Source organism: Lysinibacillus sp. A1 (assembly GCF_000801965.1).
Classification (GTDB): domain Bacteria; phylum Bacillota; class Bacilli; order Bacillales_A; family Planococcaceae; genus Lysinibacillus; species Lysinibacillus fusiformis.
Genome location: NZ_JSZM01000011.1, coordinates 55,829 through 112,420 on the forward strand (window position 1 = coordinate 55,829; position 56,592 = coordinate 112,420).

Consider the following 56,592-nt stretch of genomic DNA (forward strand, 5'->3'; position numbering starts at 1 on the left):
CTTAATACAGTCTCTGAAATGGCTGTAATTTGTGCATTGTAAATCGTAATATCAACATTAAACATGCCCGCTGTTTGATTAGCGAGCACTAGTAATAATGCGATTAATGACACCCAAAATTATTTATGTTGTAGACGTACTTTCCAGTTTATTTTCATTTGTATTTCCTCCTATAACATTTTATTTGCTGCAAAAATTTTTCCGATTGCTCCAGTAATGACCCCAGTAACAATTCCACCAATAATTAGGCGAACAATCCAGGTTGTATTGGATTTAATTGCAGTTAAATCATCTTTCATATCGTTGATGTTGTTTCAGCTATAGAGTTTCGAACCTCATGAACGTTTACTTTTTCTTTCAGCATATTGTGTTCAGCAACACTTACATACGATTGCCCTTCCATATCATCACCGAACCTTTGCCCTAAAATAAAAAGCCATGAGAAGCATCGAGATTCAGTAACTTGTACCGTTGTTCTTCTCAATTGCCCTCATAGCGTTTAATAAAAGCCCCCCACAATTATTCTGTGGAAGGCATGAGATAAATATTTCCTCTATTGATAATAAAAAAATCCCACCTAAGTTGATAAAACGATGTGTTACTCTACTACTCTAAGTATTATAGTTTTACTATCAGAAGGAGCATATTCTGTATCAGACCCATCTACATCAAGGCTTACTGATACCAGATAATCTCCAGAGATAGAAGGTACAGTCACACCATTAAGTTGGAATGCTAGCCAAGAATTTAGAGGTTCGTTAACGTTTGTAAATGTTGCTGTTGTACCATTACCAGAAATTACGGAAGCTGGAACTTGTGTCCACCCGGAATTGATAGTATGAATATCGTCTGTATCAATAGTCAACCCTTCAACAGTTATTACTACAGTCCCATTTGTAAGTGGATGAGTTAAAGGTAAAAAATCAAATCTAATACTATGTGTACTACCTGCAGTCACAGTTAAAATGTCGCTCGTTACACCTGTAGAGCCACCATCCAAAGATATCCAATTAAGATTAGGCATTGGTGTTACTATTGGTCCACTATTCTCGTTTTATTCCTTTCAGGTTTTATAACGAGCCTTCACCATACAGGCGACTTTCATCGCATACGGCGATCCGTCAGCAGTATAACTAGTGCTTATTTCCCCGTCAACATCTTAATTTTTTTTCTAAATTAAATCAATAGAATTTTGGCAAGGTAAAGAAATCTTAACCTTCCATTTTCATGGACTCTATCATTTTTAAACAATAATAAAACGCTAGCTTATGCTGTGTTTACTTCTTCAACTCATACTTTAAAGCATCAATCTCACACCTCAGCTAAACGTATGAACGTTTGTTTATCATTATCAAAACTACCTCAATCTTTTGCTTGCCGTTTTAATCTTGCTCTATTTCTCGGTGCCTGATGATGTATGCTTGGTCTATTTGATATTAAGGGAGAATGATAGTACCTTTGATTAATTTGCCAGCAAGGTAGATAACGATTGATTTGAAGCTTTAGCTCTTCAATACTGACCATGATATACCTATTTGAATGGAAGGGTATCGATCCACTTCCCCTAGTAGATAAAATTCATCGTCAATGATTCTTAAAGGAATACTTTGCATATAAACACCTTTTTTTGCATAAGAAAAGGCCACCACAATTACGTGCAGAGGCTTATTGTTTAAACTTCATTCAGTTATGTACCCCCGTAAAACGTCCCAAAACACACCGTAAAAGACTAAACTTTCAAGATTGAATTGCTCAACTATATTCCATATTTGTTTACCTAATTCGTGACTATATTCCATTGTGAATCTCACATAACAATCTTCTTCAATTTGCTCTATCTCGATATTACCAACGCCTTTAGTTAGGAATAAGTAATGAGCAAATTCATAAGCTTCTTTTAGATTAGTAGTAAATACTTTTTCATTTCTTATTGCATTCACCTTATATACACCGCCTCTTACTATAATAAATTCAATAAAAGTGAAAGATCTCCTGCAATATCGACAAAATCACCGGTGTAAAAGAAAAAAGATTGTAGACAAACTCAATATTCATTGAGTTTGTCTACAATCTGAAAGGACACTTAATATGAGCGTCCTTTGTATAATTTATTTCTTTGATATGCTCAATGACGTAGCTTTAGACGGATCACCGGAAACTAATATAACCGCACCTAAAAGACCATATAATTGCAAACTTAAAGTATCTCCAGCCTTCAAATTTACAGTGGTTTTTTTAGTTAGAGAATCTGTACCCGTAGCTGGATTTATCGCACTATCTGGAAGTTCAGTCCCATTTAAAAGTATTCTAGAAGATACTAAAAGTGGTGTAGTGAAAAAAACATCGTACTCAAGTTCATAAGTTCCTGATTGTTGAATCGTGAAAGTATCATTTGCTCCATTCACTGCAACATTAGTTAACTGTTGATCGTTAGGTAATGGGATATGTGTCCCGCTCAATACTACAGCAATCACTGGCCCATTTGTGTTTTTTGCAGAATTTACTACTGTGCTATTCTCGTCTTATCCTTCTCTTTCTTTAAGTTTTATAACGAGCCTTCACCATACGGGCGACTTTCATCGCATATGGCGATCCGTCAGCGCTAGATCTTAAAACTTATTTCCCCTACTTTTCATTATATGCATAAATCCAAGAAACAATATTGAGGAATGTTAATAGTATCTCAAATAATGTTAATAGTTTAGATTAAGGCAAAAAATAACGTTAGCTTATACTGCGTTTACGTTTATCGTAATAAAAAGACACTCCTTTATAGGAATGTCTAAACATTTATCTATAAATATCTAATAAATTTAATAAATACATTTCTGTTTCATTGATCGAAAGCATTATTTCTTTATGCAATTGATCCTCCATACTATCTTCAGAAATAAACTGTAAGTATTTATTTACTTCTACAAAGAATTTTTCAAACTCTTGTAAGAATTCATCAATTTTTTGATCGCCAGGTGTTACAGATAGATAAATAGTTTTGAATAAATTAAAGTCACTATATGCATTACTAAAAAAATAGATAGCCAATATTTTATCGCTAGTGGCATATGATTTTACAAAGGTCAGATTTTGTTTTAATTTATTCAATGAATTTATAAGATTTGTAGTTTGTTTTAGCATATTTGCAGTATTACTATACATCTACTAACCACCTCCAATTTAATAATAAGCAAAAAATCACCAAATTGGAATAATATTCTGCATTTTTCATCTTTTAAAAACTTTATAGAAGCTGCCATTGAATGAAGGCATCGGTCCAAACACCAATGATCAGTAATACAAATACCCATCCTACAAACTGGATGTAGATTTTTAATAATGGGCTTTCCGCAAATCCGCTTGAAAAGGGGCTTACCTTTAAAACATCATGAGGATATTTCAACATTATATATGAAAAACTGCCAAAAATGAACGTTACCCATATAGCGGTCATGAACATTTCCTAGTGTCACTCCTAAACATCAAGATTCAACGATCGCATACTTATTATATTGATCCCCCTACACACTTGTGCCATCGATGCTGTTATGTCTAATTCCTCTTTTATAACAAAATAAAAATGAGCTCGATCAAAACATGAGCTCATAGATTCCTTTATCCTAATGGATAATAAGGTTCGTAAATGGGATGCCAATAATATGGGGGTCTAACACCAATACTCGGTGTAAACCAGCTGTAATTTAAATAATGAATGTTTAATTGATATACGTTATTTTCTAGTAACCGTGTCACTTCTGGGAAAAATTCAATCTCCATTCTAACAATCCCCCTGCGATTATGGTCTTTTTCTTGCTTTAACATACGAAGGTAATCAATCATAGTATATGTTGAAAAGGAGGGATTGGTTATTAACAAACCAAGTGACGGGCCAGCTCAAGATAAACAAGATTTAATGGAACAAATTCGTTTTTATCAAAAATGGTTTGAGGACAATAAAAAAGAAGATCCATACCCTCAATATCCTGTCTATGGAAAGATTACGCAATATAAAGAAGTACCTCTTACCCAACCTGAACAAAGGCAGCTTCGTCAACCAGGTCTCGAAAGCTTAATGGTGCCGAAGCCTATCATTGAAAACCCTCATTATAAAGGTAGTGGAAAATTAAAAGGGAAAGTTGCCCTTATTACTGGGGGTGATAGTGGGATGGGTGCAGCTGCTGCGATTGCCTTTGCGAAAGAAGAGGCCGATGTAGCAATTGCTTATTTAGATGAGCATGAGGACGCTACTCGAACTAAAAATAGAATTGAGGAACTAGGAAAAAAATGTTTACTCCTTCCTGGGGATCTCCGTGAAAAAAAACATTGTGCAGAGATTGTTTATGAAACCATTCATACGTTTGGACGCTTAGATATATTATGTAACCATGTTGGCATTCAGTTTCAACAAAATGACCTGACTGACATTACAGATGAACAATTCGATGAAACGTTTAAGCTTAATATTTATTCGCATTTTTATACGACTAGAGCAGCCCTCCCTTATTTACAGGCTGGTAGCTCCATCATTGGTACCGCTTCAGTTGTAGCTTATGCTGGGGAGCCATTATTAATCGATTACTCTGCCACAAAAGCAGCTGTCGTCGGCTGGACTCGTTCTTTAGCCAAGAGCATGGCTAAAAAGCAGATTCGCGTCAATGCTATTGCCCCAGGTCGTATTTGGACACCACTGATTCCCTCCAGTTTTTCCTCTGACGAAAACGCATTGCACGGAGGAAATCTTTTTAACCGAATGGCACAGCCCTTTGAGGTGGCCCCTACATTCGTTTATTTAGCGTCGGATGATTCTAGACATGTAACGGGGCAGGTTTTACATGTGGATGGCGGAGAATCCACCCATTCGTAGCTCGTAAAGAAAACTCAGGCAACATGTAATTGTATGCTGAGTTTTTTTAATTGCTCTTTTCAGATTTTTTATAGATGGTTCAAAAAAGATGTTAACGATTCAACTTTGCCTCTTTATTTCATTTACTTTGCAATTTATTGACAGTGGTTATGTTCATAACTATAACAACATACATTAATTGCGGGATAGCAACTTTAACATCGCCCCCAAGATGTTTTTGTTCAACGCTATCCCAGCTTTACATCGTAGTTTTTGGCGATCATAATACTCTTCTATCGGCTTTCTCTACGCTGTTATCCCTTCCGTAGTAAAGAATAAATCAACATATCTCTACATTCGCCAGTCACACTATGACATTCATATTGTCTTAAATAGCCCTCTTCTTTAAAATTGAATTTGGTTAATAACTTCCTTGATGCTATGTTTTCTTCAGCAACAATGGCTTGTATCCTCACTAACCCTAACTGATTAAATCCAATTGCCAATACTTCATTCATAGCTTCTGACATAATACCCTTATGCCAATATTTTTCTGATAACTCATAACCTATTTCAGCCCGTTTACCTTCAAATTCACTTAAAAATATAGTGCCTATCACCTCATCTGACATTTTATCAGCAATAGCAAAACGAATTATCCAGCCTTTTTCGAAGCCCTCATTCCAAAAATGAATAACCTCAATACTTCTTTCAATGGATTCTGGACCATTCCAATCCAAATAACGATAGACGTTTTCATTAGAATAATAATTGTATAATGATGGCGCATCGTCTCGTTTTAATTTTCTTAATCGAATTTGTTCTGTTTGGATGGTCGGAAATGACATACCCAATAATTCTGTAAAATTCATAGCTCTCTCCCCTTTGGTAATTCTTGTTATACCTGTAATATAGCTGATTATTAACTTTGATCAAACCTCAATATTCCTTCATAAAAGAAAATAAGCCATCGCGATTTAAAACCGCAATGACTGTTGATTTGCTGCTTTTCTTTTTTCATTTAAAATGATTCTCTGGATGCTCTTTAGTGATAAATAATACTTTTCAGCTAACGTTTCTCTAACCATTCCAGATAAAAAATCATGATAAATATTGGCATTTCTCAAATCCAATTCAGCTTTTATAGTGGTACGAGATCCCCAGCTCATTTTATGTTGTTCTTTCCGTGGGATATAAATATATTCTCCATCAATATATTCTTGAATGGCCGCTAACAACTCTTCAGGTAAAATATGCTTTGCTTTTTTATAGCTCATGTTGCACTCCTAAATGTGTAGATTTTTTTAGGAAAAGCAACGGCTATGTTCAATATTTTTATTGCCATAGCTATTGCTATGCAAACATCATATATTTCCTCACGCAATCATCACCCTTTCAAAACACCCTTTTATATCCACATTATAGCATATAAACCAATATATGAATGACGTAATTGATAGTCCACTTTTAAAGTGATTCCACCTTAGGCATTCCCCTATACACCTTTGACCATTACATTCATATAATTATATTGAAGGGAGTGGCAATAGTGCCTTGGCAACATAAAATTTACTATTTAATCGGGCAACCGGTCGGTGTTTCGTTGACGAATGGGCAAGGAACATCTGGTGTTCTTTGTGGCGTTTCAGGTGGGAAGCTTCTTGTTCTCGAATATTTGTATCAAAGCCAATTTGCTTTAAAGCAGTATGATTTTCATATGATTCAAGATGTTAATGGTTTTCCACCTTGTCAAATGCAGCAGCCGTTATATTAAAAACATCCGTGTAGGATGTTTTTTTGATGGCACCATTTAATAATAGTCACTTGGATGATGATCGCTCCTCCATTTGAATCTTATACATACAATTGATATGGAGAGATGGAGTATCCTTTGTGGGATACTGTGGAAATGTAGGTAATTTCATTGTGGCGGAAATGATGGCAGTGGTAACAGCTCAACTTTCGTGCTCATCGTTGTTCTATTCATTCTTCTCATGATTGTTGGTGCAAGCTTCATTTGCTAATGGTCATATGAAGGCTTTAGCTTCTGTTTATTTTTAATGATGAAAAAGCTTAAAGCCTTTTTTATTCCCCCTTCCCCAATTCTAACCTGTTATGAGATAATAAAATATATTTCTTACACCATAGAAGATAGATAACTATCTCCAAATGATAACTTAACATAATAATAGTATTGTAAAGTTCTTTCTACTTTACATGACACTCCTTTATTGGTTCTAGGGGTCACTTTCATCCAAGTGGCCTCTTTTTGCATCCTTTTACTCTATTATAGAATTTCTAGAACTATCGTTTTAGTAGAGAGGAGGAAAACAAATGGGCATTAATTTAAATTTTTGGTCCTTTATTTTATCTTTAGGTTGCATCCTATTATTTTTTCTGTCCGGTTCCTTAAAAGACTTTTTTGTCACCTATGTCCACCTTCACCCATTGACACTAACATTGCTATTGTCAATCGTATGCTTCTACCTATGTGTTGTCGGAATGAAAGATGTCAGGAATTTAGCGACCTTGCTGAGGGGTATTGTGACAATGGCTTTAACACTGATTCTAATTGTGAGTATTTCTTTTATTTTATTTTTTGGTAATTTATAAAGCAAAAGAACGCCAGCTTGCCTGATTATTAAACAAGCCTTCTTGACGAACGTTTGTTCTGCATATACAATAATAAAAAAGGAGGCTTGTTTATGCAAGACACAATTAACATTGAATTAGTACATTTTTCAGAAGACTATGCAGACCAGTTAAATGAGTTTGAACTGCCCGTAGAACAGCACCAATTTACTGCCTTACCAAAAGAGATTACTATCGAAAAAGTGGGACAGTACCCTATTGTGATTTTAAGTAATAAAATACCTGTTGGTTTTTTCGTACTTCATACAACTGAAAGAGTACAGGAATACTCTAGCAATCCACAGGCGATGTTACTTACCGCTTTATCTATGGATCATAAACAGCAAGGTAAGGGTTATGCAAAAAAAGCAATGCTTTTACTGGCTGACTTTGTCAAGCATGAATTTAAAGAATTTAACGAAGTAGTGTTAGTGGTAAATCACAAAAACATTGCTGCGCAGAATTTGTATCTCAATGTAGGTTTTGAAGATAATGGTGAAAGACGAATGGGACCAATTGGTGAGCAAATAGTGATGCAATTGCACCTTTAAGGAGACAGTCACTCATTTTCGATGTTCAAATGAGTGACTTTGTCATCCGCTGTCATTCGTACCCTTCATTATTAGGCACTAAATTCACCCTCTCGATTTTGCATTAAATACCACTATTGCCATCCACCTCAATATAGCCAGCATAAATATACTTCATTGCAATATGTTTCGTTGTTGTAATCGTTTCTAGCAATAGTTCCATCTCATTCATCTCTTTAATAATGCCACCATATTGCACAAAATTAGCCTCTTCCCAAATAGTTAACATAATATAGTTACGTCCTGTTAATGCACGTGTGATGGTTTGCTGTAATTCCTCCAGTTCCCATTCTGCACGTTCCCGTGGTGGTTCTGTCAGTACCTCTTGCTTCCACTTTTTCAAAAGCAGTAAATGCTCTGGAAGCATCATCGATGTCCATTTCATAGCTCCTCGATCTTTCATCATCTTGTCTCACCCTTTCAGCTTAGTTATGGGGGACGTTTGCGAGAAAATTTCAACATTGACAGTCATGTCTGCTTTGCTAAGACTTCCACGCCGTCCCCAAAACAAAACATATGTTCTATTTTATTATACGCACATATGTTCTTTAATAGGAGTGGTAATTTAATACAATTCCTCTAGTCCAAGCTTGCTAAGAGTTCTAAACGAACGCTAGGCATTTGTATAAGTCTATAAACATTTCAATCATAATCTGTGATGATGATGAATATCACAATTTTAGTGAGAAAGGATGTAAGTATTAACACAAATGTCGATTATACATCGCCTTCTGCAGAGTTCAAATTTGATGTCAACAAAAGTACGCTTTTTAAAAAAGATGCACGAAATTACATTAATATCCTTGGCGTAGAACAATTAAATACATTAGAAAATACATCTTTACTGGATATTTTTTTAAGTAAAGACAATGTCATTGAGCCACACTATCACCAAAATGCAGCTGAGCTTGTCTATTGTATTTCTGGTGCAGCAACGGTTTCCCTATTAAATCCCTTTACAAAAAAACTTCAAAACTACCCGATTAAGCCTGGGCAAGTAGCCAATATCCCACAAGGCTGGTGGCATTATGAGATTGCCACAGAAGATAACACCCATTTACTTGCTATCTTTGACGCTCCAACACCAGAGGTAATTTTAGGCTCCGATATATTGAAATTTACACCTGCCAATATTATGGCGCATACCTATTGTTTAGATGAGGAACAATGGAAGAAAACCATTGCACCGATTGTTCCATCTACTTATATTGGGCCACCAAAAGGCTGTAATCGAGTGGAATCGGCAACCGATAATTCTTCATGCAAGCACAAGAAGCCATCCATGAAACCATGTCCATACCCAACCCCATACCCATATCCATATCCATACCATTACCCTTCCCCAAATATGTATCCGTATGGCACCTATTATTAAAATGCCACTTGTATTAAACTTTTATTGTAAAAGATGAATAGAATGTCATAAACTGTTCCATCCTAATCTTAGATAAATACTAGGAGTTAGGAAGTGTCACAATAACGATGATAAATGACAAACTAGCATCATTACAATTTAAGGAGATGTTTAGGCTTTGGTCGCAGCTCGGTGTCAATCAAAGCTATATTGCTTCAAGCCATGCCTTTTTTAACCATACCCGAGATAAAAAATTAAAGATTATGATTTTGGAATTCATTCAATGTTTAAAAGAGGAAAATAAACAGCTGACATTATTATTAAAGGAAAATGGGGTTCTTGCCCCCACTGCAACTATGGCCTACAGTAAAATGAAAATGACGGATATACGTGGAAAATCCATCATTAATGATAGTGAAATTAGTGCCATTTTATCTATGAATATTGCTTCCTCATTACTTGCTGTAAGCCAAGCATTGGAACTGTCAGTAAAGAAAAAGCATCTTGCCAAATATGGGGAACTCCATATTCGCTATGCTATACTTGGGTCTAAATTGATTGAACTGAGTAAAATTAAAGGCTGGCTTCTAGCACCAGCCCAATAAAAATGGTTGGCTGAACGATCTAATCGTTTATTACATTGCACATTATTAAATCTACTTTTAATAGTGTGTTTTTTGTACATTTTAAGCTTACTATTAAACAATAGCAAAACCACCTACTCGTTATATGTAGGTGGTTTTAACATTCAATTCTCTTCTATCGACTTCTTACAAACAGGAGCTTATACCATTGATTTACGAGGAACGGTAACACGGATAGACTATAAATAAAGCCTAATTGGGCAATTGTTAATGGAGCCACTTCAAAAACCGTTGTTAGCATTGGCATAAACAATACAATGTGCAAGCTTAGGACACCGATTAAAAATGCAATCCATGCATATTTATTCGAAAAGACACCAATCGTAAAGATCGATTGTTTAGCTCTGGAATTAAAGCCATGCACTAATCTTGATAAACAAAGTGTTGTAAACGCCATTGTACTTGCCGTTAATGTATCGCCAGTTGATAATCCAATTTGAAAAGCAATGATGGTAGAGATGGCAATTAAAATTCCTTCTAGCACCACCTGTGTCGTAAACGATTTATTTAATAGAGGCGTATGAACATTTCTAGGCTTGTCCTTCATCGTTTTCTTATTATTCGGCTCTAATCCGATTGCGATTGCTGGAAGACTATCTGTTAATAGGTTGATGAATAATAGATGGACGGGTGCAAAAGGAACAGGTAAGCCGAGTACTGTGGCATATAGCACTACAAATATAGCACCCGCATTTCCTGATAATAAGAACAAAATGGCATTTTTAATATTTGTATAGATGCTACGACCATTGGCGATCGCTTTAACAATCGTAGAAAAATTATCATCTGTTAAAATCATTGACGAGGCATCTTTTGCGACCTCCGTCCCAGTCACTCCCATTGCCACCCCGATATCTGCTTGTTTCAGTGCTGGCCCATCATTGACGCCATCCCCCGTCATCGCGACAACATGACCCTTATCCTGCCACGCTTTGACGATACGAATCTTTTGAGCAGGTGTAACACGCGCATACACAGAATAATCATCTACTTTTTCCTGTAGCTCTTGATCTGTGAATTTTTCGAGAGCATGTCCTTCAATGGCTTCTTCTGGATTTTTTAAAATCCCAATTTGTTGGGCAATCGCTGTAGCCGTAATTTTATGGTCACCCGTAATCATAACTGGCTTAATGCCTGCCTTAATACAATTTTCTACAGCTTCTTTGGACTCTTTTCTTGGTGGGTCCATCATAGCCACTAAGCCAACAAATATTAAATCTCTTTCTACTCTTGTATCAATTGTTTGCTGCGGTAAAACATCTTTGTAGGCAATGGCTATCACCCGTAAACCATTCCTCGAAAAATCATGATTGACCGCTTCGATTTTTTGGCGATGCTGAGCTGTCATTTCAAAAATGCCTGTTGCCGTTTTTATTCTAGTCACTTTAGGCAAGAGAACATCCAATGCCCCTTTAGTAATCATAACAGGCTGTTTATCTATTTTATTTACAGTACTCATAAGCTTTCGTGCCGAATCAAATGGAATTTCAGCTAGTCTTGGATATTGCTCGCGAATCATCAATTCATCTAAGCCATAATGCTTTCCTAATTTCACAAGCGCTATTTCTGTCGGATCACCAATTTCCTTGTGATCACGCTCGACAGCATCACTACATAAAAGTGCCTTTACCATCAGTTCTTTTTCCACTAAATTTGTTGGGTTTAGCCAATCATGAGGAATTTTTTTCTGATCAACAAAAACTTCCTGTACAACCATTTTATTTTCTGTTAAAGTACCCGTTTTATCAGAACAAATTACAGATACACTTCCTAAGCTTTCTACCGCATAAAGCTTACGGATAATGGCATTTTCCTTCGCCATCTTTTGTGTACCAAATGCTAAGACGATTGTAACGATGGAACTCAAAGCCTCAGGAATAGCTGCGACAGCTAGAGATACCGCAAACATAAAGGATTCTACTAATGCTCGTCCACGAATCAGATCAATTGTAAAAATGGCTAAGCAAATGATTGTAATACCTAATGCTAATTTTTCACCAAATTGATCCAGGCTAATTTGTAAAGGTGTTTTCTTTTCCTTAGCCGTATCGAGTAAATTAGCAATTTTCCCGATTTCAGTCTGCATCCCGATAGCTGTAACCATTACAATGCCTCGTCCATTGGTCACGAAGCTACCTGAATACACCATATTTTTCTTATCGGCAATCGTAACATTGTTTTTTCGAATAGGGTCAGTACTTTTGGCAACGGCAATTGATTCTCCGGTAAGAGAACTTTCATTGATATGCAAATTATGACTTTCCAATAGTCTGCCATCTGCATTGATGTAATCGCCAGCCTCTAGCATTAGAAGATCCCCCACCACAATTTCCTCAGAGGGAATTTCCATAAGCTGATTATTACGCATTACTTTGGCAATCGGCGAGGTTAGCGCCTTCAGATTGTCTAAAGATTGTTCAGCTTTAACATGCTGCACCGTGCCTAAAATAGCATTTAGAAAAACAACAATCATGATGACAATTGTACTTTCTACCTCTCCAAGTAGAAAGGAAACGAAGGCAGCGACCAATAAAATAATGACTAATAAATCTTTGAATTGGCCCATAAAAACAGCCCATGTACTAGTCTTTTTACCTTCCTCTAATACGTTATAGCCATAGACTTCTTGCCTCTTTTGAACATCCCCATCGGTCAAGCCTTCTGTGGTGACGTTCAATATCTTCATGACTTCAGTAGACGATTGTTGATGATATTCAGTCATAGGGTTCTCCTTCCATTCACAAGATTTAAAGGTCACATACTATTTTCTGGAAAATAATAGGCACCATAAAATCTCAAACTTCATCAGTCTGTGTGAAATTCATTAACTACAACAATCTATTCCATAGTTAACTAGAGTATGATAATAAACTAGTGAGAAATTAATTTTTATAGAGAAAGCTCAAATAGATTCACTTAGACAAAAAAAAGCACTGGGAATGGCTTACTTTCCCAATGCTTATAAAAGCAGTTATGATTGTATGGGTCTCTCTTTATGGGCCACTAATAAGTAATCCAAGGCACTCATGCGCGTAAGCTTGTGCGTGAACTTAATGGCATCTGCATGAGAGGCAAATGTAAAGTGTTCGAGTTCGTCTGTTGGTATAAAATGATCGACTGTTTTCCGAGTCAATTTTCGTACAGATAATGTGTGTGAATCCTCTTCATATAATATGATAGCACCTACATTTCTATAAAAAGTTTGATCAATCGTCGCAATGACTTTGGCATTTTGAAAATCGGTTAAATCTACTTGCATCTATTACCAACCTCCTCTATCCTTACATTCGCTATCAGGCTGCTATTATCCTGCTATAGCAGGATTACTTTTGGATAATTTCACCATTTATGATGAATGATGCTGCGCTGATGAGTAATCCGCAGAATGCTCATGTGAGACAGGCGCTCTTTTAATGGAGAAGATAGCACATCCTAAAGCACAGAGAACTAATAGAGTTCCGAAACTTGCTAAATGCATGACAGATCCAGTAAAGGCAAATACGGCACCACCCAGCGCTGAGCCGATGGAAATCCCGATTTGAAGCGCAGCGGTATTTAAGCTTTGCTGTATATCGGATGATTGAGGATCTGCTTCAATTAAATAATTTTGTAATGGCGGTGTTAAAGCCCAGCTCAATGCTCCCCATAAAACGGTAAACAGTAAAAAGACCGGTAAGGCAATGACTGTATAAGGGATACAAAACAAGACAAGCGCAAATGTAGAGACGATTAAAATAAGGGCTTTATTTGTCCCGATTTTATCGCTCACCCAACCACCTACAGCATTACCACTGACAGAGGCAATACCAAATATTAAATAACAAATACTAATCCATGAAGCATTCATATCAAAGGCTTCTACTAAAAAGGGTGTTAAATATGCGTAGAGCATATAATGACCTGCTAGCATAAACAAAGTCGTTAATTGTGCTGTAAGGATTTTTAAATTCGCCAATGATTTCATTTGCTTCTTCAGTGGTACGACTTCCCCGATTGGCATTTTGTCTAATAACAAAGCTATTAAAACCATTGAGATTGTTGAAAGAATACTAATGCCTAAAAATACGGCTCTCCAACCGAAAGCTTCCGTAATAAAAATTCCCATTGGCACACCGATAACAAGTGCAGAACTTACGCCCATAAAAACAAGCCCCAATGCTTTCGCACGGTGTCTAGGCTCTACTATTCTCGTTGTAATCGTTAATGATAGAACGATGACTAATGCTGTACTCATCGCTGTAAAAATTCGGGCAATTAGGACAACGGTGAACGTTGTACTAAAGAAGGTCATTAAATTACCTAATGTAAAAATAAATAAGGATATAAGGAATAAGCGTTTTCGTTCTACCTTAGCTGTCAAAGATAGTAGAACAGGCGCTGAAATCGCATAAACAAGTGCAAAAATAGTGATTAATTGCCCTGCTGTTGCTAAAGAAACATTCAAATCCTTTGCAATATTTGGTAGGATTCCACCTACGATTAATTCAACTAAACCTACTGCAAAGGTAGTCACCGCAAGAATATAAACTCTCCAATTCATTGAAATCTCCCCTTCGTTACATTTTCACTTTTATAGGAGATTTTTCATCAGCCATGATATCCCTGTCCAGATTTTGTAGAAGAACTTGCCACATTAGCTCTACTGCAAAATCTGTAACATATGTTTGAGGCTACATGAGCTTGATTCAGCAGACATTTCTATATCAACATCATGGGCTGCATCAAAATAAAAAAATCCTGACTACAAAAATGAAACAAAGTTTTGTAGTCAGGATTTTATGGTTCCTGGTAGAGACCCTCAATCCATATTATTGAGGTTATACAGTTCAAATATTTACTTTAGCTATAGTAGCACATGAAAAATTTATTGACAATACCTTTTTTTCATAGAGTTCATTTCATAAAAATTTCGTTTACTCGAGAGAAAAATTTCGATTTTTTGCTTATATTTTGATGAATTCGACCATACATAATAACATACAATAACTATTTTACGAGGTGATTGTTTGCGAATAGTAGGATTTGTATGCTATTTTTTATTACTATTTTATGGTGTTGAATTAGTAGCCGAAGAACTCACAATCGAAGAACCAGCTCTCAGTTCTCCCATAAGAAGTAATCAAACCCCTATTAAAGAAACCGTTGAAAATTCAATGATTTGTGTTTATTATCCCTCTTATAAATTATGTAAAGATGTACCATCCAATAAAGAGAAAGAGGCCACTATTAAAGTAGCCTCTTCATCATTTCTTATTTTGAGCCAACGTGAAAATGCTTAAATGGATAGACGATTAATTTCGACTCGCCATAAACAGCATCCTCTGAAATTAAACCATAATGACGACTATCACTACTTTTTAGGCGATTGTCTCCTAGCACAAAATACATGCCCTTTGGCACCTCTTTTTCATTCACTAATTGCTCTAATGTAAAGTTTTCAGTAATGCGTAATTGGTTAGGATCATCTGTTTCACGATTGACGTAATCTTCTTTGTAGGCTTTGCCATTCACATACAATACATCATCTTTCATTTCCACCTTATCACCTGGTACACCAATGACACGTTTAATATATAGTTCATCTTCTACAGGTGATTGAAAAACAATTTGATCGAAACGTTCGATTTTACTTGTTTTACTTACAATTATCACATCTTTATCATGGTAGGTCGGGTACATCGATGCCCCCTGTACTTTAATAGGCGCAAATAAAAATTGCTTACAGCCAAACACGACAATTGCTGTAATGACAATAATTTTGATGTAGGATAATAGTTCTTTTTTAAAGCTTGTTGTTTTTTCCTCTTGCATGTTCATTCCCCGATACTGTTTTTTTAATAGTATAACATTTTCTATACTTCATTGACGAATGAATCACACAAATTGTTTCATTCGCCATAAAAAATAGACAAGGCTATTATGTAGCATTGTCTAGAAATATCTGATTTAGTTTATTTGCCAATTAAGAATGGTTAGATTGTGGAGCAACCTGTTGCTGCTCGTTCAATAAATCTACTGCTAATACGATACCCACTGGTAATGCAATTGCTAATAAAATTGTGCCTATAATCATCACAATCACTCCTTTGAACCATTTCTAATGTCAGTATACAACGAATTTTCAGATATTTCAAGAAATATAGAAAAATGATTCATGTCAAAAAAAATCATTCAACTAGGCATGCACCCTACATGAATGATTTTTTATGCACTACATAAATAATTTTAAACATAATATTTGTAGGCCTCTAATTGTGGATCGGACTGGATTTCTTCGCATTTTGCGTTTAGGTACATAGCTTTGCATGCAATGATTAAGAGCTGTATACCTAAGGACCTGGGTCCTCCCATTCATTCATCTCCCTCCCTTCATGGCCAAAAATTTTACATATATATTATACGTATTGTAAGCAAAAGCTTACTTGCTTTGTAAATGGTTTTTTAGATCGGCTTGTATTTTTTGAAGCTCTTCCTCGTTCGGAATGTAATACCAAATGCGGTTAATCCTTTCACCATCACCTTGTTCAAATGATAATTGCTCAATACCCTTATCCATTTTCTTATAAATACCTTGAAGCTGAATAAGCTCTTTTACTGAGAAATTCATGCGAACATTATCGCCTAAAACCGTCAGCATATCTGTTGCCTTTAATAATGTAGACGGAGTTGAGGCCTTTTTCATAACCGCTTCAATAATTTGTCGTTGTCGAATTTGACGTCCAAAATCTCCTCGTGGATCTTCATAACGAATACGGGAAAAAATAAGTGCTTCATTACCATCTAATGTGATTTCTCCTTTTGGGTAATGATATTCGTCATAGGTTAACTCCATATCATTGTTAATTGTCACGCCACCAAGCGTATCGATAATTTGTAAAAAGCCCTCCATATTAATAAACACATAGTAATCAATCGGTATATTTAGAAAGTTTTCTACCGTATCTACAGCCATTGGAACGCCACCAAAAGCATAGGCATGATTAATTTTATCAACGGTATCATGACCGACAATTTCTGTACGAGTATCACGGGGAATACTAAGCATTTTCATTGTTTGCTTTTCTGGATTCACAGTAATCACAATCATCGTATCAGAACGTCCACTATCATCTTTTCGTTCATCTACGCCGAGCATCAGAACCGAGAAAGGTTCTTTTTTAATCACTGTTTTTTCTTCTAGCTGTGCTGCATCTGTTGTTTGTAAAAGTGGTGTATTAATTTTGTTCATTGTTTTTTGGATGGTAAAGTAGGCAGTTCCTATAAAAATTAAAAAAATAGTTAGTAGGCTACCAACGATCCACAGCCATAATTTTTTCTTGCTCTTTTTCTCTTTAGAGCGTTTCATGTTTTTTTCCATACGTTAGTCCTCTCTTGCTTAACAATTTTGCCCCTCTTTTTGACGTATTAAGTTGGAAAAAAGTTTATCTAGTCTACTTATATGCATATTAGACGAAAAAAAGACGTACACTAGTATTTACTTTATTTACCCCAAACTATTCCCACATTTGTTATTTCATTCCCTTTTCTATTGTATGTTTCTCCGCTTTAATAAATTGAAAATTCATTATTGTTGATTTATACTATTTTTAAGATACAACGTCTCTATATTAGAAACGTTTTACCAACTTATTATTGCTTACCTTTAGGAGGAATCGCCCTATGTTTCAAACAAGAAGAGAGAAGTTAGTTTCCCGTATGCAGCAGCAGCACGTGGATATAGCTATTTTGGTACCAGGGCCAAATATGCGATATTTTACTGGTCTTCATCTAAAGCAAAGTGAACGGCTAACATTTGCTGTTATAACGGCTACTAATGATTTATATTTTCTTTTGCCACAAGTAGAACTCAATAAAGTTGATCTTAGCAATGGTGGCGTTATTTTATCCTATTCCGATGAGGAAGGGCCTACACAGGTGATTCAGCGACTAAAAAAGGAAATGGGAACATTGCAGACCATTGGTGTAGAATTTGACACTATGCGTGTCCATGAACAGCAATCGATTGACATGTTTACATATGTAAACTTATCTGATATTGGCGAGTCCATTCGCGAATTACGCATGAAAAAAGATCAACAAGAACTAGCCTACATGCGGCAGGCTGTACAAATTGTGGAGGAAAGTCTTGCGGCTATTTTACCGACGATTCAAGTGGGTGTGACAGAAATGGAAGTAGCAGCTCAATTGGAATATGAAATGAGACGTCGTGGCTCAGAAGGAACACCTTTTGGCACTATTGTTGCTTCCGGTTATCGTGGTGCACTCCCACATGGCAGAGCAAGCACAAAAAAAATAAAAGCAGGCGAATTCATTGTCATTGATTTTGGTGCTATTTATAAGGGCTATGTGGCTGATATGACTAGAACAGTAGCTTTAGGAGATGTATCTCCAACGTTACAAAACATTTATAACCTTGTTAAACAAGCCAATGAAGCAGCAATAGAAGCAATTAAGCCAGGTATGACTGCCCAAAGCCTAGATAGCATTGCAAGAGAAATTATTCGGGATGGTGGTTATGGTGACTATTTCACACATCGACTTGGTCATGGCATTGGTTTGAGCGCTCACGAAGAACCTTACTTAATGCAACGTAACTCACTTGTGTTAGAAGAAGGCATGACATTTACTGTGGAGCCCGGGATTTATATACAGGATGTTGCCGGGGTTCGGATCGAAGATAATCTCATAGTTACGAACAATGGTTACGAGAATTTAATGACCTTTTCAAAAGAACTAATCATTTTATAAGGCTGGTGAATGCAATGATAGACATGATGACCATTCAAAAGGATAAGCCCCTGTTAGAGCAATATATATATTTGAATACAGCTGCCGCTTCGGCCATGCCTCAGCCTGTAGTGAATGTGATGACAAGCTATCTTCAAAAACAGGCGAGTATCGGCCCTTATTTACCTTCTTTTCGTAAAGAAACGTATGAACAGGTAGAGCAAATTCGGGAAAAAACGGCTTTATTTATCGGTGCCAAAAAAGAGGAAATTGCCTTTGTGCCAAATGGGTCAATGGCTATTAATTATATTTCAGGTGGCATAGATTGGCAATCAGATGATGAGGTGATCGTACTTGATACAGAAATGTTAAGTAATTATGTACCTTGGCTTGCCCTTCAGCAACGAGGAGTTCACTTAAAAGTTTTGAAAACGAATGCGGACTATATGGTGGACTTACAAGAGCTTGAACAGCTCATAACGCCTCGCACAAGATTAATAGCCTTTGCCCATATGTCAAACGCAGCAGGTGCCCTTCAGCCAGCAAGGGAAATCTGTCGGCTTGCCCAACAAAACAACGTGCTAACGTTCGTGAATGCCAATCAAACAGTCGGTTTACTCCCTATCCATGTGGCAGAGCTAGGCTGTGATTTTTTAGTTGCTAGTGGGCGAAAATGGCTACGTGGTCCAGAAGGCTCTGGTCTTTTATATGTACGACAAGCCTTGATTCCAACTATTACCCCTATCATGATCGGCTGGGGTAGCACGAACTGGGATTATGAAAACAACGAGTACTCATTCGTAGAAACAGCTAAACGTTTTGAGCCAGGCTGTCCTGTCATTCCAAGTATATTAGGGTTAGGGGCGGCCATCGATTACGCAAATGCGATTGGTATGCAGCCAATATATGAGCGTGTTCAACAGCTGACGAAGTATTTAATCGAGCAGCTTAAAATGATTCCAGGCATTGTCCTCTATGGCCCACAAAATAGCGAATATCGATTACCGGTTACACCGTTTAATATTGAGGGACTTGCTCCAGATGATGTCACTAATTTTTTAGCGGATCAAGGCATTATTATAGAAGCTGGTACTTTTATGGCTAATACTATCATGGAGCGCAATCATATTCGTAAAATGGCTCGCTTTTCACCTCATTATTTTAATACATTCGAAGAAATCGATAGCGCGGTATCCAGCATCAAGGAATTTATTGAGCTAACCAAAACAAAGGCCCCAGATAGTCATTAACTATCTCGGGCTTTTTTCCATCCTTATTCTTGGTACAATTTAAAGCTATACTGATCGAAATATCGTTGAATATTCATCGCGCCGTACTGAAGAACATTAATCATTTCAGGTAGCTTCTCCTCTGTTGGTTTACGATATATCGGACCCGCAATGGTTAGAGAAGCAATCACTTCTTTTTTGCTATTAAAAAGAGGGACCCCTACCCCAAATACCGAGTGAGAATATTCTCCCGTAGTAAAGCACCAGCCTTGCTGTTGGATTTTCTCTAAATCAGCTAACATTTGATCAGGGTCTGTAATCGTTTCTGGGGTTACTTTTTTCATGCCATGGTCCATAATCTCTCTTTTCTTCTCCTCTGGAAGAAAAGCCATGATTGTTTTACATGATGCCCCGATATGTAATGGGGTGCGTGTACCAATCGACACAGAAAACTTAATAGTTTGAGAACTCTCTGCAATCTCTACTGTCACGCCATCTGTGCCATCTAGCCATGTTAGAAATACGGATTCCTTAATGGCTTCAGCCAGATTTTTCATAATCGGTAACACAAAATCAGAAAGGTTTAATTTATCTTTTACCATCTGACCGTACTCTAGAAAACGAAGCCCAAGTTCATACTTCTTTGTCTCAGGGTGTTGAATTAGAAAGCCCTGATTTTCAAATGTAGCTAAAATCCTATAAATAATAGAATGGCTAATGTTCATTTCTTTCGCTAATTCTCGAACACCCCATGTAGGATTTTCTTTATTAAAATATTTTAGAACCTCTAATGAGTTATCTAATGTTTTTAATGTCATCTTACACCTCATATGTCTCTATAATAGAACCGTAATTGTATTATAAAATGAAGGCGGACAATTTTCAATAAATTCAACTATTTTACAATTTGGGACACATATTTTTACTGTAAAGATTCAACAACATTTAGTAGATGATCAGATGTACCTCTAGCTCGCTTACGTTCAATCCTGTTTATTGTATTTGACTAGTCTTGAGGTTATTCTTTCATTCCTTCTAGTTAGCTAATCAACAAATACCCAATATAAAATCAACCCACCTCTAAAAAATTGATCGAGGTGAGTTGATTTGGATAGGTCATCTTCTTACAAAAAATAAATTTTAGCTATTCATTTTTATTTTGAATGCCCTGTACTAGTTTCTCTTGAATCTGTAAATATTGGGCAATTTCTGTATCATCTAATACTTCAAAAAGTTGTACAAAGACTTCTTTCCCTATAGATTGAGCCTTTGATAGGGCTACTTTTCCCTCATCAGTAATGTCCAGACGAATGGTACGGCGATCAGATGGATCATACAGTCTTTCAGCTAATCCAAGTTTGACTAATTTTTCAGCAATGCTTGTCATTGCTCCTTTTGTATAGCCAATGGTTTCAGCTAATTCTGCCTGTTTTTGAGGGCCTTTAACATGTAGCTCATTTAATACTAAAATTGGTGAAATTCCTAATGGATAAGGAAACGCTTTTGTAAAACGTATAATATTGGCGTTATTCACCTGTTCAATCATATGAATCAGTTTAAAAATACTTGTCTGTTTCAAAAAAATCCTCCTCAAACGCCTAGCATTAATGAAGCATTAATGAACCACCGTCTACCATAATCGTTTGACCTGTAATGTATTGCGAATCGTCGGAAGCTAAGAAGACAGCTACTCGTCCGATATCCTGCTCAATATTACCAAAACGACCTAGTGGAATTTTACTTCTCACTGCTTCATAATACTCTGGCTGTGCTTTTGCCCATGCTTGTACACCTGGTGAATCTGCAAGTGGGCTAATGATATTGACGTTAATACCAAATCTGCCCCATTCATTTGCAGCAACACGAGAAATGCCTCGGATTGCTTCCTTAGCTGCAGCATAGGCTGCCTGTGTTTCGTGGCCTTGGATACCTGCTCCAGATGCAAAGTTAATAATATTGCCTTGTGTTTCTTTTAAATGTGGTAATGCAGCCTGCATTAAATAAAAAGTCGGATAGAAACCTGTTCCAAATGATAAGTCAAGATCCGCTTGTGTTGTTTCTGCTATTGTAACTTGTTTCGCAGCATGAGCGTTATTAACTAGCACATCTAGTTTACCGTATTTTTCTACAACTGTATCGATAATTTTTGGTAATTGATCTCGGTCCATTAAATTCGCTTGCAAGAACATAGACTTTGGAGAAATTTGTTGTAAATCTTTCTCCATGGCTTCGCCTGCTTCTGCATTTAAGTCAACAATCGTGACAATGGCTCCTTCCTTTGCCATTGCTTTAGCCATACCACTACCAATACCACCTGCACCTCCAGTAATAATGACTACTTTGTTATCTAATTTACCCATTCATACACATCTCCTTCTAATCTATTTAAAAACAGTTTAACATTAAACTATTTATTTTTAAACTATTTTGCAACCATCACTACGTTCATACTATTTCTATTAGAAAAAAACAACAAAAGACATATATTTTCAAATGCATACAAGCATCATTTTTATTTGACACGAATATACTGTAGCAGCTAGCTAAATTCACTTTCAGGAAAGGAGTTGTTGAAAATGGGTGCTAAATGGATAAAGCTCTCTGTCTTCTATTTATTGATTGTTTTTGCTTTTGGACTGTTTATGCATTATACTGTTCAACTTCAATGGAAAGCGACACATGCTCATATTGGTGTGGTAGGTTGGCTGACTACTGGATTCATTGGTTTAATTTATTCAACTTATAAAGATGCTGCGGAAACAGGTCTCGCTAAAGCACAGTTCTGGCTTTACAATATTGGTCTACCATTCCTATTAGTTGGAATGATGATGGTCTATCTAGATGTGCCACGGTGGTTATTTGAGCTATTTGTTTCAGGTGGTGGCATTGCTGTAGCCCTTTCCGTACTGTTATTCTTTGTCAATGTCTTTAAATATGTGAAATAAATAATATGCCCTAATGTAATAGAAGTGAGATTAGACTATAGATCAACTCTAAAATTTTTGAGTTGCCTATAGTCTTTTTTCTTTTTCATGACAATCAAGAGCAGTAAAACTCGTGAAGAAAACTACCATTCACCTCAGGAGTGTCCTGAAAGAAAATGACAAAAACCATCGAGAGTTTACTTCTCGATGGCTCTTGTCTACGGTCTGACCCGTAAGATTTTATTATCTAGATTATTGTAAGGAATTGGCTTGCATTTGATACATTTTTTCATAAATCCCACCAAGCTCAAGCAATTCATCATGTGTGCCATTCTCGACAATTTCACCTCGATCTAACACTAGGATTCGATCTGCGTTTTTAATCGTAGAAAGTCGATGGGCAATAATAAACGTTGTTCGTCCTTTTTTCAGGACATCCATGGCATGCTGAATAATTTCCTCTGTTTCTGTATCAATATTGGATGTTGCCTCATCCAATATTAAAATGGCTGGATCGAAGGCAAGAGCTCTTGCAAAGGAAATAAGCTGACGTTGTCCTGAAGATAATGTACTTCCCTTCTCGATTACAGGCTCATCATAACCATTCGGTAAATTCGCTAAAACACGTTCTCCTCCAACAGCATTTAAGGAATCCTTAATCTTTTCTGGAGAAATATTTGGGTTATTTAAGCTCACATTGGAGGCAATGGTTCCCGTAAATAAATACGGGTCTTGAAGCACAATTCCCATATGCTCCCGCATTGTTTGACGAGGAACAGATGTAATATCAACACCATCAATGGTTATTTTCCCTTTTGATGGATCATAAAAGCGGAATAGTAAGTTCATAATCGAACTTTTCCCTGAGCCTGTATGACCAACTAAGGCGATGGTTTCACCTTGATGGGCCTCGAATGAAAGGTTCTTAAGTACGTATTCATTGTCCTTATAGGCAAATGAAACATCCTCGAAAAGCACATTGCCCTTATATCTTGGTAAACTTTTTTCTGATACAGGCTCACCATCTGTATCTAGCACCTCAAACACACGTTTCCCAGCAATAAGAGAACGTTCAAGCTGAGAAAATTGGTTCACGATATTCGTAATAGGATTAAATAGCTTTGTTAAATAATCGACAAACGCATATAATGTACCCGCTGAAATCACTTCAGTGGCTGTATAGGATTGTGTACCAAAATAGACAATAAAGACTGTAAACATAATCATCCTTAACGTATTCACAAGGTTAAAGGATGTGGCTGAATCAAGAACTAAAAGCTTTCGCTCGTAAGCGTAATGCTCATTATTCATATCATCAAATTCCTTCGTCATTTGTTGCTCACGTCGGAATGCTTGAATAATGGTCATCCCTTGAATAGATTCATTAATCATGGCATTAATATCGGCAATTTTCGTACGGATCACATCATTATATTTGGAAGCAAATTTTCGATACAAAATCATCCATAAATACACAATAGGAATCATCGTTAAAGCAAGCATTGCCATTTTCCAATTTAAAATAAAGAGTGCTATATAAACTCCAAAGATGGATATAAAGCTCGTCACAAAATTGGAGAGTACCTGTACATATAAATTCCGAACCGCCTCTGTATCATTTGTAACACGCGCAACAATTTTGCCCGCTGGTAAATTATCAAAGTACTGGATCGGTAATGTTTGAATATGTTCAAACACATCTTTACGTAATTTTTGAACAACCCGATTCGCACCAATTTGTAAGTAAATATACATAAAATAGCGTAATATCGCTGTAGCAATAGCTAATAGTAAATAAACAATTAATAACCACGTAATCGGTTTGATTTCAATATGACCAATCGTCATGTAATTATCAATAATATGTTTAGCAATAAATGGCCCAACAAGCTCCGTAAAAACGGCGATTGTTAAGAAGAATAAGCCTAAAAAAATAGGCTTTTTAAAATACATTGCATAGCGCATTAAACGTTGACTCGTACTCATGAGGCACCTCCTTCTAGCTGCTGACGGTCAAATTGCTCCTTGTACCATCCTTGTCGTGAAAGAAGTTCCTCATGTGTTCCTTGCTCAACAACTTGCCCATCATCCAACACGATAATAATATCAGCATGTTGAATACCTGATAATCGGTGCGTAGTAATAATCGTTGTTTTCCCATCACGCTCTCGCTGAATATTTTCAATAATTCTAGCTTCTGTCTTTGCGTCAACAGCTGACAGTGAATCATCTAGCATTAATATTTCAGGATCTTTAATTAATGCGCGAGCAATGGACACACGTTGCTTTTGACCGCCCGAAAGAGATACACCCTTTTCACCTACAAGCGTTTCAAGACCCATTGATAGATTTTCTAAATCCTTTTCAAAATACGCCGCACGTATCGCCTGCTGCAATTCTGCCTGAGTCGCATCTTCTTTCCCGAATAATATATTTTCACGAATAGTCCGTGAGAATAACACATGGTCTTGTGGTACATAGCCAATCCAATCTAGAATCTGCTCCTTCGTTTGAGCCGTAATGTCAATACCGTCAATGGAAAGCTGTCCCTGACCGATTGGATATTCACGTAATAATTGACGGAGGAAGGTTGTTTTCCCCGCGCCTGTCTTTCCAACAATGCCAAGTGTTTGACCTTTTTTCAATGACAATGAAACTTGTTGTAGATTTTTCACTTGGCTCATTGGATATTGGAATGTTAAATCATCAAAGCCAATCGCTTTAGGTGTCGCAATCATTTGGGGATTCGGAATATTTTGAACATCCGCCTCATAGTTTAACGTTTCCTGTACACGATCGAGTGATGCATTCCCTTGTTGCATGACATTGATCAGCTCTCCAATGGCAAATATTGGCCAAACCGCTAATCCTAAATAAACATTAAAGGTAACAAGTTGCCCTACTGTCATGGCCTCCGTTGCCACTAAATGAGCACCATATCCGAGCGCAACAACATAGCTGATTCCTGTGCCCACTTTAGTAATCGGGCCAAATAAAGCGTTAATTTTAGCCGTATGAATATTTTTCTCATAAACGATTTCACTCATATCCGCAAAATTAGCCTCATCCTTTTTTTCCTGCACATAGGCACGGACTACTCGCACACCTGCGACTGATTCAAGAACACTGTCATTTAATTCCCCAAAAGAATCCTGAGCCTTCATATAACGTTCATGAACAATCTTTCCTAAATATTGAATGAGGATGGCCATAATAGGAACGGGTAGCATAGCAAAGAGTGTTAGCTTCCAAGAAATCATATAGCCCATTGCAAAAATGATAAAACCCATATAAATCGTTGAGTCAATCAACGTCATAATCCCAAATCCCGCAGTCGTAGAAACGGCATTTAAGTCATTTGTTGCCCGAGCCATTAAGTCCCCTGTGCGATTTTTTTCATAAAAGGTTGGAGTCATTCGTAAAAAATGCTGCATCAAATTACGACGTAAAATTTTCTCCAGGTTAATAGCCCCTTCAAATAGTCGGAATTGCCACACAAAATTCAGCAGATAACCCCCAATAATAATCCCGACAAAAATAAACACATACTTTGTTAAAATAGCTGGCGTCATTTCCCCTGCAGTCAATATATCAATAATCGAGCCCAGTAAATACGGAGGGACAACCTCTAACCCACTGGCAATCATCAATAGCACAATCGCGACTGTATATTGTTTCCAATACCGCTTGAAGAACCAGCCTAATTTACTTAAAACATCAAACATACATGATAACCTTCTTTCTTCCGTGCTGTTGTAGCATGGCTACCCACTTTCTAGAAATTCCTTTTTGAAAATCATTCGTCGTACAGTGTTTCGCATAAACATACACTCCTTTTTTTGGTTTTCACTATAACCTTTTTAGGCACCAAAAAAGACACATACCCCTCCAAAGAGCATGTGTCTCTTATAAAAGGCAGGATCAAATCCATACCTTTATGTGCAATCTTAAATAAGCGTTAGGCATGGACAATGTATGTAGCTGTGATTGAATATGATACTGATGAAATTAACATTGTCATGCCCTCCTTTGGTTTATTTGTTATAGTGTTCTTGAAGATTATCACACTATAGAAATAATTGTCAACTATTCCCCAGTTATTTTTATCATTTTCAGGGAAATAGTTAGCGCTTTAAAGCACTAAAATACAATTTTATACCAAAGACCCAAAAGGAAAGCATGTTCGTCATTTATTGCTTTTAACATTACATTATTTTTTGATAGCTTACATTAACCTAAAGACTGAAATGAACTGGCAGTGAGAAAAATTTTACTACGCGCTCAGCAGTCTTTTGAGAAAGTAGCATGCCTCTTTTTCTTTCTAGATGTCTATATATCATCATTATTATTATTTAGTTATTTATTATTTAGTTATTTATTATTTAGTAGTGGCGGGTTTTCCGTTACTGGTTTAGCCGTTTACGGATAACCCGTAAGCGGTGATTTTTGCATGTATTGCCTGTACCTCTTTTTTAGCTAGCCACTAGACTCCAAATTTTCTCAAACCTACCGCAAATCTATGTTTATATACTATATTTATATATTATATCGTTACAGCATAATCACTCACCCCTTCTATAGCACGATCTATCAACTATATATATAGGTAAACACCATCTAGGGACATTTTCGGTCATTTATTGAATTTCCCACTATCGAATATTTCTAAAATTTTCTTCTCGTGATACACTTTTTAATAATAGTCATTTAAGTAAGGGGTCTTTACATTGAAATCATTTTTCACTGTTGGGATTGGCGGCATTATTGGAGCCATTTGCCGATATGGCCTGAGTCTTGCCGTTCCAAACTCGGAAGGTTTTCCATCCACAACATTATGTATAAATTTACTTGGCTGCTTTTGCCTAGCATGGCTTTTCACTACTTTTACAAAGCGCACACCCGTTGTACTTGGGATTGGCACTGGTTTTTGTGGGGCCTTTACTACCTATTCAACATTTTCCTTAGAGACATTATTACTCGTTCAACAAAATGAGTGGCTCCTAGCAGTTCTCTATGTTGTCATAAGTGTTGTAGGCGGTTTAATATGCGCCTGGTTGGGCATTCGTCTTGCAAGGGGGCGACTGGCATGATTTTTGTTGGGATTGGTGGATTTTTTGGCGCCTTTTTAAGGTTTTATTTAGGCAAACTATTGGCCCATCCGTATCCGTGGGCAACTTTTATTATCAATTGTACAGGTTCCTTTGCACTCGGTCTTGTTTTTGCCCTCCATCTCAGTGATTGGTTATGGCAGCTAATTGGCATTGGCTTTTTAGGAGCTTATACAACATTTTCGACTTTTGGATTTGAATCATTACAGTTAATTGAACAGCAAAAATGGGGGCAAGTAATAAGCTATATCGCTAGTACCCTGCTGTTTGGCATATTATTTGCCACCATTGGTTATTTTGCCGTGTAAAAGAGGTGATAGGAATGACACAGCCATCCAATGAGCTACTACAAGAATTAGAACTTGAGATTGAACATGTACTCTATACCCTGATCGACCTAGAATTAGCAGAAAATTATGCGGCGATGAACATACAATTTGCTCAACTACTTGCAAAGATTCAGACAGCACAACTCATCGACTATAAGCTTGATGTTCTCGTAGAGCCCCAAGCCTTTGCTACGGAAACTTGTATTCTACTACAAAGCTTAATTGAAGCGAAGGCAAGGCCCAATAAGCGGCATAGATTATTAACACATCGTATGATATTAAAAATATGGTTACGGAAAAATCAACGCTTCATGAAAGAATTTTTACCGCAAATGTTTTAGGCGCCCCTTAGCTTACAAGGGCGCCTTTTTTAGATGGGTATTTGTTGTAACACTTCTTTAATTTTGCCCTCAATGACCAAATCAAATGGCACTGTATGCTGAGAGGTATCCAAATTGATGTAGACGGTCTTTCCTTTTGTCATCATTGGAAGCTGGTTCACCGGATATACTTCGAGGCTCGTTCCAATCACTAGGACAAGCTCGGCTCTTTTTATTGCCTCCATGACTATATGCCAGCTTTTTTGTGGTAAGCTTTCCCCAAAAAGCACAACATTTGGACGCAATGTACCACCGCATTGTGGGCAACTGGCTTTACGCTTAAAGTCATCTATAAAGGCAGCCTGCTGGCAACGATGACAACGGATGGACCGTATCGAGCCATGCAATTCCTCTACATTTTGACTTCCCGCTAATTGGTGAAACCCATCTACGTTTTGAGTCGCCACTAAGGATACGATACCCCTTTGTTCCCAATCAGCTAAAATAGAATGACCTTCATGAGGCGCTGCTTTGTCTAATGTTTCAATACGTAGTTTATAAAATTCATGAAATAAAGCATAATTCTCTGTCAATGCTTCTGTAGTCGCTACAGTTCTGGGATCAATATGATTCCACCACCCTGACACTGAGCGAAAATCGGGAATCCCACTTTCTGTTGACATGCCAGCTCCCGTTAAAATCACTGTATTCTTTGAGGATTGTAACCACTTACCCAACTTCTCAATTGACATGTTGTCTTGCCTCCATTCTTCGTTCAGCCTAGAAAAAAAGCTTCTACAACTATCTACTTCGACAATGCTCCTATTTTCCCTGTAAATGACTAGTACATAAACTAGGAAGTTTGTTTAGTAAGAAACTTCAATTTATTATTCACAGATAACATTCGAATGACCACAATGAAAATAACGATAACTGATAATTCAAGCGGACTGCTCCACCCTGCCCAAATACAAAGCCCACAGACAAATGTTAAGGCGGCATGAATCTCTTCTCTTAATGCAAGAGGCGTTCTACCAGCCAATAAATCCCGTATCATGCCACCGCCAACACCCGTAAACATAGAAGCTATAATAATGATCCCTAGATCGTGATCTAGGCTTTTGGCTAATAATCCACCCTGTATTGCGAAAGAAGCAAGACCAATTGAATCAAAGAAATAGCCCCAGCGATTCCAGTGATGTATCCAATTTCTTTTCACAAATAAAATAGTTGTCAGCGTCACTAAAACGACTAGTAAGGATTGTCGCTCCCATATATCGGACACAGGTATGTCAAGTACAACGTTGCGAATAATGGACCCACCATAAGAGGTTGTTAGGCCGAGTACAAATATACCAATAAAAGAGTATTTGGCCTGTAAGGCGACAAATGCGCCGCTAATTGCATAGGCAATAATGCCAATAATGTGTAATACTGTCCACGTCATCTGATCCAACTCCTTTTGTTTACAGCAAAAAGCCCACCATAAAATAGTTGCGCATCTTTGACGCCAACTATTTTATGGTGGGCTAATATCCTAGCAGTTTTACCTACTAAATTATCCATCTCACCAAATCTTCATTTGAAATTTCATAGACGTTCTGCAATGTACAGAAAACACAACGACCATAAAATTTCCAAGTAAAATTGTAATCCATTTATGCTAGAAATACAAACGATAATTTCAGTTACAGTGTTTCATAGATGACCTGACCCATTTGAGAAACATCATAATCTCCTAATGCGGCCACTTCAGATTGGAAATCTGCTGACGTCAAAATCTCCTTCACCGTATCAATTAATTGTTGATTGTCAGGTGTTTTTAACAGCACAATATCATAGCGCTCTCTAATAACAGGAATAAAATCAACGTTTACTAGTTTAGCAATTTTCTCAACCCCTATGCCAACATCTGCATGCCCATTTGCTACAGCCGATGCGACATCGAGATGGCTCATTTCTTCTTTGTCATAGCCATCAATCGTAGAAGGAGCTATGTGATGAATACGTAATTGCTCATCTAATAAAGTACGTGCACCCGATCCTTTCTCACGATTGATGAGCGTAAATGACTTGGTCTTAAAGTCTTTAAAGGATTCTAGTTGGAGAGGATTTCCTTGCTGAACATAGAAACCTGCTCTACGGGACACTACATTAATGAGCAAAAAAGGATGGCTCACAAAAATCTTTTTTACATAGGGTGTATTGTAGTCTCCTGTGTCCCCATCAAACATATGTAAACTGGCAATATCGCATTCTCCGTTATACATCGCCATGATACCATTAAAACTACCTTCATGAGATCTCAATACTTTACTAGACTGTCTTTTTTCCATGTATTTTGCTAATACATCTAACACTACATCTTGTCCACTAATAATTATTTTTGGAAGTTTTTTTGTTTGGCTGGCTCCTACTGGCGTCGATGCGGCATTACCTGTCTTACGTTTTTGTATATAGCCCTGTAAATCAGCACGGTCCACCCTCATTTGGCGTCCTACTCGGAAAACGGGCAAATCTCCTTTTTTCACTAAATCATAGACCGTTAATTTCGAAACCTTTAATAATTGTGCAACCTCTTCAATTGTATAGGATTGTTCTTGTGACATATCATTCTCCTCCTATAAGCCTCTTCTTACATGGTAACTTATTTATTTACGTGTGAACATCTTGAAATTTTCTACCAATTACAGGTTTCTTTTTCACTTATAACTTATTATAATTAGTTATGTCTTGTTATAACGAGTTATAAAAGGAGAAAAATAAAGTGAAAAAATTTTATAGTTTCTTTGCATCCATACTCATTCTAGTTGGTCTATTAGCTGCTTGTGGAAACGAAGAAAATGATCCGCAAGTAAAAGAGCCGATTGAATTAACCATTTCTGCGGCTGCTAGTTTACAAGATGCCCTAGAAGAACTAAAAACAACATATGAAAAAGAACACGATACAATTAAAATCCTCTATAACTTTGGAGGTTCAGGCGCATTACAGCAACAAATTTTACAGGGTGCTCCTGCAGATCTTTTCTTTTCGGCAGCCGAAGATAAATTCAATGCGCTTGTAGAAAAAGAGATGATTGATCCTAATCAAGGAGTGGATCTTTTAGCAAATGAATTAGTATTAATCGTTCCTAAAAAAAATGACAAACAAATCCAATCCTTTGAAGATTTAAAACAAGCAGGAAAAATTGCACTCGGTACACCTGAAACAGTGCCTGCGGGGCAATACGGTGTGGAAACATTAAAAAATATGCAACTGTGGGAGTCACTTGAATCCAAGGTAGTATACACAAAAGACGTACGCCAAGTCCTTACTTATAGCGAAACAGAAAATGTAGATGCAGGAATTGTTTATAAAACAGATGCGCTTGTATCGAATAAGGTCGAAGTCGTTGCAACTGCAGATGATCAAACCCACACACCAATTATTTATCCTGTTGGTGTCATTAAAAATAGTAAGCATGTACAAGAGGCTGAAGATTTTTATCATTTCTTACAAAGTGATGAGGCAATGGAAGTCTTTAAAAAGTATGGGTTTAAAGGAGTGCAATAAAGGATGGGTACCGATTTTTGGTCTCCCCTTAGGCTTTCGATAGAAATTGCCTTTGTTGCCGGTATTATTGCTATATTGGCAGGAATTTTACTGGGCAAATGGATGGCGACCCATCATTTTAAGGGGAAGTTATTACTGGAAACGGTTTTGCTGATGCCCTTAGTATTACCTCCAACTGTAGTAGGTTTCCTGCTCATCGTTATATTTGGCAAGAATAGCTTATTAGGAAATTTAATTATTTGGCTTTTTGATCAGCCTGTCATGTTTACATGGTGGGCAGCCGTCATCGCCTCTACCATCGTTGCCTTTCCATTAATGTATCAATCGGCCAAAACGGGCTTTTCTTCGATTGATTGCGATATTGAACATGCAGCACGAGTGGATGGGGCTAACGAATGGCAAGTCTTTATGTTCATTTCCATTCCACTTGCATTAAAGGCTCTTGTTTCAGGAGGAATTTTGAGCTTCACTCGTGCATTAGGTGAGTTTGGGGCTACGTTAATGTTTGCGGGTAATATTCCAGGGAAAACCCAAACAACGCCATTGGCTATTTATATGGCCATTGATTCGGGGAACATGACCCTTGCCTGGACATGGGTTTTGTGCATGATCGCTATTTCTTTCCTAATGCTTCTTAGCATTCATATTCTAAAAGTATAAAAGAGGTAGCTGGTTTAAACCAGCCACCTCTTTTTCGTCATCCCCCACTAATAGGTGGAATAAAGGCGATTGTGTCACCCGATTTAACAATGGTTGTATCCGTTGCAAATTCCTCATTAATGGCTGTCATCATTTGCTGCAATGTCAATTGAGGATAATGCTGTTCCATCCATTCTTTTACGTGAGCAACCGTCACGTCTGACAGTTCTACTGATAGTGTTGACGCACCAATCGCTTCTTGTAAATGAGCAAATAATAAGATATTAATCACAATTTCCCCTCCTCATCAATCGCCGGTTTTCCTTCAGGATACGGGACGTTTTCTAATTGATCCCCGATCCATTGTGTACCATCTTCCCAATGTTCTTTTTTCCAAATGGGCACAATCTGTTTAATGCGGTCAATTGCATATTCATTTGCCAAATAGGCTACTTTTCGATGTGGGGATGATACCGCAATGACTACGGCAATATCCGTAATATCCAATCGCCCTACACGATGTGTAATCGCTATTTTTGCTTCTGGCCATTGCTGCTTTAGTTCCTGTGCAATTTGCTCAAACATTTTAATTGCCATAGCTGGGTATGCTTGATATTCCAAGTACAAAGTTTTCTTACCTTGTGTGATTTCACGTACAGTTCCGATGAACAGCGTAATCGCTCCAGCGTTTCGACTAAGTACTTTGTGCCGTACTTCCTCCACATCAATCGGCTTATCAATAATTTCAAACATGGCTGTCGTCATAGTTTTTCCCTCATTTCATTCAACAAAAACTCCATATATTCTGTTTCTTCATTAATAGAAAAGCTTGGAATCCTTAGGTTTTGATCAATTGGATAGCTCGGCCAATAAATTACACAAAGGATATTAGACATTTGTTGTAGTAACAGATGGTCCTGTGCTGTTCGTAGTAATACGACCTTTGGGTAATGTTCTCTTTTATATCCCTCAATCAAAATAATATCCATTGAAAAATTAGCATAAATCGCAAGTATATCAGCAAGCTGCCAACTATGTTGATGAATACTTAACCGTAAAGTTCCTTCCCCTTCTACTGCTGAAACACGAGCACCTGCCTGTTCGTGTCGGTTACTATCCTTCGAAGAATTTTCTACCGGCGCTCCACCATGCCCATGATGCTTAATGGTCCCTACTCGTAGCCCTTCTGTCGTGGCTTGCTTGATTAATTGCTCCATCAAAGTCGTTTTTCCGCTATTTTGATAGCCAACTATCTGTATGATTTTTCGATGTTGTTCCAAGGCCACTCACTTCCTCGCAAATCTTCTAGCAATAAAACTGCTACCTGCATGTCTTTTTCATAGCCGCGGGAGCCACCAGGTAAGACAATAAATGCATTAGCTGACGCTAAAGACGAAACGGCACTCGATTTATCAAAACCAGATGGTACAGCCACTAGCTGACCATCTTCATAGTATGCTCGAGCTCTTACAAAGCGAGTGAATGGATTGGGCTTTGTAAAATCTGCCCCTAAAATAGCTTGCTCTCTGCGGACATGTGGCTGTTGATTGCCAAATGCCGTGCGAATAATAGGGCGTACAAATAGCTCAAAGCCTACATAGCATGCTGAAGGATTACCGGAAAGTCCAAATAATAATTGATCATTTCTGGCAGCAACTGTTGTTACACTCCCTGGACGCATCGCCACCTTATTAAATAATACCTTAGCGTCGATAGCTTGATAGATAGCCGGTAAATAATCATAATCTCCAACGGAAACGCCTCCCGTTGTCAGTAAAATATCGACTTCCTGTAATGCATTTTCAACGATACGAATACATAAATCAAGATCGTCGCTAAATTTGCCAAAGTATCGAACTTCTGCACCTGTTCGTTCGATTTGTGCCATGATCATATAAGCATTGCTATTTCGAATTTTTCCTGGCTGTAAAGATTCCTCTGGCTCTAGTAACTCACTACCAGTGGCAATGACACCTACCACTAATTTACGGAATACAGGCACTTGCGCATAGCCAAATGTAGCTAGTAAGGCCATGACACCGGGGTTAATATATTGTCCTCTTTCAATTAGAACCGTATGCTGCTGTACATCTTCACCTTTATAAGAAATATTAGTGCCCGCTGTAAACGCCCGTTTAATTGACATAAATGTTTGCTGATGTTCCACAAATGTCTGGGTTAATTCTAGCATTACAACTGCATCGCAACCTTTTGGTATTGGCGCCCCCGTCATAATGCGTACTGCTTGGCCATATCCAACTTCATCCTCGTAAACAAAGCCAGCACCAATTTCTCCAACGACTTGAAATATGGCTGGCTGTGCTGACGATGCTTCTTGACTATCGATAGAACGAATGGCATAGCCATCATAGGGGGATCGATCAAAGGCTGGTACATCATGATCGGCGACAATGTCCTCCGCAATAAAGCGTCCATATGCCTGTGATAATGGCACAAACTCCTTTTTGGCTTGAAAAGCATATTCCATTACACGATGTACAGCTTCTGACACTTGAATTGGTTGTCTCTTTTCTAACATTTGGCACACTCCTTTATCCTAACAAACGATAGTAAATGGTTTTTGCTTGTTGTATCTCCTGAATTCCATGAATCACTACACGCCCATCCTGAAAAATGACAATGCGATAATCTTCTGTTTGGCAAGATAGCAAATAAGGATTAATTTGAATATCTCCATACGAACGAAGCTGATCTGCCAACTGCTCTAAATTATAGTGAGTCGGATTTGGCGGTCGGATTTGTACTGCATCACGACCACAAAGCACCTCTAGTTTTGTTTGATTTTCATAAGCTAAAGATGGATACGTAGGGTGGTGACCACAGGTTGGACAATCATCCTGACGTATTTTATCTACGTTAATTTCATAATGTTGATTTTGCCAAACATCAAACGTCAAATAGCTTTTTCGTAACGCCTTTTCATCGCCCACTAGCAGTTTTAACACCTCTGCTACTTGATATGCCGCTACTATTTGGACAGTAGGGCTAATAATTCCTACTGTATCACAGGTCATCCCTGTTTGAGGCATGACCTTTAACAAACATCGTAAACATGGTGTTTTCCCTGGCACAATCGTATAGGTAGCCCCATAACTACTTACACAGGAACCGTACACCCATGGAATACGATGCTGTTGTGCAAGATCGTTCATCAAAAAGCGGACATCGAAATTATCAGTGGCATCTACCATGACATCTATATCGTCTAGCAACGGTAGCAATGATTCTGTACAGGCATCCATAATAGCAATATGAATGGCCACCTCTGCATTAATTTGTTGCAGTCGATTTTTGGCTGCGATCACTTTCGGCAATTTCTCTTGTGCATCTTCCTCCGTATACAATTGCTGTCTTTGCAAATTACTCCATTCCACATAATCTCGATCTATCAGCGTTAATTTTCCAACACCTGCACGCACGAGTGCTTCTGCACTAGCACTACCTAAGGCGCCAACCCCTATAATGAGGACATGTTTTTGTTTTATTGACTGCTGCCCTGTTTGTCCAATAGGGCTAAATAATTGTTGTCTCGAATATCTATTATTCATAAGTATTTTGCCTTTCCTTCTATGAATTTTCGTTTGACCTTTTCGTCGATAGCATTATAATAAAGTGAAACTTACTCAGAATATTTTTCTCTATTTCGTGCTCGTTCTTCACTTCATCAATCGAGCCTTTTTTGTAAAAAACTCCAATAACGCAAGAAAAGGAGGTCATTCTACCTTGCATCCTACACATCATCAACAACCCATTCATGCGGCCATTTTAACTGTGAGTGATACACGGACAAAGGCAGATGATTTAGCGGGTCAGCGCATTCATTCTTTACTTCAAGAGGCTGCTTTTGAAGTAGTTGACTACCAAATAACAAAGGATGAACCGCTTGAAATCTCAGAACTTATTTATCAATGGTGTAATCATGCCAACATCAATGCCATAATCGTCACTGGCGGAACTGGTTTTACACCAAGAGACCAAACCTACGACACCATTTTGCCTCTTTTTGAAAAAGAAATGATGGGATTCGGAGAAATATTTCGAACGTTAAGCTATGAGGAAATTGGTCCAAAAGCTATGTTTAGTCGGGCCACAGCTGGTTGCCGCCATCAAACGGCTATTTATGTTTTACCAGGTTCTACTAACGCTGTCACATTGGCCATGACCAAGCTTATTTTACCGACCGTACAACATTTTGTTGGCGAATTGAATCGCCTATGAACGTTGCTGGTGTTATCTTAGCTGGTGGTCAATCTTCTCGATATGGTCAACCGAAAATGTTTGAGACGTTTGCTGGGCTGCCATTATATAAGCACAGCCTCAACGCCCTCCAAGAAAATCAGCTAGCTCCTTTGGTGATTGCTACAAACGCTAGCCTGCAACCAAGGTTTGGCCCCGAGAATGTGCAATGGATTATAGAACAGCAGCCCCATCAAGGGCCACTTTTTGCCCTGTATCATATACTGGCAGCTTTTCCTGAGGTAGAATGGTTTTTTGTCGTCGCTAGTGATATGCCCTATATGAACGCACCGTTTGTTGAAGAGATGCTAGGCAATATAAATGATTCTTATGATGCGATTGTTCCAAAACAAAACTCACGCTACCAGCCATTAGCAGCCTTATATCGACGCACTGCCCTACCCTTGGCAAAACAATTGATGGAACAAAACAAACGGAGTATGAAAGTGCTTTTAGATCAGCTTCGTGTTTGTTATGTTCCTTTTAATGAGGACTGTCCAACATTTATTAATATCAATGCTCAACATGATTGGCTACAAACAGTTACAAAGGAGTCTAACAATGAATAATTTTACCCACTGGAACGAAGCAGGTCGTCCCAAAATGGTCGACATATCTGATAAAGAAATAACAACGCGTACAGCCATAGCACACAGTACCATTACATTATCCAATGAGGTCTATCAGGCCATCCAACAAGGTGGTATCAAGAAAGGTGACCCTACACAAGTCGCTCAAATTGCAGGAATTATGGGCGCTAAAAAAACGGCTGATATCATCCCTATGTGCCACCCTATTATGCTACAGGGCACGGATCTGCAATTTGACTATCAGAAAACGGATCTTGGTTATGAGCTACACATTCAAGCTACTGTCAAATGCAATGGAAAAACTGGTGTCGAAATGGAGGCTCTTACAGCTGTGTCCATCGCTGCCCTCACTTTTTACGACATGTGTAAAGCGGTAGATAAAACGATGGTCATTAAAGAAACCTATCTTGTAGAAAAAACAGGTGGAAAAAGCGGTACCTTTACGCATAAATAAACAGAAAAAATTCGGCATCTTGCCGATTTTTTTCTGTTTTTCATGTTTACCCTCCGATATGAGACATTTCAACTTTAGCCTTTTTCCTGTTTGCCATCGTCTGTTCATTCCGCTCGTCTGAATAGCGATCATTTCTTTCTGTCCAAACATTTTTTATACAATTAATAATTGCTGTATCATCTTGTCCTGATCTTAATAGCTCTCTTAAATCCGTACCTTCAGTAGCAAATAAACAAGTATATAATTTGCCCTCTGCTGAGAGGCGGGCACGTGAGCAAGAAGTGCAAAAAGAATCTGTGACGGATGATATAATACCAATCTCCCCTTGATTATCCTTGTATTGGTAACGTGTCGCCACTTCCCCTTGATAATTAGGTGCAATTGGTTGCAGCGGTGAATGCTGATGGATTTGCTCAACGATGTCTTTTTTGGCCAGCACGTCATCCATGCGCCAACCATTCGAATTCCCAACATCCATATACTCAATAAAGCGTAATATATGTTGTTTTTCCTTAAAGAATCGTGCCATTTCTAAAACATCCTGGTCATTTTTCCCTTTTTGAACAACCATATTAATTTTTACTTGTAAACCTGCTTCCGCTGCCTTTTCAATACCCTCTAACACCGTTGACACCTTCCCTCGATGTCCATTCATCTCAAAAAAACGCTCATCGTTTAGTGAATCTAAACTAATTGAAACACGGGATAAGCCTGCTTGTGCCAATGGCTGTGCATACTTTTTTAATAAAGTGCCATTTGTTGTTAAAGCGATATCCTCTACACCTTCTAGGCGATGAATTCGGGCAATTAATTCCGTTAAATGACGGCGTAATAAAGGCTCTCCACCTGTAATACGAACTTTTTTAACACCTAATGAGACGAAGATTTTGACTAATCTTTCAATCTCATCGAAGTTTAATATTTTATCAGACGGTAAAAATGCATAATCTGGACCAAATACTTCTGCTGGCATACAATAACGACAACGAAAATTACAGCGATCTGTCACGGATATTCTTAAATCTCTTAACGGTCTGTGTAGTTGATCTTGTAGATCCGTCATTTAATCTCCTTCTTTCCGTACATTCTGTGCTGGCATAATAATGCGTTCTGGATGTGTATAAATATTCAATGTTTGTTGTCGAATAAAGCCTACCGTCGTAATACCAAGTTGCTCAGCCAATTGCAAGGCTAATTCGGTTGGTGCCGATTTAGACAATACTATTTCACAGCCTATTTTAGATACCTTTAGTAATATTTCTGATGATATCCGTCCACTAAAAACAATAATTTTATCGTGCATGCTTATATTTTGACGTAAACAATAGCCGTAAATTTTATCTAGAGCATTATGGCGACCTATATCCATCCGACTTAAAACAATGCCATTGACATCGCATAGCGCTGCATTATGCACACCACCTGTTTTTTTAAATATATCAGCCGTTTCCTGCATGGCATGCATTAAACGAAAGCAATCTTCAGTCGTAATTTGTACATGAATATCTTCCATTTTTTTTGCTACTAAAGCATCGTTTGTGAAGACAAAGCCTTGTCGACTCATTCCACAGCAAGACGTTATATAGCGTTTGTTTTGCGTTTGCTGATAGTAAGGATTGATATGCTTGGTTTTAATGTGCACAAAGCCTTCTTGTTCTTGATGCCAAATATCCTCAATATCCTCGTAACTACGGATCACCCGTTCAGACGCTAAATAACCGATGACCATATCCTCGACATACTCTGGCGTACAAACCATTGTGACAAATTCTTGTTGATTAATTTTCACGGTCACTGCATATTCTGAGACAATTAAATCATCTATTTCCTTCACTTGCTGCCCTTCAACCCGCACAATCTTCCTCGTAACGGCCCTCTCCATAAGGCATCCTCCTTTATTCACTTATAGGCTTTTCAAAAACAAAGACGGAAATCGCAAAGTCCTCTTCAATTTTAATATCTGAAAATAGATGGAGTAATTTACTGCCCATTAATTCTTCCATGCCCTCCGGTGGCGATTGTGCGTATAAATCTTGAATCATGCTCGTCCTTGCGGCATGAACCATTTTCAATCCTTCGGGTGAACCCGCAATGAATTTTTCAGTTGGGGTTATATTCCCGTATAAAGTGGAGACAGCCATATTTTCAACAAAAACCGTATGAATACGTTCTGGACCTTTACCAAAAACTTCTTTTCGTAATTTACGAATCATATCGTTAAATTCATGAACTTTTTTAGACATCGTAATGATTCTCCCATCATCATTATACTTTTTTAGGCAATCACTATGGGGGTCACCCTTACAGTTTGTTAATCATATAGTAACTTTTAAAAAAATAAAAGGGAAAATGTTTTTGATCATCATTCTCATGTAAAAATATTTATGATTTATATTGTTCCTTTTGCGGCAAAGGGCTATAATAATAGCACAAATGGAATTTATGTATTTTGATCCCTATGTCGCATCTACTTAGAAATCGCATAGTGTTTATGAATATTTGAATTCTATTATGACCAAAAAATAAAGCTGATTGAGTTTTTAGCAAGGCCTGCTAAGAATTTTATCCACCATGAATGTATTAGCATGTCTTGGACGTGCCATTTCATGGTGGATTTTTTTATTTTTTAATCCGGGACATGGATAACTTGTTATGTTCTAACAATTACCCTATTTTGAGGTAGCTTCAAGGCCATTTGGGAATTACAATGATAACAAGACAATCTTTCCATCATTTATAAAAACTCGCAATGTAATTCCCTTTTGTCTTAAGCCGTAACAGGTTGTCCGAGTAGTCTCATAGTGTAAAAGGAGGAAGTTACCTTGACTCAAATTCATATTAATGGCGTAACGTACGATGTAAAAGAAGGAGCTACAATCCTTGATACCATTAATCAACATGACATCCCACATCCGCAAATTTGTCATGTACCTACCGTTGATCCAATCGAGACTTGTGATACATGTATCGTTGAGGTGAACGGCCAATTAGTTCGGTCATGCTCGACGAAGGCAGTTGATGGCATGGATATATTATTAACTTCTGACAAAGCAAAGGCGGCACAAACGGAAGCGATGGATCGTCTTCTTGAAAATCATTTATTGTATTGTACAGTTTGTGATAATAACAATGGGAATTGTACTTTACACAACACAGCCGAGTTAATGGAAATCGAGCATCAAAAATATCCATACAAACCAAAAGTGGAGCCACATGAAGTGGACATGTCACACCCATTTTATCGATATGATCCAAACCAATGTATCGCATGTGGACAATGTGTAGAGGTTTGTCAAAGTTTACAGGTGAATGAAACGCTATCTTTGGATTGGGAGGCAGAAAGACCTCGCGTAATTTGGGATACGGGTGTTGCGATTAATGATTCTTCCTGTGTCAGCTGCGGTCAATGTGTAACCGTTTGCCCATGTAATGCGTTAATGGAAAAATCCATGCTTGGAGAGGCTGGATTTATGACCGGTCTTAAACAGGATATGTTAGATCCAATGATCAGTTTGATAAAAGAAGTAGAGCCCGGCTATAGTGGTATCTTTGCTGTTTCTGAGGTGGAAGCAGCGATGCGTAGTAAACGGACGAAAAAGACAAAAACAGTTTGTACCTTCTGCGGTGTAGGCTGCTCGTTCGAAGTGTGGACAAAAGATCGTAAAATTTTAAAAGTACAACCTTCCGATGGTCCTGTAAATGCCATTTCTACTTGTGTCAAAGGGAAATTCGGTTGGGACTTTATCAACTCTGAAGAACGTATAACAAAGCCTTTAATCCGTAAAGACGATGCCTTCGTGGAATCTTCTTGGGAGGAAGCACTTGATTTAATTGCCACTAAGCTGGGGGGCATTCAACAACAATATGGCCCTGGCTCTGTTGGCTTTATCTCATCATCTAAAATTACCAACGAAGAAAATTACTTAATTCAAAAAATGGCACGTCAATTGTTTAAGACAAATGATGTTGATAATTGCTCCCGCTATTGCCAATCACCAGCGACGGACGGTTTATTGCGCACTGTAGGTATGGGTGGCGATGCAGGAACAATTAAAGATATTGCCAAGGCAGGTCTTGTCATTATTATTGGGGCTAATCCGGCTGAGGGTCATCCCGTTTTGGCTACTCGTGTCAAACGTGCCCATAAATTACATGGTCAGAAACTGATTGTTGCCGATATACGTAAACATGAAATGGCTGAGCGTTCAGACATATTTATGCGTCCGAAGCAAGGTACTGACCAAGTATGGTTAATGGCTGTAACCAAGTATATGATGGATCAAGGATGGCATGATGAAGCCTTCATTCAGGAAAATGTCCTACACTTGGATGATTTCAAACAAGTTCTTGAAAAATATACACTTGACTATGCACAAGAAATGACTGGTATTTCTAAAGAAACCATCATTCAGGTGGCAGAAATGATTCGTGACGCAGACGGCACTTGCGTTCTTTGGGGTATGGGCGTCACACAAAATACAGGTGGTTCTTATACATCGGCCGCCATTTCTAATTTACTTTTAGCAACTGGTAACTACCGTCGTCCAGGTGCAGGTGCCTACCCTCTTCGCGGTCATAATAATGTTCAAGGCGCATGTGATATGGGTACACTACCAAATCTATTGCCAGGCTATCAAAAAGTAACAGATGATGAAGCCCGTGCTAAATTTGAAAAAGCATATGGTGTCAATATTCAACCACAGCCAGGTCGTAACAATATGCAAATGTTAGATGCGATTATGGAAGGTAAAATGAAAGCGATGTATTTAGTAGGTGAAGATATGGCGCTTGTCGACTGCAATGCGAACCATGTAGATGAGGTGCTATCCCAATTAGACTTCTTTGTGGTCCAAGATTGTTTCCTTTCACGCACGGCACAGTATGCGGATGTCATTTTACCAGCTGCTCCTTCCCTTGAAAAAGAGGGTACATTCACTAATACAGAGCGTCGCGTTCAACGTCTCTATCAGGTTTTGCCGACACTTGGTGAGTCGAAGGCAGATTGGGAAATTCTACAGGCAGTTGCTCGTCGTCTTGGTGCTGACTGGCATTACAATCACCCAAGCGACATCTTCGACGAAATGGCTAGCCTTTCTCCCCTTTTCTCACAAGCCAACTATGATGTATTAGAGGGCTGGGGTAGCTTCTGCTGGGGTAGTCATGATGGGAAAGATACTCCTTTACTATATGAGGATGGATTTAACTTCCCTGATAAAAAGGCACGCTTTGCATTAAATGACTGGATGGAACCAGTTGAATTTGAGGCACAGTATGATTGCCATATTAATAACGGACGTATGCTTGAACACTTCCATGAAGGCAACTTAACGAATAAATCAAAGGGTATCCAATCAAAAGTTCCAGAGATTTTTGTAGAAGTATCACCCGAACTAGCGAAAGAACGAGGCATTGAGGATGGAGCCCTACTCCGTTTAGTATCGCCATATGGAGCTTTAAAGCTAAATGCTCTTGTTACAGATCGCGTGCAAGGTAACGAGCTATTCTTACCAATGAACTCTGTTAGCAAGGATTCCGCAATTAATTTTCTAACGGGTCCAGCCGCAGATGTGAATACGTCAACACCTGCCTATAAACAAACGAAAGTTCGAGTAGAAGTGTTAAAAGCAAAAGGAAAATCACCACTTCCTCGAACAAACCCACGCTATAAAAAGCGCCACCCTCAAAATGGCGTCGAGGTACAACGGAAATGGAATCGTCCTGGCTACGTTCACTTAACAACTACCAACGAAAGAGAGTGAGAGCATGGCTGTCCCGATTACAAGCATAAAAAAGCAACAATTTACGGAAGAACAACTAAAAGAACAAAAATTAGATAATCTAAAACAACTACTTTCTGATCATGAAGAAGCGGTTCAGCAAGTATTTACCATTATGGCAGAATTAAATGATATTGGTGCATTAGAAGCAGCTACTAAGTTACTTGAAGCGAAAGAGGATGTTGCGCATATAGCACTTGGACAATTAACACGAAAGCCTGTGACGAATATCATTAATAATTTGATGGGTGTTGCAGGAGCCTTGACAGAGCTAAATCCTGAAACAACAACAAAACTTATTGAAGGCTTAAATGCTGGGGTAGACGAAGCGAACAAAGCTCTAGAAACTGATGAAAAAGTGAGTGCTTTTAAGCTAGTTAAAATGTTAAATGATCCAGATGTTAATCGTGCACTCAATTTCGGTGTCCATTTCTTAAAAGGACTTGGTAAAGGCTTAAAAGATTAGGTGGTGCCTACATGTTAACGAAAGAAAATATACTAAACGCCTTGAAGCAGGTAGAAGATCCAGAGCTTCACCAAAGTATTATAGACTTAAATATGGTGCGTAATATTCAAATCAATGGTACACAAGTATCGCTTGATATCATTTTGACTATTGCTGGCTGCCCTTTAAAAGCAAAAATTCAGCAGGATGTGGAGGGGGCATTAAAAGCGATTGGTGTCTCCCCTGTTATCATTAGCTTTGGGGCAATGACTGAACAGGAACGTCGCACCTTAACCGCCTCTCTACAAGCGAAAAATGTGACAGATAAAGGGATGCCAAAAATGCTATTGCCCCATTCAGGTGTTCGATTTATTGCAGTAACTAGTGGTAAAGGTGGTGTTGGAAAGTCTACCGTAACGATCAACCTAGCTGTTGCTCTTGCTCGTCTTGGGAAACGTGTCGGTATTTTAGATGCAGATATTTACGGCTTCAGTATACCAACGATGATGAATGTTGACCAAAAACCGACCATGCTGGACCAAACTGCTATTCCCGTGATGGTTCATGGCGTCAAAATCATGTCGATGGGCTTTTTTACAAATGACAACCAGCCTGTCATGTGGCGTGGACCTATGCTCAATAAATGGATTCGAAATTTCCTGGTCAACACCCATTGGGGAGAATTAGATTATCTTCTCATCGATTTGCCACCCGGTACAGGCGATGTGGCAATTGATATGGCGGCGATGATTCCTCAAGCACAGGAAGTGATTGTCACAACACCGCATCTTGCTGCATCTCACGTCGCTTCCCGAGCAGGTTTAATGGCTCAACATACCAAGCACACCATACTTGGTGTCGTTGAAAATATGGCCTATTTTGAAGGGACAGATGGTCAAAAAAACTATCTTTTTGGACAAGGTGGAGCTGAGCAATTAGCCGAATTACTGCAAACTAATGTTTTAGCACATATTCCTTTTGCTCAGCCTGAAGAAAATACAGGCTCCTCCGTATACGATGCAGATACAATTATTGGTGAAGTGTTTACTCACCTAGCAGAAGATATACTCTATCAATAAAAAGAATCCCTTGATTTGCTTATACACAAATCAAGGGATTTTATTTTTCCCTGTTATTTTTTTCAAGCATTCACCGAATTTAACGGATCACTAATAGCCAGCCTTTTTTAATACTTGCATGAAATAAAAACGATACGTATTTTGGACAAAAGTATCTAATGGGAGCCCTACATTCACCTGATATTTTGTAAAAATAAAATAAAATCGTTTATCCCATTTTAATCGTAATAACTGTCCCGCCTCTTCACCATGCTTCTCTGTAAATTCCTCAATCAAAGGTTCAATCATCGCAAAGCAATAGTCTTTTAAATGCGCGAGAGCTTCGATATCTTTATCCCTTTGAAAGCGAATAATCCAATCTATTATTTGCTCATTCATTAGCTTACTCCATCCTTATTTTACAGAGTTTCTTCCTATTAAATTATACTCTTTTTTATGAGAAACGAATAATGCTTTCCTGAGCTAAATCATATTTCATCCCTCTGTCATTTACATTTCATCAATTGGTCGATTCCAACGTAGGTGATATTGAACAACTCTATCCCTTGAATGTTTATCTAAGAATAAAAGCTGATCCCCTGTTTGGATGATATAGCCCTTCTCCACTGTTCGTACTTGAGGCTGCTGTTGATAGGAATTAATGGCACCAATCTTCTCTTCCCAAAGCGATTGATGCTTCTTCATATCGTACAGCACGAGCATATGATCTGCACTCTCTCGCTGAGTCCGTCGATATGAAACGAGGGCAGTGCCGTTGGCTAAATCTACATCCACTACTTTTGGCTCTAAATTTTGATAGTTTCGTATAGCAGGCTCTGACAGCACCTGGTGACTAAAATCTTGAATCTCCTCATAATCATCTAAAGGCTGCTGATGCGTAGCAAAATAACCCGGCAAATCCGACTCAATAAAGAAACGAGCAGCTATATAATTTTTGGCATTGTCATCTTTGTTTAAAGTCTTACCATCATAATGATAAAAATGACCATCTACGCCTTCTAAATAAAGTTTGTTTTGTAAAGCTATCAGTTGCTGCGCACTATTGCTTAAAATATCTATTAAAGGCTGGTGCTGCTGCCGAAATTCCTTTTCAGAAAGAATTTCTTTTCCCGTTTCTATATCTAAAAGTGACAATTGCCCATATTCACCATCTCTATGGTGAATAAGTAAGCCATCCATAAAGTTTCCAATAAGCGTTTCTTTATAAGAAGCCGATTTTGTCCATTGCTTTTCACCTGTCTCCAAATTCACAGCTACAATAAGATAATGTGAAATCAAGTGTGTTATGCCATTGGATGTTCCATTATTTTCAGAGCCCTGCACCATTTGGACAGCTATTTTTTGTGATTCATCTATATAAATAGAGGAGTCTGATTTGATCGGAAAGCTTCGTCCTGCTAAACCGAAAACGATCATTAGTGCATTACTTACTACTATATAAACGATGAGCAAGCTGATAGAAATAATAAGATGCTTCCGTTTAATAGCTATAAATAATAGCAGTAACAATCCGAGTCCAAAGATAACCCCTAAAAAAATATCGTGAACAAGCCAGCCGTTTAAGCGCCAAGAATACATGTACCGTTGTAGAAATTGTTCCACTTTACTACCTCCTCTACCAAACAACCATTAGCTAAAATCTGAATAAAGCACATAACGGTCACATTCCAGGCATTGAAATAAATACCCCTGATGATGCCCATTGTTCATCAAGGAGGCAGAAAGCTCTTCTAGCGAAAAGCCCGTATAATTGTCAAACTGATCGTCTATGGCTAGCTCCACCATATCACTCCAACCAACATAGCCAATAAATGCACAGTAATCTGAACAATGGGCTACCCAATTATTCCCTTGCCAGCTCACATAACCTGGCGTTCGATACAGTACTTCCTCTGCGAATGTCGGATTTGTAATCTGTTCATCATGAATTAAATCTTGCTGGTATGAACCATCATATTTTTGGGCAGCTTCTCCACTATGAATACAAGAAGGACAAAGATAATCAACATCCTCTATCGCGTAAATACCACCTGTATAATAGACATCCACTTCCTGCTGACAACAATCGCATACAACGATGTCATCTGTTTCAAAAATTTTCGCTTCTAATGGCTTTGGTAAGTATTTAAACTTAGGGATGACCGTTTGGATAGGCCGTTGATCTCGTATTTTTTGTGGCATCAACGGAACCACCGAATTTGGTTGATTTATGTAGGTTTGTAGCGTTCCAAATTTTTTCCGATCTTTTTTCTCTTTATTATTCATAATAGCTGTAAATAGTTGATACGCCTCTGGATACATCCTTAGTAGACAATAGACCTCGACTAGTATTCTCAATGTTTCTTGCGTTTGTGGCTCTTTCTTTAATTGCTCTTTAAAAATATGCATCCGGTTAACCGTTATTGGTTGAGAAGGATTGAAATTATTTCTAAGCTTTTGCCATTCTTCAGCAATTGTCATCAAAATCTGCCTCCTTCGTTTACCTAATTTTACTATTAAAAAGAATACTCTTTCATGACTTGGCAAATTTCAACATGATAATGTGTGTACCATTTCTCTTTTCCTAATTGCTGAGCCGTTAAATGCTTGGCATTGGCTTTCCAAGCTTGAATGGCCTCTAGTGATTCCCAATAGGATACGGTAATTCCCTTCCCTTCCTCCTCCCTTACACTTTCAACCCGTAGGAAGCCAGGCTGTTGCTTGGCTAAAGCATCTATTATTTCGGCCATCTTACCATAGCCCTCTCCATCATGTTCGGTTCTTTGTGATGTAAAGATCACTGCATAATATGTTTCCATTTTTTTCTCCCCCTCTATAACTTTTATTGTAAACGATAATGACTTTGACTAAAATCAAAATATAGTAAACGAAAGGATTGTGACATATGGGAATTAATCCAAATATGGCTGAAGTCGCAGCGCTCCTCGGTGAAACTTCAAGAGCTACAATGCTCGCTAGTATGATGGATGGTCGTTTCCATACGGCTAGTGAATTAGCCTATATGGCCGCCATTAAACCTCAAACGGCTAGCTTCCATCTAGCTAAATTAGTAGAAGGAAAACTAATAAAGGTGGAAAAACAGGGTAGACACCGCTATTTTCAATTAGCAGACGAGGAAGTTGCTCAATTTCTTGAATCCTTCCTAGCCATTTCACCGCCTCCTGAAATACGCTCGTTAAAACAATCTAGCCAAATAAAATTATTGCAGGAGGCTCGAACTTGCTATGACCATCTGGCTGGTAAATTAGGCGTTCATTTGACAGAATCGATGATGCGAGCGGGCTATTTAAAATTAGAAGAAAAGCAGTTTGTTTTAACAGATGAAGGCACATTATTTTTCACATCATTTGGTATCGATTTACCTGCATTAAAAAAGAAAAGAAGATCCTTCTCACACGCCTGTTTAGATTGGAGTGAAAGGCGTTATCATCTGGCTGGTGCTCTTGGTAGTGAGCTATTCAATCATTTATTCCAGCTTGGCTGGCTTACTCGTGTCCCTTCTATTCGAGCCATTCAGGTGACAGAGAAAGGTAAAATTGGGTTGAAAGACGTATTTCAACTAGAGATGTAAACAAGTATGGGACTTGAGGCAACACGTTATGACCTCAAGTCTTTTTTCGACTAAACGTACGATTGACTAGGTAAATTCCTACTAGTATGAATAATCCCCCTCCCATGAAAGATGGTTGTAAGGGTTCATCTAACAATAGCCAGCCTGTTAACACGCCAAAAAAAGGCGCTAAAAATAAATAGGCACTTGTTTTCCCAGGGTCACTATTCTGCAGTAAATAATACCAGCCTGCAAATTGGATGATGGAGGAAAAGACGCTAAGCCATAATAAAATCAGCAATGATGATCGATTGACAATAAAAAACGATTGCTCTAATAATGTACTCGCTAGCAAAAGAAGCAAGCCCCCAAACAGCATTTGATAGGCTGATAAAACCCAAGTATCAAATAACGCACCCCATTCTTTCGCTAATAATGTGGCAATTGCCCAAAAAACAGCCGATAAAAATCCAAATAGAAGTCCTATTTTCCATTCAACCTGAGCACCCATCGTGATGATCACACCGATTAAACCAAGAAAAACTCCTATCCATTGATGAAAACCGTAACGTGTTTTAGTAAAAATAGTGGCAAATATGACAACTAGTAATGGGTTTGTAAATGTTAATATAGAGGACTCACTTGCTGAAATGGTACGTAGACTTAGAAAAATACACCCCATCACTCCCGCCGTTTGAAATCCGCCAATAATTAATAACTTCCCCCATTCTTTTCTTGTAGTTGGATGCGGTCTTTTCAAGAGGATAACGATGATAGCCATGATGATTCCTGCCAGTATAAATCGCAGGGCAGCCAATAATAAAGGGGATGAATAAGGGTACCCTAATTTTACAACGGCGAAAGATGAACCCATTAAAAAGGTCGTAACTACTAATAGTGCAATAAATTGATAGTTTTTCATACAAATTTCTCCTTACCTGATTTAATCACTTTATATCGATTATAAACAGGAAGTAATTCAACATTTATCGAAGTATGGATTACAAAAAAAAGCATGTAATAAAAAATCTTACCTCTAATAACTAAGAGGTAAGATGCTATAAATATCAATTTTCCATAAATATCTTCAAGTTTTCAGCAATTTCTCGTGATTTTGTATGGTGTAAGTAATGATCTCCATCCATTATAATGACTTTGCCATGCACTGAATTTTTGACTTGCTCTTCATGGAGTGGTATCCAGTTTTTCTCAATTCCATCATTGTTGTTCGCCTGAACAAATAACAAAAGAGGTAAATCCTTAGGGAATGTAAGGTTTTCTGCTTCTTTAAATTTTTGATATAAACCCGTTAATTCATTGGAAGTACTCGAATTATAAAAGTTTTTGAGTGTAATCATCCTTATTTGTTCTTTTGTTTCATCATCATAGGGTAATCCATCATACGGATCACTACCTGATAGTTTTAGAGCCACTCTAGCGATTCCAGATTTTTTGAGAAGTTGTAATGACTTAATTGGGAACTCCGTATCCATACCACCCTGAGTAGGGACACTGCTATCAATTCCGATAAATGCCGTTACCTCATCCGGATATTTATTAACATAATCGAGCCCATAGATCCCTGCTATTGAATGTCCCATTAACATATACTTGTCAATTTTTAATGTCTGCAGTGCTTCATGAATCTCACTAACTATATTCTTTGTGCTGCGCTCTTTCTTCGTATCATCGCTTAGCCCATAGCCAAAAGGCTCTACAGAAACTACCTTATAGTGTGGAGCAAGTTCTTCAATCAGTGGCTGAAAATCAAGCGTTGGAGCTGCTGTTCCAAAGCCTGGTAGTAAAACAATGGTTTCTGCCCCCTCCCCTTGAATAGTAATATTCATATTTTCTCCATTTACAGCAACGAGCTGACCATAGGGTTCTATTTTACCTTGTTCTATTTTGTTGCAAATAATGTTGACCGTAAAAACAATAGCGAGTAGTAGCACTCCTATTGCACCTATAATCGCTATCGTTTTCAATAAGATTCTAGTAAATTTTTTCATGTTTGACGCACGAGGGGTTCACCTTTACTCGTGCCTCCCTCCTTTATACTGTTGTTACAGCTACCTTATGAGCCGTTAACAACAGTGTAAAGGACGAAGATGTCTTCCCAATGACGGTAATATGAACGCAATATGAACAATAAAAAAATGTTACGATATCCTATGTGAATAGCTACATAGGAATCCCAACATTTGTCTTTTAATGGGCTGTGATTGGCAATGTAACAATAAATGTCGTTCCTTGTCCAAGCTCACTCTCCACCCGAACGTCCCCTTTATGCAAGGAAACGATTTGTTTCACAATAGCAAGTCCCATCCCACTTCCTTCATATTTTGGACTGTGGGAACGATCCGCCTTAAAAAATCGCTCGAATACCCGCTTCTGATCCTCTTGAGAAATGCCAATGCCTGTATCTGTTATGCGAACTAACACATGTTGAGCGTCTTGTGACATGCTAATCTTTATCGTGTCGCCATCCTTTGAAAATTTAATACTATTCGTAAGAAGATTTGTCCAAACCTGATTCAATTGGTCGTAATCTGCCATGACATACATCGACTGCAACTGGAGGTTAAAATGGATGTTTTTAGTCATCCATTGTGGCTGGATCGCGACGATTACACGTCTAATTTGTTCATCTAGGCTCAACGACACAGGCTGCATCGGCGGTGCTTTGGATTCAAGTAAACTTAGTTTTAATAGACTATCACTCATTTTAGACATTCGTTGAGCTTCAGCCATAATAATATCCAGATAACGGTTTTTTTCCTCAACCGTTAAGTCTACTTGCTTTAGTGCCAGAGCGTAGCCAGATATCGAGGTAAGTGGTGACTGAACCTCATGGGACACGTTCGAGACGAATTCTTTCCTCATTTGCTCTAATTGCTGCAAATCGTAAGCCATTTCTTCAAAGCTTCTGGCCAAAACACCTAATTCCCCTGATTGCTTAATGTTGAGCTCGACATTAAAATCTCCACCTGCTATATGTCTTGTAGCTTTTGTTAATTTTTTTATTGGTCTCACTAAAAACATAGCCGCTATTAGAAATACTACACTGCCTATAACTAGCGCATATGTGGAAAAATTTAAAATTACCGTGAGCGCAAAAGAGGCAGAGGAGACAGCTTTTGGTTCGATAAACATCGCTTTGGTTCCTTTGTCAGTTGTTAAAGGCATACCGACAAGTCCTGAAGAAACGTTCGGATTCACTTGCACAACTTTACCATCCAACACGTCTCGAACTTGCGTCTTAGTCACGTCAACTAATTTATCGCTTGGAGCATCTCCATAAGCCTTCATCTTCCCTGCTTCATCATAAACATAGACATCATACGATTTCAGTTGATTCATTTGGCTAAGTAAATTGTCTGCCTCCTGAAAAGGCATTGTGTCAAAAATTAAGACAATGTCCTGTCCAAAATTTAGCAAGGGGATTTGTAAGTACTCATTCAATTTATCTTTAAATATCCATGTGGCTACGAAGAAGGAAACGACTGTCCCCCCAATGACCGCAACAAGAAATGTCAACACAACACGTGTATATAAAGATTTAATCATTCATCAACCTCTAACCTATAACCAAGACCTCGTATTGTCTCAATATGAAAATCAGCTATCATCGCGAAGCGTTCACGCAAGCGCTTTATATGTACATCAATTGTTCGATTATCGCCAGCATAATCGATTCCCCAGATTTGATCGATCAGCTGTTCACGTGTATAAACCTGTCCAGGCGTTTCGGCTAGTTTATATAATAATTCGAACTCTTTCAGTGGCAGCGTAATCGAATCCGTTCTTGTCATAATTTTATAGGTCTGACGGTCAAGGGTAATAGCACCGAGCTTAATGGTCTGCGAGTAGCCAATCCTGTAGCGCTTTAATAAAGCCTTTACACGTACCGTCAATTCTAAAGGATCGAAGGGTTTGGTCAAATAATCATCTGTACCGAGCTCAAAGCCTTTGACTTTTTCCCATGTTTCACCTCTTGCCGTCAGCATAAGTAATGGGATTTCAGCATTTGCTCTCCGTAGCTCCTTACATAAAGTCCAACCATCCATCGTTGGCATCATAATATCAAGCACTACGAGATCAACAGGTGTTGAGTGATAGATGGATAATGCTTCCTTTCCATCTTCGGCTTCCACTGTTGTGAATCCTTCCTTGCGCAGAAACAGGCATACAAGCTCGCGAATATTCGCATCGTCGTCAGCTACAAGTATAGTCGTCATACATCCGTTCCCTCTTTTCCAATATAAAAGTCAACCCTATTATACTATAAATGAACGTCACTTCTCGCCTACATAACTCTCCTTTCTAAGAGAAAAACTTACATTAAGAAAAAGAACACCCTTCCCTAATTTCTTTTATTTTTACATAAAATGAAACTTTTGGTTTTCTGGCTCGTATTTATTAGAAAATACTGATTTTTCCGGAGGTCATATGTTTAAAATTAGAGGCTTTTCCCTTATCTTTATATGCTTATTAGCAGCCTGCTCTCAGGAGAATGTAGTTCCTAAAGAGCAGCTACAAGAAGAAAAAATGGATGAAAATATCTTGGTAACAGCAGATGGTAAAGTTACCTTTAAAATTATGAATAACATCGAGGCTCCGAAAGAAACTGTGGATACGATAAAAGATGAAATCCGAAAGGCTTATGATGATATTATTCAATCCATCCATACATCCTATGTTCCATCTGAGCAAATAACAGTATTTCTAAATGGGGAAGACACTGAATCATGGGGTTTTGCATCGAGAATAGAATTAGCTATCAGTCAAGAAGGTTATTATCCACTTGTTCATGAAATGACACATTCCTTACTTGGTTATGGGGGCAATTTTGATACTGATCATGGTTATTTTACACAAGAGGGTTATGCGGTCTATATGGACGAACAATTTAGTAAAAGTGAATATGATATCGAAAAGTATATGAAGTATTTTATGGATTCAGATAAATTAATTCCCATTAGCAAATTAATAGATCCATATCAAGACGATGCCTATTTCCGCCCAAATCTTACAAATCTAAATGAGTTGAATACACTTAGATGGATGAGCTATATTCACGCAGCTTCATTTGTTAAATATTTAATTGATACCTATGGACTCGAAAAATTTGAAAACATATACGATAAGAAGGACTTGGTAAATAAAATAGAAGAAGTATACGGAAAAGGAGTTCATGAAATTGAAATGGATTGGTTAGCCTTTATTAATAATCAAAAGGGGTTTACCTATGAAGAAAAGTTTAAATCGCCTGATTTCTATGATAAAAATACAATTATTCTCCAGCTTGATCCTACATATTTTGAAAAGTAGTAAAGAGCCCTACGTTCAGCACAAAAGATCTAAGTTCGCAACATACCGGACTTAGATCTTTCCTTTTTGCCTATACATGCTCTCAACTTCAATTAGGCAATTAGCTTGGCAAACCATGCCACATAATGCGCTCCAGGAATGAATAATAACTGTGCCACAATCGTCCCTAAAAATCTTGAAAACATCATCATGACTGAGGCTTTTTTTAAATCTAAATAGCTTCCTCTTTTATTAATTACATCATCGGCCAGAATGGAGATCTTTGGGTCAATAAATAGAATTAACAGAATGGTCGCTATGCCATTAATTAAACCAGATGCCATAACGGCAGTTGTTTTTAATTCTGGTACTAATAAAGTTGCATACAAAGCAGATAAAACGCCGATGGTATAGATTGCCGTAATGACGATATTCGTAATAAATAACTGTAGAGGAATATCTCGTAATCCAATTCCTTTTAAATACGTAAAGCGAGGCATATGAATATGCTTCATTCCACGTCTTACATATTCATACGTAAAACCCTTTTTCATTAATGCTGGGATGGAGCCCCTTTCCTCAGCCAAATGGACGATAGCTCTTGAAAAAATGGCTACGAAAGTTGGGATGAGTAAGATACCTATGAGTGTACCAAGTGATGCCGCTCCAATAATTATTCGAAACTGCTGTTCTACATGTGTCAAGGCATCGTCCACAGGTGCAGTATCGACCAAACTACCCGTAAATGGCTGTTGCATCATATTAGCAAGCCGTGAAACCATGACCATTACATTAAAAAGAGCTAAAGCAGATGCTAGTAACCTGACACGCGCTCCAGATAAACGTACCGCATAGGCAAGCGTTTCAATGGCATGAATGATTAAAATAAACAAGGCAATCATTATCAATTTATTTGTTATTAACTCCACACTGTGTACCTACTCTTTGCTTTCTAACAATTTTACATACTGACGCAAAACAATCAAAATAGTTCCGAAAGAAAAATCTTACCCTACAAATGAAAGGGTAAGATTTTTTTCACTAGGAGAAAGGAGTACTCGTTTAGTTCCATTCTCCTTCTCTCATTATTTAAACTGCTCTTCTAGACCAAATCACTACGGGAATGAGCAGTAACGACAATAGCCCTCCTGCTAAGGACAATGCCGCATAACTAGCATTCGCTACGACCATTCCTGAAAGAGCACCACCAGATGCCCCTGCCAGTGCCACAAATACATCCATTTTTCCTTGTGTTTTAGCTCTTGTAGATGGCTCGGTCGCATCAACGATTTGTGCGGTACCACTAATTAAACCGAAGTTCCAGCCTAACCCTAGTAAAGAAAGTGCTACTATCAATAAAATCATCGAATCGCTTGGAGCAAATGCCGCTAATAAACCAGCTAGTAGCAACGTAACACCGGCGGCAATACTCATGGCTGTTCGTCCAACTTTATCAACAAGAATGCCTGTTACAAGCGATGGCAGATACATAGCACCTACATGAAATCCAATAACAATACCTACTTCCGATAAACCATGTCCATGATGTTTCATATGTACGGGTGTCATCGTCATAATCGCTACCATGACAATTTGTGTTAAAACCATGACGGTTGCCCCTACCGCTAAGCCACGCTTATTCCCCATTGGATGTGTTTTCTGTACTTGATGTTGTTGAGCAAATTTTTGCTTATGCGCCTCTATTCCTTTAGCGATTTCTAAGGGATCAGGACGCAGCATCACGAATAGAACAAATCCTGCTACTATAAAAGCGGCAGCAGATAATAGAAAAGGTCCAGCAAGTGCGGGGATACCCATCGATAGCGCCACTTTTCCCATCAATTCTACTAAATTGGGACCTAAAACTGCGCCGAAAGTTGTCATAAGCATAGTCGTACTAATAGCTGTAGCACGTTGTTTGTCATTCGCTAAGTCTGTACCTGCGTATCGTGCCTGTAAATTGGTTGCAGTTCCTGCTCCATAGATTAATAGAGAGAGAAACAGCATAATTACACTATTAAATATCGCAGCCATGACGACTCCAATGGCACCTAGCCCCCCAACAATAAAGCCAGTGGATAATCCTGTTCGGCGGCCATGACGTTGTGATAATTTACCAACAATGAAAGCCGCACCAGCAGACCCTAACGTAAATAATGCGGAAGGTACCCCTGCATAAGCATCGGTTCCAAGCATTTGTTGGGCTAATAAAGCGCCTACTGTAATACCAGCCGCTAGCCCTGCT

66 protein-coding genes, 2 pseudogenes and 1 riboswitch (2 of these 69 only partly in view) are annotated in these 56,592 nt (G+C 38.1%); of the genes and pseudogenes, 24 read left to right on the forward strand and 44 right to left on the reverse strand.

Annotated elements, in window-relative coordinates:
• The 9 genes and pseudogenes from PI85_RS08005 to PI85_RS24650 all read right to left on the reverse strand — a co-directional run.
• Positions 1–113, reverse strand: the 5' portion of a protein-coding gene (locus PI85_RS08005) for a phage holin (RefSeq protein WP_235318469.1). The gene continues 94 nt to the left of window position 1, outside the view; 113 of the gene's 207 nt are visible here — the first part of the coding sequence; its start codon is at positions 111–113; its stop codon lies off the left edge, out of view.
• A 57-nt stretch (positions 114–170) separates the two neighbouring features.
• Positions 171–299 (reverse strand): hypothetical protein, encoded by a 129-nt coding sequence (locus PI85_RS25205; RefSeq protein ID WP_200886560.1) that lies wholly within the window; start codon positions 297–299, stop codon positions 171–173.
• Complete coding sequence (locus PI85_RS24645) at positions 296–484, reverse strand: hypothetical protein (RefSeq protein WP_036126572.1); 189 nt, start codon at positions 482–484, stop codon at positions 296–298. The genes PI85_RS25205 and PI85_RS24645 overlap by 4 nt, the downstream gene beginning before the upstream one ends.
• A 114-nt stretch (positions 485–598) precedes the next feature.
• On the reverse strand, positions 599–1,024 hold the full coding sequence (locus tag PI85_RS08015) for a hypothetical protein (RefSeq protein WP_036126575.1): 426 nt from the start codon (positions 1,022–1,024) through the stop codon (positions 599–601).
• Between the two features lie 655 nt (positions 1,025–1,679).
• Entirely contained in the window at positions 1,680–1,940 is a 261-nt protein-coding gene (locus PI85_RS08020) for a hypothetical protein (protein ID WP_036126577.1), read from the reverse strand.
• Between the two features lie 168 nt (positions 1,941–2,108).
• A pseudogene (locus tag PI85_RS08025) lies at positions 2,109–2,486 on the reverse strand (hypothetical protein); the annotation flags it as partial.
• Between the two features lie 304 nt (positions 2,487–2,790).
• Positions 2,791–3,156 carry a hypothetical protein gene (locus tag PI85_RS08030; RefSeq protein ID WP_036126578.1) on the reverse strand — a complete coding sequence of 122 codons (366 nt, stop codon included), beginning with the start codon at positions 3,154–3,156 and terminating at the stop codon, positions 2,791–2,793.
• An 82-nt stretch (positions 3,157–3,238) separates the two neighbouring features.
• Positions 3,239–3,454, reverse strand: coding sequence for a hypothetical protein (locus tag PI85_RS08035; RefSeq protein WP_233301208.1), 216 nt, complete (start codon positions 3,452–3,454; stop codon positions 3,239–3,241).
• Between the two features lie 155 nt (positions 3,455–3,609).
• Positions 3,610–3,771 (reverse strand): hypothetical protein, encoded by a 162-nt coding sequence (locus tag PI85_RS24650; protein ID WP_176489624.1) that lies wholly within the window; start codon positions 3,769–3,771, stop codon positions 3,610–3,612.
• A 136-nt stretch (positions 3,772–3,907) separates the two neighbouring features.
• Here PI85_RS24650 and PI85_RS08040 point away from each other — a divergent pair, with 136 nt between their 5' ends.
• Positions 3,908–4,858 (forward strand): SDR family oxidoreductase, encoded by a 951-nt coding sequence (locus tag PI85_RS08040; RefSeq protein ID WP_036128063.1) that lies wholly within the window; start codon positions 3,908–3,910, stop codon positions 4,856–4,858.
• Between the two features lie 293 nt (positions 4,859–5,151).
• Here PI85_RS08040 and PI85_RS08045 read toward each other — a convergent pair whose 3' ends face one another.
• A complete protein-coding gene (locus PI85_RS08045; RefSeq protein WP_081937109.1) occupies positions 5,152–5,709 on the reverse strand; it encodes a GNAT family N-acetyltransferase in 558 nt (185 codons plus the stop codon).
• A 105-nt stretch (positions 5,710–5,814) separates the two neighbouring features.
• Positions 5,815–6,114 (reverse strand): CD3324 family protein, encoded by a 300-nt coding sequence (locus tag PI85_RS08050; RefSeq protein WP_036126580.1) that lies wholly within the window; start codon positions 6,112–6,114, stop codon positions 5,815–5,817.
• A gap of 272 nt (positions 6,115–6,386) precedes the next feature.
• Between PI85_RS08050 and PI85_RS08055 the strand changes: the two genes are divergently transcribed.
• The 4 genes and pseudogenes from PI85_RS08055 to PI85_RS08065 all read left to right on the forward strand — a co-directional run bounded on the left by PI85_RS08055 (position 6,387) and on the right by PI85_RS08065 (position 8,019).
• Positions 6,387–6,611, forward strand: coding sequence for a hypothetical protein (locus PI85_RS08055; RefSeq protein WP_036126581.1), 225 nt, complete (start codon positions 6,387–6,389; stop codon positions 6,609–6,611).
• Between the two features lie 145 nt (positions 6,612–6,756).
• Positions 6,757–6,861: pseudogene (locus tag PI85_RS25210) on the forward strand (YjcZ family sporulation protein); the annotation flags it as partial.
• Positions 6,862–7,171: 310 nt separating this feature from the next.
• Positions 7,172–7,450, forward strand: a complete 279-nt coding sequence (locus PI85_RS08060) for a hypothetical protein (protein WP_036126583.1) — start codon at positions 7,172–7,174, stop codon at positions 7,448–7,450.
• Between the two features lie 92 nt (positions 7,451–7,542).
• A complete protein-coding gene (locus PI85_RS08065) occupies positions 7,543–8,019 on the forward strand; it encodes a GNAT family N-acetyltransferase (RefSeq protein ID WP_036126585.1) in 477 nt (158 codons plus the stop codon).
• A 103-nt stretch (positions 8,020–8,122) separates the two neighbouring features.
• Here the strand turns inward: PI85_RS08065 and PI85_RS08070 are convergent, their stop codons facing one another.
• Complete coding sequence (locus PI85_RS08070; RefSeq protein ID WP_036126587.1) at positions 8,123–8,464, reverse strand: YolD-like family protein; 342 nt, start codon at positions 8,462–8,464, stop codon at positions 8,123–8,125.
• A 252-nt stretch (positions 8,465–8,716) separates the two neighbouring features.
• Between PI85_RS08070 and PI85_RS08075 the strand changes: the two genes are divergently transcribed.
• Both PI85_RS08075 and PI85_RS08080 read left to right on the forward strand, forming a co-directional pair.
• On the forward strand, positions 8,717–9,433 hold the full coding sequence (locus PI85_RS08075) for a cupin domain-containing protein (protein WP_042737451.1): 717 nt from the start codon (positions 8,717–8,719) through the stop codon (positions 9,431–9,433).
• A 107-nt stretch (positions 9,434–9,540) separates the two neighbouring features.
• Positions 9,541–10,017, forward strand: a complete 477-nt coding sequence (locus PI85_RS08080) for a DUF3231 family protein (RefSeq protein WP_036126589.1) — start codon at positions 9,541–9,543, stop codon at positions 10,015–10,017.
• Positions 10,018–10,171: 154 nt separating this feature from the next.
• Here the strand turns inward: PI85_RS08080 and PI85_RS08085 are convergent, their stop codons facing one another.
• From PI85_RS08085 to PI85_RS08095, 3 genes are all read right to left on the reverse strand, one after another.
• On the reverse strand, positions 10,172–12,778 hold the full coding sequence (locus PI85_RS08085) for a cation-translocating P-type ATPase (RefSeq protein ID WP_036126590.1): 2,607 nt from the start codon (positions 12,776–12,778) through the stop codon (positions 10,172–10,174).
• 249 nt (positions 12,779–13,027) lie between these two features.
• Positions 13,028–13,315 (reverse strand): hypothetical protein, encoded by a 288-nt coding sequence (locus PI85_RS08090; protein ID WP_036126591.1) that lies wholly within the window; start codon positions 13,313–13,315, stop codon positions 13,028–13,030.
• Between the two features lie 87 nt (positions 13,316–13,402).
• Complete coding sequence (locus tag PI85_RS08095; protein ID WP_036126592.1) at positions 13,403–14,596, reverse strand: MFS transporter; 1,194 nt, start codon at positions 14,594–14,596, stop codon at positions 13,403–13,405.
• A 205-nt stretch (positions 14,597–14,801) separates the two neighbouring features.
• Positions 14,802–14,901, reverse strand: a riboswitch (purine riboswitch).
• 161 nt (positions 14,902–15,062) lie between these two features.
• On the opposite strand from PI85_RS08095, the gene PI85_RS08100 reads away from it, so the two are divergent.
• On the forward strand, positions 15,063–15,335 hold the full coding sequence (locus PI85_RS08100) for a hypothetical protein (RefSeq protein ID WP_036126594.1): 273 nt from the start codon (positions 15,063–15,065) through the stop codon (positions 15,333–15,335).
• Here PI85_RS08100 and lepB read toward each other — a convergent pair.
• From lepB to PI85_RS08115, 3 genes are all read right to left on the reverse strand, one after another.
• The gene (lepB, locus tag PI85_RS08105; protein ID WP_036126595.1) at positions 15,307–15,867 is read right to left on the reverse strand and encodes a signal peptidase I; all 561 of its coding nucleotides are present in this window, start codon (positions 15,865–15,867) and stop codon (positions 15,307–15,309) included. The two genes, PI85_RS08100 and lepB, sit on opposite strands and share 29 nt — an antisense overlap.
• 151 nt (positions 15,868–16,018) lie before the next feature.
• The gene (locus PI85_RS08110; protein WP_008178501.1) at positions 16,019–16,129 is read right to left on the reverse strand and encodes a hypothetical protein; all 111 of its coding nucleotides are present in this window, start codon (positions 16,127–16,129) and stop codon (positions 16,019–16,021) included.
• A gap of 345 nt (positions 16,130–16,474) precedes the next feature.
• Positions 16,475–17,413 carry an LCP family protein gene (locus PI85_RS08115; protein WP_036126598.1) on the reverse strand — a complete coding sequence of 313 codons (939 nt, stop codon included), beginning with the start codon at positions 17,411–17,413 and terminating at the stop codon, positions 16,475–16,477.
• Positions 17,414–17,715: 302 nt separating this feature from the next.
• On the opposite strand from PI85_RS08115, the gene PI85_RS08120 reads away from it, so the two are divergent.
• On the forward strand, positions 17,716–18,804 hold the full coding sequence (locus PI85_RS08120; RefSeq protein ID WP_036126600.1) for a Xaa-Pro peptidase family protein: 1,089 nt from the start codon (positions 17,716–17,718) through the stop codon (positions 18,802–18,804).
• Between the two features lie 14 nt (positions 18,805–18,818).
• Positions 18,819–20,033, forward strand: a complete 1,215-nt coding sequence (locus PI85_RS08125) for an aminotransferase class V-fold PLP-dependent enzyme (RefSeq protein WP_036126603.1) — start codon at positions 18,819–18,821, stop codon at positions 20,031–20,033.
• A 23-nt stretch (positions 20,034–20,056) separates the two neighbouring features.
• Here PI85_RS08125 and PI85_RS08130 read toward each other — a convergent pair whose 3' ends face one another.
• From PI85_RS08130 to PI85_RS08140, 3 genes are all read right to left on the reverse strand, one after another.
• On the reverse strand, positions 20,057–20,830 hold the full coding sequence (locus tag PI85_RS08130) for an IclR family transcriptional regulator (RefSeq protein ID WP_036126606.1): 774 nt from the start codon (positions 20,828–20,830) through the stop codon (positions 20,057–20,059).
• Between the two features lie 326 nt (positions 20,831–21,156).
• Positions 21,157–21,591 (reverse strand): MarR family winged helix-turn-helix transcriptional regulator, encoded by a 435-nt coding sequence (locus PI85_RS08135; protein ID WP_025117349.1) that lies wholly within the window; start codon positions 21,589–21,591, stop codon positions 21,157–21,159.
• A 25-nt stretch (positions 21,592–21,616) separates the two neighbouring features.
• Positions 21,617–22,372 (reverse strand): SDR family NAD(P)-dependent oxidoreductase, encoded by a 756-nt coding sequence (locus tag PI85_RS08140; protein WP_036126607.1) that lies wholly within the window; start codon positions 22,370–22,372, stop codon positions 21,617–21,619.
• A 216-nt stretch (positions 22,373–22,588) separates the two neighbouring features.
• Between PI85_RS08140 and PI85_RS08145 the strand changes: the two genes are divergently transcribed.
• On the forward strand, positions 22,589–22,957 hold the full coding sequence (locus tag PI85_RS08145; protein ID WP_008178511.1) for a hypothetical protein: 369 nt from the start codon (positions 22,589–22,591) through the stop codon (positions 22,955–22,957).
• A 231-nt stretch (positions 22,958–23,188) separates the two neighbouring features.
• Here the strand turns inward: PI85_RS08145 and PI85_RS08150 are convergent, their stop codons facing one another.
• Positions 23,189–24,922, reverse strand: coding sequence for an ABC transporter ATP-binding protein (locus tag PI85_RS08150; protein WP_036126610.1), 1,734 nt, complete (start codon positions 24,920–24,922; stop codon positions 23,189–23,191).
• Entirely contained in the window at positions 24,919–26,661 is a 1,743-nt protein-coding gene (locus PI85_RS08155) for an ABC transporter ATP-binding protein (RefSeq protein WP_008178515.1), read from the reverse strand. The genes PI85_RS08150 and PI85_RS08155 overlap by 4 nt, the downstream gene beginning before the upstream one ends.
• 1,002 nt (positions 26,662–27,663) lie before the next feature.
• Between PI85_RS08155 and crcB the strand changes: the two genes are divergently transcribed.
• The 3 genes from crcB to PI85_RS08170 are packed head-to-tail and all read left to right on the forward strand — an operon-like array spanning position 27,664 to position 28,714.
• On the forward strand, positions 27,664–28,026 hold the full coding sequence (gene crcB / locus PI85_RS08160; RefSeq protein WP_036126612.1) for a fluoride efflux transporter CrcB: 363 nt from the start codon (positions 27,664–27,666) through the stop codon (positions 28,024–28,026).
• Complete coding sequence (locus tag PI85_RS08165; RefSeq protein ID WP_036126614.1) at positions 28,023–28,352, forward strand: CrcB family protein; 330 nt, start codon at positions 28,023–28,025, stop codon at positions 28,350–28,352. Before crcB ends, PI85_RS08165 begins: the two co-directional genes overlap by 4 nt.
• A gap of 14 nt (positions 28,353–28,366) precedes the next feature.
• Complete coding sequence (locus tag PI85_RS08170; protein WP_036126616.1) at positions 28,367–28,714, forward strand: hypothetical protein; 348 nt, start codon at positions 28,367–28,369, stop codon at positions 28,712–28,714.
• Between the two features lie 29 nt (positions 28,715–28,743).
• Here PI85_RS08170 and PI85_RS08175 read toward each other — a convergent pair whose 3' ends face one another.
• From PI85_RS08175 to PI85_RS08190, 3 genes are all read right to left on the reverse strand, one after another.
• Entirely contained in the window at positions 28,744–29,445 is a 702-nt protein-coding gene (locus PI85_RS08175; RefSeq protein ID WP_036126617.1) for an NAD-dependent deacylase, read from the reverse strand.
• Between the two features lie 101 nt (positions 29,446–29,546).
• A complete protein-coding gene (locus PI85_RS08180) occupies positions 29,547–30,140 on the reverse strand; it encodes a trimeric intracellular cation channel family protein (RefSeq protein ID WP_036126618.1) in 594 nt (197 codons plus the stop codon).
• Between the two features lie 241 nt (positions 30,141–30,381).
• A complete protein-coding gene (locus PI85_RS08190; protein ID WP_036126619.1) occupies positions 30,382–31,302 on the reverse strand; it encodes a helix-turn-helix transcriptional regulator in 921 nt (306 codons plus the stop codon).
• A gap of 158 nt (positions 31,303–31,460) precedes the next feature.
• Here PI85_RS08190 and modA point away from each other — a divergent pair, with 158 nt between their 5' ends.
• Together modA and modB are read left to right on the forward strand one after the other, a co-directional pair.
• On the forward strand, positions 31,461–32,246 hold the full coding sequence (gene modA / locus PI85_RS08195; RefSeq protein ID WP_036126621.1) for a molybdate ABC transporter substrate-binding protein: 786 nt from the start codon (positions 31,461–31,463) through the stop codon (positions 32,244–32,246).
• A gap of 3 nt (positions 32,247–32,249) precedes the next feature.
• Positions 32,250–32,906 (forward strand): molybdate ABC transporter permease subunit, encoded by a 657-nt coding sequence (gene modB, locus PI85_RS08200; RefSeq protein ID WP_036126622.1) that lies wholly within the window; start codon positions 32,250–32,252, stop codon positions 32,904–32,906.
• A 37-nt stretch (positions 32,907–32,943) separates the two neighbouring features.
• Here the strand turns inward: modB and moaD are convergent, their stop codons facing one another.
• The 5 genes from moaD to PI85_RS08225 are packed head-to-tail and all read right to left on the reverse strand — an operon-like array spanning position 32,944 to position 36,454.
• Positions 32,944–33,177 (reverse strand): molybdopterin converting factor subunit 1, encoded by a 234-nt coding sequence (gene moaD, locus PI85_RS08205; RefSeq protein ID WP_036126624.1) that lies wholly within the window; start codon positions 33,175–33,177, stop codon positions 32,944–32,946.
• Positions 33,174–33,650: a molybdenum cofactor biosynthesis protein MoaE gene (locus PI85_RS08210; protein WP_036126627.1), complete on the reverse strand. Its 477-nt coding sequence runs from the start codon at positions 33,648–33,650 to the stop codon at positions 33,174–33,176. The genes moaD and PI85_RS08210 overlap by 4 nt, the downstream gene beginning before the upstream one ends.
• Positions 33,647–34,171 (reverse strand): molybdopterin-guanine dinucleotide biosynthesis protein B, encoded by a 525-nt coding sequence (gene mobB / locus PI85_RS08215; protein WP_082011553.1) that lies wholly within the window; start codon positions 34,169–34,171, stop codon positions 33,647–33,649. Before mobB ends, PI85_RS08210 begins: the two co-directional genes overlap by 4 nt.
• Positions 34,135–35,424, reverse strand: coding sequence for a gephyrin-like molybdotransferase Glp (gene glp, locus PI85_RS08220; RefSeq protein WP_036126631.1), 1,290 nt, complete (start codon positions 35,422–35,424; stop codon positions 34,135–34,137). The genes mobB and glp overlap by 37 nt, the downstream gene beginning before the upstream one ends.
• A gap of 13 nt (positions 35,425–35,437) precedes the next feature.
• Positions 35,438–36,454, reverse strand: coding sequence for a thiazole biosynthesis adenylyltransferase ThiF (locus tag PI85_RS08225; RefSeq protein WP_036126633.1), 1,017 nt, complete (start codon positions 36,452–36,454; stop codon positions 35,438–35,440).
• Positions 36,455–36,629: 175 nt separating this feature from the next.
• Between PI85_RS08225 and PI85_RS08230 the strand changes: the two genes are divergently transcribed.
• The 3 genes from PI85_RS08230 to moaC are packed head-to-tail and all read left to right on the forward strand — an operon-like array spanning position 36,630 to position 38,186.
• Positions 36,630–37,124 (forward strand): molybdenum cofactor biosynthesis protein B, encoded by a 495-nt coding sequence (locus tag PI85_RS08230; protein WP_036126635.1) that lies wholly within the window; start codon positions 36,630–36,632, stop codon positions 37,122–37,124.
• A complete protein-coding gene (locus PI85_RS08235) occupies positions 37,121–37,711 on the forward strand; it encodes a molybdenum cofactor guanylyltransferase (protein WP_036126637.1) in 591 nt (196 codons plus the stop codon). Before PI85_RS08230 ends, PI85_RS08235 begins: the two co-directional genes overlap by 4 nt.
• Positions 37,704–38,186, forward strand: a complete 483-nt coding sequence (moaC, locus tag PI85_RS08240) for a cyclic pyranopterin monophosphate synthase MoaC (protein ID WP_036126639.1) — start codon at positions 37,704–37,706, stop codon at positions 38,184–38,186. The genes PI85_RS08235 and moaC overlap by 8 nt, the downstream gene beginning before the upstream one ends.
• A 46-nt stretch (positions 38,187–38,232) precedes the next feature.
• On the opposite strand, the gene moaA is transcribed toward moaC, so the two are convergent.
• Genes moaA through PI85_RS08255 form a run of 3 tightly spaced genes read right to left on the reverse strand, consistent with a single transcriptional unit; the run spans position 38,233 to position 40,429 of the window.
• The gene (gene moaA, locus PI85_RS08245; RefSeq protein WP_036126641.1) at positions 38,233–39,249 is read right to left on the reverse strand and encodes a GTP 3',8-cyclase MoaA; all 1,017 of its coding nucleotides are present in this window, start codon (positions 39,247–39,249) and stop codon (positions 38,233–38,235) included.
• Positions 39,250–40,068 carry a formate dehydrogenase accessory sulfurtransferase FdhD gene (gene fdhD, locus PI85_RS08250; RefSeq protein ID WP_036126642.1) on the reverse strand — a complete coding sequence of 273 codons (819 nt, stop codon included), beginning with the start codon at positions 40,066–40,068 and terminating at the stop codon, positions 39,250–39,252. It lies immediately after the preceding gene.
• Between the two features lie 13 nt (positions 40,069–40,081).
• Entirely contained in the window at positions 40,082–40,429 is a 348-nt protein-coding gene (locus PI85_RS08255; protein WP_031416179.1) for a DUF2294 domain-containing protein, read from the reverse strand.
• 579 nt (positions 40,430–41,008) lie between these two features.
• On the opposite strand from PI85_RS08255, the gene fdhF reads away from it, so the two are divergent.
• The 3 genes from fdhF to PI85_RS08270 are packed head-to-tail and all read left to right on the forward strand — an operon-like array spanning position 41,009 to position 45,487.
• A complete protein-coding gene (gene fdhF / locus PI85_RS08260; protein ID WP_036126645.1) occupies positions 41,009–43,945 on the forward strand; it encodes a formate dehydrogenase subunit alpha in 2,937 nt (978 codons plus the stop codon).
• A gap of 4 nt (positions 43,946–43,949) precedes the next feature.
• Positions 43,950–44,429: a DUF1641 domain-containing protein gene (locus PI85_RS08265; RefSeq protein ID WP_036126646.1), complete on the forward strand. Its 480-nt coding sequence runs from the start codon at positions 43,950–43,952 to the stop codon at positions 44,427–44,429.
• Positions 44,430–44,440: 11 nt separating this feature from the next.
• A complete protein-coding gene (locus tag PI85_RS08270) occupies positions 44,441–45,487 on the forward strand; it encodes an Mrp/NBP35 family ATP-binding protein (protein WP_036126649.1) in 1,047 nt (348 codons plus the stop codon).
• Positions 45,488–45,577: 90 nt separating this feature from the next.
• Here PI85_RS08270 and PI85_RS08275 read toward each other — a convergent pair whose 3' ends face one another.
• The 4 genes from PI85_RS08275 to PI85_RS08290 all read right to left on the reverse strand — a co-directional run bounded on the left by PI85_RS08275 (position 45,578) and on the right by PI85_RS08290 (position 48,285).
• A complete protein-coding gene (locus tag PI85_RS08275) occupies positions 45,578–45,865 on the reverse strand; it encodes a hypothetical protein (RefSeq protein ID WP_008178582.1) in 288 nt (95 codons plus the stop codon).
• 111 nt (positions 45,866–45,976) lie between these two features.
• Positions 45,977–47,089 (reverse strand): PA2928 family protein, encoded by a 1,113-nt coding sequence (locus PI85_RS08280; protein ID WP_036126651.1) that lies wholly within the window; start codon positions 47,087–47,089, stop codon positions 45,977–45,979.
• 27 nt (positions 47,090–47,116) lie between these two features.
• Entirely contained in the window at positions 47,117–47,947 is an 831-nt protein-coding gene (locus PI85_RS08285) for a CbrC family protein (RefSeq protein ID WP_036126654.1), read from the reverse strand.
• Positions 47,948–47,982: 35 nt separating this feature from the next.
• Entirely contained in the window at positions 47,983–48,285 is a 303-nt protein-coding gene (locus PI85_RS08290) for an antibiotic biosynthesis monooxygenase (RefSeq protein WP_036126655.1), read from the reverse strand.
• Positions 48,286–48,371: 86 nt separating this feature from the next.
• Between PI85_RS08290 and PI85_RS08295 the strand changes: the two genes are divergently transcribed.
• Positions 48,372–49,058, forward strand: coding sequence for a helix-turn-helix transcriptional regulator (locus PI85_RS08295; RefSeq protein ID WP_036126657.1), 687 nt, complete (start codon positions 48,372–48,374; stop codon positions 49,056–49,058).
• Between the two features lie 34 nt (positions 49,059–49,092).
• Here the strand turns inward: PI85_RS08295 and PI85_RS08300 are convergent, their stop codons facing one another.
• The 4 genes from PI85_RS08300 to PI85_RS08315 all read right to left on the reverse strand — a co-directional run bounded on the left by PI85_RS08300 (position 49,093) and on the right by PI85_RS08315 (position 53,275).
• Positions 49,093–49,959, reverse strand: coding sequence for a DMT family transporter (locus PI85_RS08300; protein WP_036126659.1), 867 nt, complete (start codon positions 49,957–49,959; stop codon positions 49,093–49,095).
• Between the two features lie 145 nt (positions 49,960–50,104).
• Positions 50,105–51,046 carry an alpha/beta fold hydrolase gene (locus PI85_RS08305; RefSeq protein ID WP_036126662.1) on the reverse strand — a complete coding sequence of 314 codons (942 nt, stop codon included), beginning with the start codon at positions 51,044–51,046 and terminating at the stop codon, positions 50,105–50,107.
• Positions 51,047–51,245: 199 nt separating this feature from the next.
• A complete protein-coding gene (locus tag PI85_RS08310) occupies positions 51,246–52,604 on the reverse strand; it encodes a HAMP domain-containing sensor histidine kinase (protein WP_036126665.1) in 1,359 nt (452 codons plus the stop codon).
• On the reverse strand, positions 52,601–53,275 hold the full coding sequence (locus PI85_RS08315; protein ID WP_036126667.1) for a response regulator transcription factor: 675 nt from the start codon (positions 53,273–53,275) through the stop codon (positions 52,601–52,603). The genes PI85_RS08310 and PI85_RS08315 overlap by 4 nt, the downstream gene beginning before the upstream one ends.
• Positions 53,276–53,486: 211 nt before the next feature.
• Between PI85_RS08315 and PI85_RS08320 the strand changes: the two genes are divergently transcribed.
• The gene (locus PI85_RS08320) at positions 53,487–54,368 is read left to right on the forward strand and encodes a hypothetical protein (protein WP_036126668.1); all 882 of its coding nucleotides are present in this window, start codon (positions 53,487–53,489) and stop codon (positions 54,366–54,368) included.
• A 92-nt stretch (positions 54,369–54,460) separates the two neighbouring features.
• Here the strand turns inward: PI85_RS08320 and PI85_RS08325 are convergent, their stop codons facing one another.
• Both PI85_RS08325 and PI85_RS08330 read right to left on the reverse strand, forming a co-directional pair.
• Positions 54,461–55,249 (reverse strand): lipid II flippase Amj family protein, encoded by a 789-nt coding sequence (locus PI85_RS08325; RefSeq protein ID WP_036128069.1) that lies wholly within the window; start codon positions 55,247–55,249, stop codon positions 54,461–54,463.
• Between the two features lie 187 nt (positions 55,250–55,436).
• Positions 55,437–56,592 carry the 3' portion of an MFS transporter gene (locus tag PI85_RS08330; RefSeq protein WP_036126670.1) on the reverse strand. Its footprint extends 113 nt past the window's final position, so the window shows 1,156 of its 1,269 coding nt (coding positions 114–1,269); its start codon lies beyond the right edge, outside the window — the gene reads right to left on this strand; its stop codon occupies positions 55,437–55,439.

Excerpts from the sequence above, each read along its gene's own strand:
- PI85_RS25205 (WP_200886560.1), bottom strand. The coding sequence starts at position 299 with ATGAAAGATGATTTAACTGCAATTAAATCCAATACAACCTGGATTGTT.
- PI85_RS08015 (WP_036126575.1), bottom strand. The coding sequence starts at position 1,024 with ATGCCTAATCTTAATTGGATATCTTTGGATGGTGGCTCTACAGGTGTA.
- PI85_RS08030 (WP_036126578.1), bottom strand. The coding sequence starts at position 3,156 with ATGTATAGTAATACTGCAAATATGCTAAAACAAACTACAAATCTTATA.
- PI85_RS08035 (WP_233301208.1), bottom strand. The coding sequence starts at position 3,454 with ATGTTCATGACCGCTATATGGGTAACGTTCATTTTTGGCAGTTTTTCA.
- PI85_RS24650 (WP_176489624.1), bottom strand. The coding sequence starts at position 3,771 with ATGGAGATTGAATTTTTCCCAGAAGTGACACGGTTACTAGAAAATAAC.
- PI85_RS08040 (WP_036128063.1), top strand. The coding sequence starts at position 3,908 with ATGGAACAAATTCGTTTTTATCAAAAATGGTTTGAGGACAATAAAAAA.
- PI85_RS08045 (WP_081937109.1), bottom strand. The coding sequence starts at position 5,709 with ATGAATTTTACAGAATTATTGGGTATGTCATTTCCGACCATCCAAACA.
- PI85_RS08050 (WP_036126580.1), bottom strand. The coding sequence starts at position 6,114 with ATGAGCTATAAAAAAGCAAAGCATATTTTACCTGAAGAGTTGTTAGCG.
- PI85_RS08060 (WP_036126583.1), top strand. The coding sequence starts at position 7,172 with ATGGGCATTAATTTAAATTTTTGGTCCTTTATTTTATCTTTAGGTTGC.
- PI85_RS08065 (WP_036126585.1), top strand. The coding sequence starts at position 7,543 with ATGCAAGACACAATTAACATTGAATTAGTACATTTTTCAGAAGACTAT.
- PI85_RS08070 (WP_036126587.1), bottom strand. The coding sequence starts at position 8,464 with ATGATGAAAGATCGAGGAGCTATGAAATGGACATCGATGATGCTTCCA.
- PI85_RS08075 (WP_042737451.1), top strand. The coding sequence starts at position 8,717 with ATGATGATGAATATCACAATTTTAGTGAGAAAGGATGTAAGTATTAAC.
- PI85_RS08080 (WP_036126589.1), top strand. The coding sequence starts at position 9,541 with ATGATAAATGACAAACTAGCATCATTACAATTTAAGGAGATGTTTAGG.
- PI85_RS08085 (WP_036126590.1), bottom strand. The coding sequence starts at position 12,778 with ATGACTGAATATCATCAACAATCGTCTACTGAAGTCATGAAGATATTG.
- PI85_RS08090 (WP_036126591.1), bottom strand. The coding sequence starts at position 13,315 with ATGCAAGTAGATTTAACCGATTTTCAAAATGCCAAAGTCATTGCGACG.
- PI85_RS08095 (WP_036126592.1), bottom strand. The coding sequence starts at position 14,596 with ATGAATTGGAGAGTTTATATTCTTGCGGTGACTACCTTTGCAGTAGGT.
- lepB (WP_036126595.1), bottom strand. The coding sequence starts at position 15,867 with ATGCAAGAGGAAAAAACAACAAGCTTTAAAAAAGAACTATTATCCTAC.
- PI85_RS08110 (WP_008178501.1), bottom strand. The coding sequence starts at position 16,129 with ATGATTATAGGCACAATTTTATTAGCAATTGCATTACCAGTGGGTATC.
- PI85_RS08115 (WP_036126598.1), bottom strand. The coding sequence starts at position 17,413 with ATGGAAAAAAACATGAAACGCTCTAAAGAGAAAAAGAGCAAGAAAAAA.
- PI85_RS08120 (WP_036126600.1), top strand. The coding sequence starts at position 17,716 with ATGTTTCAAACAAGAAGAGAGAAGTTAGTTTCCCGTATGCAGCAGCAG.
- PI85_RS08125 (WP_036126603.1), top strand. The coding sequence starts at position 18,819 with ATGATAGACATGATGACCATTCAAAAGGATAAGCCCCTGTTAGAGCAA.
- PI85_RS08130 (WP_036126606.1), bottom strand. The coding sequence starts at position 20,830 with ATGACATTAAAAACATTAGATAACTCATTAGAGGTTCTAAAATATTTT.
- PI85_RS08140 (WP_036126607.1), bottom strand. The coding sequence starts at position 22,372 with ATGGGTAAATTAGATAACAAAGTAGTCATTATTACTGGAGGTGCAGGT.
- PI85_RS08145 (WP_008178511.1), top strand. The coding sequence starts at position 22,589 with ATGGGTGCTAAATGGATAAAGCTCTCTGTCTTCTATTTATTGATTGTT.
- PI85_RS08150 (WP_036126610.1), bottom strand. The coding sequence starts at position 24,922 with ATGAGTACGAGTCAACGTTTAATGCGCTATGCAATGTATTTTAAAAAG.
- PI85_RS08155 (WP_008178515.1), bottom strand. The coding sequence starts at position 26,661 with ATGTTTGATGTTTTAAGTAAATTAGGCTGGTTCTTCAAGCGGTATTGG.
- PI85_RS08165 (WP_036126614.1), top strand. The coding sequence starts at position 28,023 with ATGATTTTTGTTGGGATTGGTGGATTTTTTGGCGCCTTTTTAAGGTTT.
- PI85_RS08170 (WP_036126616.1), top strand. The coding sequence starts at position 28,367 with ATGACACAGCCATCCAATGAGCTACTACAAGAATTAGAACTTGAGATT.
- PI85_RS08175 (WP_036126617.1), bottom strand. The coding sequence starts at position 29,445 with ATGTCAATTGAGAAGTTGGGTAAGTGGTTACAATCCTCAAAGAATACA.
- PI85_RS08180 (WP_036126618.1), bottom strand. The coding sequence starts at position 30,140 with ATGACGTGGACAGTATTACACATTATTGGCATTATTGCCTATGCAATT.
- PI85_RS08190 (WP_036126619.1), bottom strand. The coding sequence starts at position 31,302 with ATGTCACAAGAACAATCCTATACAATTGAAGAGGTTGCACAATTATTA.
- modB (WP_036126622.1), top strand. The coding sequence starts at position 32,250 with ATGGGTACCGATTTTTGGTCTCCCCTTAGGCTTTCGATAGAAATTGCC.
- PI85_RS08210 (WP_036126627.1), bottom strand. The coding sequence starts at position 33,650 with ATGACGACAGCCATGTTTGAAATTATTGATAAGCCGATTGATGTGGAG.
- glp (WP_036126631.1), bottom strand. The coding sequence starts at position 35,424 with ATGTTAGAAAAGAGACAACCAATTCAAGTGTCAGAAGCTGTACATCGT.
- PI85_RS08225 (WP_036126633.1), bottom strand. The coding sequence starts at position 36,454 with ATGAATAATAGATATTCGAGACAACAATTATTTAGCCCTATTGGACAA.
- PI85_RS08235 (WP_036126637.1), top strand. The coding sequence starts at position 37,121 with ATGAACGTTGCTGGTGTTATCTTAGCTGGTGGTCAATCTTCTCGATAT.
- moaC (WP_036126639.1), top strand. The coding sequence starts at position 37,704 with ATGAATAATTTTACCCACTGGAACGAAGCAGGTCGTCCCAAAATGGTC.
- moaA (WP_036126641.1), bottom strand. The coding sequence starts at position 39,249 with ATGACGGATCTACAAGATCAACTACACAGACCGTTAAGAGATTTAAGA.
- fdhD (WP_036126642.1), bottom strand. The coding sequence starts at position 40,068 with ATGGAGAGGGCCGTTACGAGGAAGATTGTGCGGGTTGAAGGGCAGCAA.
- PI85_RS08255 (WP_031416179.1), bottom strand. The coding sequence starts at position 40,429 with ATGTCTAAAAAAGTTCATGAATTTAACGATATGATTCGTAAATTACGA.
- PI85_RS08265 (WP_036126646.1), top strand. The coding sequence starts at position 43,950 with ATGGCTGTCCCGATTACAAGCATAAAAAAGCAACAATTTACGGAAGAA.
- PI85_RS08270 (WP_036126649.1), top strand. The coding sequence starts at position 44,441 with ATGTTAACGAAAGAAAATATACTAAACGCCTTGAAGCAGGTAGAAGAT.
- PI85_RS08275 (WP_008178582.1), bottom strand. The coding sequence starts at position 45,865 with ATGAATGAGCAAATAATAGATTGGATTATTCGCTTTCAAAGGGATAAA.
- PI85_RS08285 (WP_036126654.1), bottom strand. The coding sequence starts at position 47,947 with ATGACAATTGCTGAAGAATGGCAAAAGCTTAGAAATAATTTCAATCCT.
- PI85_RS08290 (WP_036126655.1), bottom strand. The coding sequence starts at position 48,285 with ATGGAAACATATTATGCAGTGATCTTTACATCACAAAGAACCGAACAT.
- PI85_RS08295 (WP_036126657.1), top strand. The coding sequence starts at position 48,372 with ATGGGAATTAATCCAAATATGGCTGAAGTCGCAGCGCTCCTCGGTGAA.
- PI85_RS08300 (WP_036126659.1), bottom strand. The coding sequence starts at position 49,959 with ATGAAAAACTATCAATTTATTGCACTATTAGTAGTTACGACCTTTTTA.
- PI85_RS08305 (WP_036126662.1), bottom strand. The coding sequence starts at position 51,046 with ATGAAAAAATTTACTAGAATCTTATTGAAAACGATAGCGATTATAGGT.
- PI85_RS08310 (WP_036126665.1), bottom strand. The coding sequence starts at position 52,604 with ATGATTAAATCTTTATATACACGTGTTGTGTTGACATTTCTTGTTGCG.
- PI85_RS08315 (WP_036126667.1), bottom strand. The coding sequence starts at position 53,275 with ATGACGACTATACTTGTAGCTGACGACGATGCGAATATTCGCGAGCTT.
- PI85_RS08320 (WP_036126668.1), top strand. The coding sequence starts at position 53,487 with ATGTTTAAAATTAGAGGCTTTTCCCTTATCTTTATATGCTTATTAGCA.
- PI85_RS08325 (WP_036128069.1), bottom strand. The coding sequence starts at position 55,249 with ATGATTGCCTTGTTTATTTTAATCATTCATGCCATTGAAACGCTTGCC.